Source organism: Algoriphagus alkaliphilus (assembly GCF_900103735.1).
GTDB lineage: Bacteria > Bacteroidota > Bacteroidia > Cytophagales > Cyclobacteriaceae > Algoriphagus > Algoriphagus alkaliphilus.
On the sequence record NZ_FMXE01000005.1, the window covers coordinates 57,672 to 115,342 of the forward strand.

General features: G+C 42.2%; 56 protein-coding genes and 2 pseudogenes (2 of these 58 cut by a window edge). 30 read left to right on the forward strand and 28 right to left on the reverse strand.

Annotated elements, in window-relative coordinates; translation table 11 throughout:
• The 6 genes and pseudogenes from BLQ81_RS03965 to BLQ81_RS03990 all read right to left on the reverse strand — a co-directional run.
• Window positions 1–873, reverse strand: the 5' portion of a protein-coding gene (locus BLQ81_RS03965; RefSeq protein ID WP_092728660.1) for an HlyD family secretion protein. 483 nt of this gene lie to the left of the window's left edge; only the first 873 of its 1,356 coding nucleotides appear in the window; the start codon lies at window positions 871–873; its stop codon lies beyond the left edge, outside the window.
• A gap of 4 nt (window positions 874–877) precedes the next feature.
• Complete coding sequence (locus BLQ81_RS03970) at window positions 878–2,575, reverse strand: peptidase domain-containing ABC transporter (RefSeq protein WP_092728661.1); 1,698 nt, start codon at window positions 2,573–2,575, stop codon at window positions 878–880.
• Window positions 2,565–3,245: a TetR/AcrR family transcriptional regulator gene (locus BLQ81_RS03975; protein ID WP_092728662.1), complete on the reverse strand. Its 681-nt coding sequence runs from the start codon at window positions 3,243–3,245 to the stop codon at window positions 2,565–2,567. The genes BLQ81_RS03970 and BLQ81_RS03975 overlap by 11 nt, the downstream gene beginning before the upstream one ends.
• Before the next feature lie 94 nt (window positions 3,246–3,339).
• Window positions 3,340–3,630: pseudogene (locus tag BLQ81_RS03980) on the reverse strand (DUF2237 family protein); the annotation flags it as partial.
• 70 nt (window positions 3,631–3,700) lie between these two features.
• On the reverse strand, window positions 3,701–4,060 hold the full coding sequence (locus BLQ81_RS03985; protein WP_245693166.1) for a DoxX family protein: 360 nt from the start codon (window positions 4,058–4,060) through the stop codon (window positions 3,701–3,703).
• A gap of 157 nt (window positions 4,061–4,217) precedes the next feature.
• Window positions 4,218–4,589 (reverse strand): DUF983 domain-containing protein, encoded by a 372-nt coding sequence (locus tag BLQ81_RS03990; RefSeq protein ID WP_092728664.1) that lies wholly within the window; start codon window positions 4,587–4,589, stop codon window positions 4,218–4,220.
• 118 nt (window positions 4,590–4,707) lie between these two features.
• On the opposite strand from BLQ81_RS03990, the gene BLQ81_RS03995 reads away from it, so the two are divergent.
• Together BLQ81_RS03995 and BLQ81_RS04000 are read left to right on the forward strand one after the other, a co-directional pair.
• Complete coding sequence (locus BLQ81_RS03995) at window positions 4,708–5,109, forward strand: hypothetical protein (RefSeq protein WP_092728665.1); 402 nt, start codon at window positions 4,708–4,710, stop codon at window positions 5,107–5,109.
• Between the two features lie 44 nt (window positions 5,110–5,153).
• Window positions 5,154–6,038: an HAEPLYID family protein gene (locus BLQ81_RS04000; RefSeq protein ID WP_092728666.1), complete on the forward strand. Its 885-nt coding sequence runs from the start codon at window positions 5,154–5,156 to the stop codon at window positions 6,036–6,038.
• Between the two features lie 38 nt (window positions 6,039–6,076).
• Here the strand turns inward: BLQ81_RS04000 and BLQ81_RS04005 are convergent, their stop codons facing one another.
• On the reverse strand, window positions 6,077–6,280 hold the full coding sequence (locus tag BLQ81_RS04005; protein WP_092728667.1) for a hypothetical protein: 204 nt from the start codon (window positions 6,278–6,280) through the stop codon (window positions 6,077–6,079).
• A gap of 1 nt (window position 6,281) precedes the next feature.
• Window positions 6,282–6,806 carry a DUF4920 domain-containing protein gene (locus tag BLQ81_RS04010; protein WP_092728668.1) on the reverse strand — a complete coding sequence of 175 codons (525 nt, stop codon included), beginning with the start codon at window positions 6,804–6,806 and terminating at the stop codon, window positions 6,282–6,284.
• Window positions 6,807–7,031: 225 nt separating this feature from the next.
• Here BLQ81_RS04010 and serA point away from each other — a divergent pair, with 225 nt between their 5' ends.
• Window positions 7,032–8,924 (forward strand): phosphoglycerate dehydrogenase, encoded by a 1,893-nt coding sequence (serA, locus tag BLQ81_RS04015; protein ID WP_092728669.1) that lies wholly within the window; start codon window positions 7,032–7,034, stop codon window positions 8,922–8,924.
• A 73-nt stretch (window positions 8,925–8,997) separates the two neighbouring features.
• On the opposite strand, the gene rfbB is transcribed toward serA, so the two are convergent.
• From rfbB to BLQ81_RS04045, 6 genes are all read right to left on the reverse strand, one after another.
• The gene (gene rfbB, locus BLQ81_RS04020; protein WP_092728670.1) at window positions 8,998–10,053 is read right to left on the reverse strand and encodes a dTDP-glucose 4,6-dehydratase; all 1,056 of its coding nucleotides are present in this window, start codon (window positions 10,051–10,053) and stop codon (window positions 8,998–9,000) included.
• Window positions 10,054–10,058: 5 nt separating this feature from the next.
• The gene (locus BLQ81_RS04025) at window positions 10,059–11,111 is read right to left on the reverse strand and encodes an NAD-dependent epimerase (protein ID WP_092728671.1); all 1,053 of its coding nucleotides are present in this window, start codon (window positions 11,109–11,111) and stop codon (window positions 10,059–10,061) included.
• Window positions 11,112–11,153: 42 nt separating this feature from the next.
• Complete coding sequence (locus BLQ81_RS04030) at window positions 11,154–12,320, reverse strand: glycosyltransferase family 4 protein (protein ID WP_092728672.1); 1,167 nt, start codon at window positions 12,318–12,320, stop codon at window positions 11,154–11,156.
• Between the two features lie 126 nt (window positions 12,321–12,446).
• Window positions 12,447–12,653, reverse strand: coding sequence for a helix-turn-helix transcriptional regulator (locus BLQ81_RS04035; protein ID WP_092728673.1), 207 nt, complete (start codon window positions 12,651–12,653; stop codon window positions 12,447–12,449).
• 7 nt (window positions 12,654–12,660) lie between these two features.
• Window positions 12,661–13,107, reverse strand: coding sequence for a hypothetical protein (locus tag BLQ81_RS04040; RefSeq protein ID WP_092728674.1), 447 nt, complete (start codon window positions 13,105–13,107; stop codon window positions 12,661–12,663).
• A 12-nt stretch (window positions 13,108–13,119) separates the two neighbouring features.
• Window positions 13,120–13,542, reverse strand: a complete 423-nt coding sequence (locus tag BLQ81_RS04045) for a hypothetical protein (protein WP_092728675.1) — start codon at window positions 13,540–13,542, stop codon at window positions 13,120–13,122.
• Window positions 13,543–13,728: 186 nt separating this feature from the next.
• Between BLQ81_RS04045 and proC the strand changes: the two genes are divergently transcribed.
• The gene (gene proC, locus BLQ81_RS04050; RefSeq protein ID WP_092728676.1) at window positions 13,729–14,529 is read left to right on the forward strand and encodes a pyrroline-5-carboxylate reductase; all 801 of its coding nucleotides are present in this window, start codon (window positions 13,729–13,731) and stop codon (window positions 14,527–14,529) included.
• A 391-nt stretch (window positions 14,530–14,920) separates the two neighbouring features.
• Here the strand turns inward: proC and BLQ81_RS04055 are convergent, their stop codons facing one another.
• The 6 genes from BLQ81_RS04055 to BLQ81_RS04080 all read right to left on the reverse strand — a co-directional run bounded on the left by BLQ81_RS04055 (window position 14,921) and on the right by BLQ81_RS04080 (window position 23,078).
• A complete protein-coding gene (locus tag BLQ81_RS04055; RefSeq protein WP_092728677.1) occupies window positions 14,921–16,033 on the reverse strand; it encodes a TlpA disulfide reductase family protein in 1,113 nt (370 codons plus the stop codon).
• A gap of 116 nt (window positions 16,034–16,149) precedes the next feature.
• Window positions 16,150–17,610, reverse strand: a complete 1,461-nt coding sequence (gene gatB / locus BLQ81_RS04060; protein WP_092728678.1) for an Asp-tRNA(Asn)/Glu-tRNA(Gln) amidotransferase subunit GatB — start codon at window positions 17,608–17,610, stop codon at window positions 16,150–16,152.
• Window positions 17,611–17,629: 19 nt separating this feature from the next.
• Window positions 17,630–20,254: an alanine--tRNA ligase gene (gene alaS, locus BLQ81_RS04065; protein ID WP_092728679.1), complete on the reverse strand. Its 2,625-nt coding sequence runs from the start codon at window positions 20,252–20,254 to the stop codon at window positions 17,630–17,632.
• Between the two features lie 313 nt (window positions 20,255–20,567).
• Window positions 20,568–21,557, reverse strand: coding sequence for an MlaD family protein (locus BLQ81_RS04070; protein WP_092728680.1), 990 nt, complete (start codon window positions 21,555–21,557; stop codon window positions 20,568–20,570).
• 2 nt (window positions 21,558–21,559) lie between these two features.
• Entirely contained in the window at window positions 21,560–22,300 is a 741-nt protein-coding gene (locus BLQ81_RS04075; RefSeq protein WP_092728681.1) for an ABC transporter ATP-binding protein, read from the reverse strand.
• Between the two features lie 4 nt (window positions 22,301–22,304).
• On the reverse strand, window positions 22,305–23,078 hold the full coding sequence (locus tag BLQ81_RS04080; protein ID WP_092728682.1) for an MlaE family ABC transporter permease: 774 nt from the start codon (window positions 23,076–23,078) through the stop codon (window positions 22,305–22,307).
• Window positions 23,079–23,396: 318 nt separating this feature from the next.
• Here BLQ81_RS04080 and BLQ81_RS04085 point away from each other — a divergent pair, with 318 nt between their 5' ends.
• Entirely contained in the window at window positions 23,397–24,503 is a 1,107-nt protein-coding gene (locus BLQ81_RS04085; protein WP_092728683.1) for an alanine racemase, read from the forward strand.
• Window positions 24,504–24,589: 86 nt separating this feature from the next.
• On the opposite strand, the gene BLQ81_RS04090 is transcribed toward BLQ81_RS04085, so the two are convergent.
• The 5 genes from BLQ81_RS04090 to rsmA form a co-directional block, all read right to left on the reverse strand.
• Complete coding sequence (locus BLQ81_RS04090) at window positions 24,590–24,982, reverse strand: HIT family protein (RefSeq protein WP_092728684.1); 393 nt, start codon at window positions 24,980–24,982, stop codon at window positions 24,590–24,592.
• A 40-nt stretch (window positions 24,983–25,022) separates the two neighbouring features.
• Window positions 25,023–25,496, reverse strand: coding sequence for a transcription elongation factor GreA (gene greA, locus BLQ81_RS04095; RefSeq protein WP_092728685.1), 474 nt, complete (start codon window positions 25,494–25,496; stop codon window positions 25,023–25,025).
• Between the two features lie 156 nt (window positions 25,497–25,652).
• Window positions 25,653–26,585, reverse strand: coding sequence for a 2-hydroxyacid dehydrogenase (locus BLQ81_RS04100; protein WP_092728686.1), 933 nt, complete (start codon window positions 26,583–26,585; stop codon window positions 25,653–25,655).
• Window positions 26,586–26,589: 4 nt separating this feature from the next.
• Window positions 26,590–27,957 carry a magnesium transporter gene (gene mgtE / locus BLQ81_RS04105; RefSeq protein ID WP_092728687.1) on the reverse strand — a complete coding sequence of 456 codons (1,368 nt, stop codon included), beginning with the start codon at window positions 27,955–27,957 and terminating at the stop codon, window positions 26,590–26,592.
• Complete coding sequence (rsmA, locus tag BLQ81_RS04110) at window positions 27,944–28,729, reverse strand: 16S rRNA (adenine(1518)-N(6)/adenine(1519)-N(6))-dimethyltransferase RsmA (protein ID WP_092728688.1); 786 nt, start codon at window positions 28,727–28,729, stop codon at window positions 27,944–27,946. The genes mgtE and rsmA overlap by 14 nt, the downstream gene beginning before the upstream one ends.
• A 105-nt stretch (window positions 28,730–28,834) precedes the next feature.
• On the opposite strand from rsmA, the gene pdxA reads away from it, so the two are divergent.
• From pdxA to accC, 7 genes are all read left to right on the forward strand, one after another.
• Window positions 28,835–29,857: a 4-hydroxythreonine-4-phosphate dehydrogenase PdxA gene (gene pdxA, locus BLQ81_RS04115; RefSeq protein ID WP_092728689.1), complete on the forward strand. Its 1,023-nt coding sequence runs from the start codon at window positions 28,835–28,837 to the stop codon at window positions 29,855–29,857.
• Window positions 29,858–29,966: 109 nt separating this feature from the next.
• Window positions 29,967–30,545: a YceD family protein gene (locus BLQ81_RS04120; RefSeq protein ID WP_092728690.1), complete on the forward strand. Its 579-nt coding sequence runs from the start codon at window positions 29,967–29,969 to the stop codon at window positions 30,543–30,545.
• A gap of 12 nt (window positions 30,546–30,557) precedes the next feature.
• The gene (gene rpmF, locus BLQ81_RS04125) at window positions 30,558–30,749 is read left to right on the forward strand and encodes a 50S ribosomal protein L32 (RefSeq protein ID WP_092728691.1); all 192 of its coding nucleotides are present in this window, start codon (window positions 30,558–30,560) and stop codon (window positions 30,747–30,749) included.
• 229 nt (window positions 30,750–30,978) lie between these two features.
• Entirely contained in the window at window positions 30,979–31,980 is a 1,002-nt protein-coding gene (locus tag BLQ81_RS04130) for a beta-ketoacyl-ACP synthase III (RefSeq protein WP_092728793.1), read from the forward strand.
• A gap of 22 nt (window positions 31,981–32,002) precedes the next feature.
• A complete protein-coding gene (efp, locus tag BLQ81_RS04135) occupies window positions 32,003–32,566 on the forward strand; it encodes an elongation factor P (RefSeq protein ID WP_092728692.1) in 564 nt (187 codons plus the stop codon).
• Window positions 32,567–32,662: 96 nt separating this feature from the next.
• Complete coding sequence (gene accB / locus BLQ81_RS04140; protein WP_092728693.1) at window positions 32,663–33,127, forward strand: acetyl-CoA carboxylase biotin carboxyl carrier protein; 465 nt, start codon at window positions 32,663–32,665, stop codon at window positions 33,125–33,127.
• A gap of 25 nt (window positions 33,128–33,152) precedes the next feature.
• On the forward strand, window positions 33,153–34,502 hold the full coding sequence (gene accC / locus BLQ81_RS04145) for an acetyl-CoA carboxylase biotin carboxylase subunit (protein ID WP_092728694.1): 1,350 nt from the start codon (window positions 33,153–33,155) through the stop codon (window positions 34,500–34,502).
• A 55-nt stretch (window positions 34,503–34,557) separates the two neighbouring features.
• Here accC and BLQ81_RS04150 read toward each other — a convergent pair whose 3' ends face one another.
• Window positions 34,558–34,890 (reverse strand): hypothetical protein, encoded by a 333-nt coding sequence (locus BLQ81_RS04150; RefSeq protein WP_092728695.1) that lies wholly within the window; start codon window positions 34,888–34,890, stop codon window positions 34,558–34,560.
• A 358-nt stretch (window positions 34,891–35,248) separates the two neighbouring features.
• Between BLQ81_RS04150 and BLQ81_RS04155 the strand changes: the two genes are divergently transcribed.
• The 4 genes from BLQ81_RS04155 to BLQ81_RS04170 are packed head-to-tail and all read left to right on the forward strand — an operon-like array spanning window position 35,249 to window position 41,897.
• Window positions 35,249–37,558 (forward strand): PSD1 and planctomycete cytochrome C domain-containing protein, encoded by a 2,310-nt coding sequence (locus tag BLQ81_RS04155; RefSeq protein WP_092728794.1) that lies wholly within the window; start codon window positions 35,249–35,251, stop codon window positions 37,556–37,558.
• A 1-nt stretch (window position 37,559) separates the two neighbouring features.
• Window positions 37,560–39,014, forward strand: coding sequence for a DUF1501 domain-containing protein (locus BLQ81_RS04160; protein ID WP_092728696.1), 1,455 nt, complete (start codon window positions 37,560–37,562; stop codon window positions 39,012–39,014).
• Between the two features lie 9 nt (window positions 39,015–39,023).
• Window positions 39,024–41,141, forward strand: a complete 2,118-nt coding sequence (locus BLQ81_RS04165; protein ID WP_092728697.1) for a c-type cytochrome domain-containing protein — start codon at window positions 39,024–39,026, stop codon at window positions 41,139–41,141.
• A 15-nt stretch (window positions 41,142–41,156) separates the two neighbouring features.
• Entirely contained in the window at window positions 41,157–41,897 is a 741-nt protein-coding gene (locus tag BLQ81_RS04170; protein ID WP_092728698.1) for a sugar isomerase domain-containing protein, read from the forward strand.
• On the opposite strand, the gene BLQ81_RS04175 is transcribed toward BLQ81_RS04170, so the two are convergent.
• Window positions 41,894–44,407: a family 20 glycosylhydrolase gene (locus BLQ81_RS04175; RefSeq protein ID WP_092728699.1), complete on the reverse strand. Its 2,514-nt coding sequence runs from the start codon at window positions 44,405–44,407 to the stop codon at window positions 41,894–41,896. The genes BLQ81_RS04170 and BLQ81_RS04175 overlap by 4 nt on opposite strands.
• 167 nt (window positions 44,408–44,574) lie before the next feature.
• Here BLQ81_RS04175 and BLQ81_RS04180 point away from each other — a divergent pair, with 167 nt between their 5' ends.
• The 4 genes from BLQ81_RS04180 to BLQ81_RS04195 all read left to right on the forward strand — a co-directional run bounded on the left by BLQ81_RS04180 (window position 44,575) and on the right by BLQ81_RS04195 (window position 45,743).
• Entirely contained in the window at window positions 44,575–44,766 is a 192-nt protein-coding gene (locus tag BLQ81_RS04180) for a hypothetical protein (protein WP_092728700.1), read from the forward strand.
• A 43-nt stretch (window positions 44,767–44,809) separates the two neighbouring features.
• On the forward strand, window positions 44,810–45,229 hold the full coding sequence (locus BLQ81_RS04185) for a tetratricopeptide repeat protein (protein ID WP_175454169.1): 420 nt from the start codon (window positions 44,810–44,812) through the stop codon (window positions 45,227–45,229).
• Between the two features lie 38 nt (window positions 45,230–45,267).
• Window positions 45,268–45,450 carry a hypothetical protein gene (locus BLQ81_RS04190; RefSeq protein WP_092728702.1) on the forward strand — a complete coding sequence of 61 codons (183 nt, stop codon included), beginning with the start codon at window positions 45,268–45,270 and terminating at the stop codon, window positions 45,448–45,450.
• A gap of 80 nt (window positions 45,451–45,530) precedes the next feature.
• Entirely contained in the window at window positions 45,531–45,743 is a 213-nt protein-coding gene (locus BLQ81_RS04195) for a hypothetical protein (RefSeq protein ID WP_092728703.1), read from the forward strand.
• Between the two features lie 74 nt (window positions 45,744–45,817).
• Here the strand turns inward: BLQ81_RS04195 and BLQ81_RS04200 are convergent, their stop codons facing one another.
• Window positions 45,818–46,012: a hypothetical protein gene (locus BLQ81_RS04200; RefSeq protein ID WP_092728704.1), complete on the reverse strand. Its 195-nt coding sequence runs from the start codon at window positions 46,010–46,012 to the stop codon at window positions 45,818–45,820.
• 162 nt (window positions 46,013–46,174) lie between these two features.
• Between BLQ81_RS04200 and BLQ81_RS04205 the strand changes: the two are divergent.
• From BLQ81_RS04205 to hisB, 10 genes and pseudogenes are all read left to right on the forward strand, one after another.
• A pseudogene (locus BLQ81_RS04205) lies at window positions 46,175–46,840 on the forward strand (IS1595 family transposase); the annotation flags it as partial.
• Window positions 46,841–47,077: 237 nt separating this feature from the next.
• Window positions 47,078–48,223, forward strand: a complete 1,146-nt coding sequence (locus tag BLQ81_RS04210) for an acyltransferase family protein (protein WP_092728705.1) — start codon at window positions 47,078–47,080, stop codon at window positions 48,221–48,223.
• Window positions 48,224–48,302: 79 nt separating this feature from the next.
• Complete coding sequence (locus BLQ81_RS04215) at window positions 48,303–49,295, forward strand: endonuclease/exonuclease/phosphatase family protein (protein WP_092728706.1); 993 nt, start codon at window positions 48,303–48,305, stop codon at window positions 49,293–49,295.
• A 213-nt stretch (window positions 49,296–49,508) separates the two neighbouring features.
• Window positions 49,509–51,788, forward strand: a complete 2,280-nt coding sequence (locus tag BLQ81_RS04220; RefSeq protein ID WP_092728795.1) for a S9 family peptidase — start codon at window positions 49,509–49,511, stop codon at window positions 51,786–51,788.
• A 13-nt stretch (window positions 51,789–51,801) separates the two neighbouring features.
• Window positions 51,802–52,185 (forward strand): DUF1016 N-terminal domain-containing protein, encoded by a 384-nt coding sequence (locus BLQ81_RS04225; protein WP_217636643.1) that lies wholly within the window; start codon window positions 51,802–51,804, stop codon window positions 52,183–52,185.
• A gap of 154 nt (window positions 52,186–52,339) precedes the next feature.
• Window positions 52,340–52,969, forward strand: coding sequence for a PDDEXK nuclease domain-containing protein (locus BLQ81_RS04230; protein ID WP_245693167.1), 630 nt, complete (start codon window positions 52,340–52,342; stop codon window positions 52,967–52,969).
• Between the two features lie 368 nt (window positions 52,970–53,337).
• On the forward strand, window positions 53,338–54,198 hold the full coding sequence (hisG, locus tag BLQ81_RS04240) for an ATP phosphoribosyltransferase (RefSeq protein ID WP_092728708.1): 861 nt from the start codon (window positions 53,338–53,340) through the stop codon (window positions 54,196–54,198).
• A gap of 31 nt (window positions 54,199–54,229) precedes the next feature.
• Window positions 54,230–55,525, forward strand: coding sequence for a histidinol dehydrogenase (gene hisD, locus BLQ81_RS04245; RefSeq protein WP_092728709.1), 1,296 nt, complete (start codon window positions 54,230–54,232; stop codon window positions 55,523–55,525).
• Window positions 55,522–56,589 carry a histidinol-phosphate transaminase gene (hisC, locus tag BLQ81_RS04250; protein ID WP_092728710.1) on the forward strand — a complete coding sequence of 356 codons (1,068 nt, stop codon included), beginning with the start codon at window positions 55,522–55,524 and terminating at the stop codon, window positions 56,587–56,589. The genes hisD and hisC overlap by 4 nt, the downstream gene beginning before the upstream one ends.
• Window positions 56,590–56,685: 96 nt before the next feature.
• A protein-coding gene (gene hisB, locus BLQ81_RS04255; protein ID WP_092728711.1) for a bifunctional histidinol-phosphatase/imidazoleglycerol-phosphate dehydratase HisB crosses the window boundary here: on the forward strand, window positions 56,686–57,671 show its 5' portion. The gene runs 109 nt beyond the window's last position; the window shows 986 of its 1,095 coding nt (coding positions 1–986); the start codon lies at window positions 56,686–56,688; its stop codon lies beyond the right edge, outside the window.

The following is a 57,671-nucleotide window of genomic DNA, read 5'->3' on the forward strand; positions in this document are numbered from 1 at the left end:
GTGTCTGTACCCGGTTCTTCGCTCATAATTCGAATATTGATTTTCAAGCTTCGTAGTGCTTGCTTCGGCATCAAACTGGGAAGACATTGCTGTATACATTTCGGACTCTGCTTTGGCCAATTTATCCTTGAAATCATTGTCTATAGCATCCAGATCAATTCGTGCAGAAATCAGTTCATTTTTACTGCTGAGCAATTTGTTTTCGGAGGAGATCAATTTTGCCTGCACTTCCTGAAACTTCAATTTTCTTGTCTCAAAGTCTGTCAATGATCTCAATCCTTCATCGAATAGATTTTCGGCTCGCTCCAGTTGATATTTACCAATATCAAAATTCACTTTGGCCTGCACCAATTCAATGCTATCAGACTGAACTTTCAGCTCGGCCATCCTGAGTCTGTTTTCTGTTTGCTGAATTCTCAAAATATTATTTCTTCTCAGCGCACTTATTTGATCATTTAAGGCACTCACCTTGTCTCCATAGGATCTTGCAGAAGATGCTTTTGCATCTACTTGCATCTGTGTTCTGGGGAGTAGCAAGGAATCAAAATATTCGTCTTTGACTTCGGAAATCCTCAAAATTGTATCTCCTTTTGCGACATAATCACCCTCGGCTACATACCAATTTTCAATTCGACCCGCAATGATCGAGTGAATAGTCTGCGGTCTCTGATCAGGCCTAAGTGCTGTGACAAATCCTTTGGAGCGGATATTTTGAGTCCAAGGCAGAAACAGCATGATGAATGCCGAAATCAAAATCCCGGTGAGCAATCTTACTCTTTGCTGATTTTCCTTTAGCGGTAGAGTCATTACCAAACTTTTAGAGCCGCTAAATGGAATTGATTCCTGAATCTTATTAGAAGAAATATTAAACATAGCCTTAAATAGTTAAGTTTTTGTAGCCCTCATAGCTTCCATGATAGATAATATTGCCAGAGTCCATAAGGAGTATCTCATCTGCCCTACTCAGTATTTGATCATCATTGGAAACCATGAGTAAGGTCCAGTTTCCATTAAACAAGTAATCCACAATTTTGGAAAACACATCCTTCTCCACATGAAGAAAAACATTCTCCATGATCAATGCCTTTGGTTTACCTACAAATCCCCTGGCGAATAGAATTTTCTGTGCCAATGACTTGGAAAGTCCACGTCCTCCGGGTTGAAGCATCGCCTCTAAGCCCTCGGGGAGTTTATATAAATAATCTTTAAGACCCACCAAATCAATGATGTACTCCAAGTGTGAAAGATCAAAGTCTCTTCCTACTAATATATTTTCACGAATGGAACCATGGAAAATCTCCTGAAGCTCGAGAAAATCACCAACCATTCCCCGGTATTTTTCCAAATTAATATATTCGAGGGAGAGATCGTTGACCGCTACAGTTCCTTCAAACTCTTCGTACAACCCCGAAAAAAGTGCCATCAAAGCACTTTTACCGCTTCCGCTTTTTCCTGTCACAACCACCTTCCTACCAGGTTCAATTGATAGGCTAACGTTTTTCAATATAGGCTCTTCAACATCCTGTGGATGAAAGACGACATTGGACATACTGTATTTTAATCCTTCGGGCGCAGCTACAATTACTTTTTCTGAGGGGTTGTGATGTTCCAATTCCAAATCCATCACCTGACCTAGCTTTTCTACAGCCACCAAGGTATCGTATACAGTTTCCAAGGATAGGATAAGTTTCTCGACCGAATTGATCACCAAAACAATGATTACTTCAGCAGCTACAAATTGGCCAATCGAAATCTGATCGTTAATCAACAACAAACTGCCCGCAAACAATAAGCTGGAAACAATAAGAATCTTAAATCCAATCATCACTTTGTATTGGAAAATCAGCACCGAGAAGTGCTTGGATCTAAATTCTACATAGCGTTGAATTAACTTGTCTGCCTTCAGAATAGGCAGTCTTGTACTGCCAACCAATTTGAAGGAATTCAATGTTCTTGCCACTTCTTCCAACCAATAAGCAGTGAGGTATTTATAAGTAGATTCTTTCAGGGCCGTTTCCATACCGCGCGGCCCAGTGAAATAAAAAATCAAGAATAGAATCCCAAATAGAACTGCCCCGAAAATAATGAAAAAAGGATGATAAATCGAAAGCAAAAGCAAACCAAAAATCACCTGAAGTAATGCTGCCGAAAAATCAATTAAAATTTTGCCAATGCCCTTTTGAAGATTCACAGTGTCAAAAAAGCGATTTACTATCTCTGGAGCATACTGTCCATGCATGACCTCAGTCTTTACCTTGGGCAAGCGGTATGCGATAGATAGCCCTGATTTAGAGAATATCCTTTGCTGCAATTTCTCCATAATCTGCAATTGAGAAATCTGCAAAAACCCTCCAAAAGCAACCCCAAGTGCAACGATAACCACCAATACCACCCAAGAGGTGCTGATCCTTCCACCAAGGATAAAATTCAAAATAGCCTGAATTCCCAAGGGTAAAGAGAGGGTGACCAAGCCATTCAGTACAGCATAGAAATAGATGGCATACACTTGGTTCTTTTCCTCCTCGAGCAATCCAAATAATCGCTTCAAAGGAGTCAACGCTAAATTACTTTGCATTTGAAATTGCTTTTATTACAAGTTGGTGGAAAAACTGAAGTTGGGCTGATCCATCATGCCTGGCATCTGTCATCCCCGGCAAGTGAATCGAATTAAATGAATGAAGCAAACTGGATTCCATCACGGTAGATACCAAAGTTTTTGGAAATTCATAGGAAGGGTTAATCTCTTTGATGATACTTGATATCCTTTCCCCAAAGCGGTACACTTGAGCAAAAATACCAGACTCATGCTCAACATCCACTGATTTGGTCAAATATCCCTTAATCGATTCATTAATAACAAGTTTTCTAAGGAGTTTCGGATCCAAAAATTTGTTTTCCAGACAGATAGGTCCATCTACCATCAGGCGAATGGCAATTGCCAGCCGTTCAAATGGATCCTTTATGTTAGAAGTGGCAAAAGCTAAATTATGCTCCATCCAAGCCCAATACCAAGCATTCAGGTAAAGTAGCAGCATGTGCTTATTTTCAAAATACCTATAAATCGCAGCCTCTGTACTACCGATTTGCTGTGCAAGCTTTTTGAATGTAAACAACTCTATGCCCAATTCCTGAATCATTTGAGTGCCTTCACTTATCAGCAAAGCACCCAAGTCGGAGCTAAAGGGTTCTTTAATATACAGATTGGAATTAACCTCAACCCGCATTTTTTTTAAAATAGATTCCATCCAGCTGAGATTTATAATGTTTGCTAAACGAAAGGGAATTAAAAAAAGTTTGTATTTCTCCTATTTTTGTTAGTAAGATTAACAATTCATCGATTTACTCAGTATTCTTCAATGCTTTTGAAATTAAAATTTCCAGAGGAATAAGTTTTAATGTTTTTCCATTGGCGGCTTCCAAAAAAACAGGAGGTACACAATTGCTTCGATAAGCCTCTAACCAACAAAGTGCGCAAAGGCACCATTTATCACCGGTGCTTAGACCAGAAAATTGATATTCTGGATATGGTGTAATAATATCATTTCCTCTACTTCCCGAAAAAATCAAAAACTCCTCAGTCCTCACTGCACATACCGTATGCATCCCCGAATCTTTCGGTCCCGTTTCGCAGCATCCATTTCTCTAAAATCCTGTAATAGGACTGGTACTTCAGGAGATTAGATCTTCTCCAAAAATATTCTTAGACATAAATTTTAGGATGTTTAGCAACCCAATAAGCCCAAAAAATGAGAATTGGCTGAATCAAAATTAACCTTACCCAACCTATCCATGCAGGAACACAAAGTCCTCCATCTATACAGGTATTAATCTGAATAAAATACCAATGTGCGGGAATGAAGGCAATCAACATGAACACTACTCCCCAAGCTGCTCTGGATCGAGTAGGAAAATAAAGAATTCCCAAACCCAATAAAACTTCAGCAATCCCAGAAAGCAGATTGATCAAACTGGGATTTGAAAAAAAGGGAGGAATCAAGGGGATATAGAAATCCGGAGTCAAAAAGTGATTGATCCCAGCGATAAAGTAAAAATACCCCATCCCCCTGATTATTATTTTTTTTAAAAGCCTTACTTTTTCCATCTATCTATTTAGGATAATTTACCGGTTAAACAAGAACTGACACATGTGCAATGAAGTTTTTTTACGGAAATTGATCAAGCCATCGGATTAATGAAGATTAGATAGAGAACGCCTATTATCGGTCCCGGTATTTCAATTTGCCCAATCCGTACAAATACAAAACTTTTGAATATCTCAGCATGAGGGGAAGAAATAAAATATTCAGAACAGCAACAAGACTGAGGTACATCCAAAGCTTAGGCACCTCTACTAGCACATTGATAGCAGTAAGGGAGCTAAACACCAATGCTACCGAAAATGCATAACTGATGTACATTGCCCCATAATAAAAATCGGGCTCGGGATTAAGGTTTGCACCACAGACTTTGCAGTTTTCATTAATGTCCGAAAGATTATGGTAGCTAAATAGACTTACCGAAAAAAGCTTTCCTTCCCGACATTGGGGACAATTCGCGCTGGCAATGGCGAATCCAAGGCTTTTAGACATGTTTTTTTGCTAATTTATTCTGTAAGGATTCAATGATTTGTGACCAAAGTTACCTCTTCCTTTTGAAGGTTTAACTTTTTTTCAAAAACCCGGGAGAATTCTTTTCGTACTTTTGGACATGGAAAAAAGAAAAGCAAAATCATTGATCGGCGACATGCGAACGGGCAGCTGGTCTGAGTTTCTGCTGTTTCTACTCGTGGCCAACTTCATAAATCTCTCTGCGAATTTTTACGAAGGAAATATTTTCATCACTAAAGGAATGAAAATGGATGATCCCATCGACACCTTTACAGAGTTGATCTTTGAATGGGTCCTAGATGGTAGCAAAGATCTGATTCCTGACAATGGCACTCAACAGGATGACAATTCACTCAAAAAAATCAAACTGGCCTTGATTGAAATACCGGGGATCAAACTTTTTTCTTCCCTGACACTCAAAGAGAGATTCCAGTTTTTTGTTTCGCAAAATATCAGTTCAAGCTATTCTGCATCTGATCCTCCGCCTCCGGATCGTTGCTGATTTTTCGGAATTTCATCCAAAAGCAACAATCAACTTAATTTACCATGAAAAAAATACTATTCCTTGCCCTATTTGGGTTTGGAAGCTTCTGTGCTTCGGCTCAAGAAGAAATTGATACGCTTAAAGTACACAGGCAAATACTTGACAGCCTATTCATTGAGGAAGTCGAAAAACCAAAAACGTCCCAAAAACCGAAGGTGCTTCATGCGGAACCGCTTTACATTGATCTTATCAGGGATTTAGGCGCGAGAAAAGGCGAAAAAGAGTGGAACGTGGGCTTTGGGATGCAGGACAAGCGCCGCTATGACGAATTCCACGCACTCATCGAATATGAATGGGCACCAATCGACCGTTTGGGTCTGGAAGTAGAATTGCCTGTAAGTCTATATTCATTCAGAAATGGAAATTCCGAAGGTGCGATCCCTGCAAATACGCTGGAATCTATCAAGGTCGCAGGACAATACACTTTCTTGGTTTCCGAGAAGCGAAACACCTCCCTTGCCGTAGGATATATCCATGAATTTGCATTAGTGGATTTTGAAAAAATGGGGAAAATGAATGCCTTCAAAGGAAATTTGTTCAACCCCTTCTTTGTAGCCGCAAAGCGATGGGGGAGCAATTACCATACCTTGATTTACACCGGTCCAAGGATTGAAAAAGGATATGGAAAGCAGGCCGAAGTTGGATTTGAGACGAATTACAACTTACACTACATGGTTTCCGGTACACGGAATTTTATTGGGTTGGAATTGAATCAGGAATTCGTGAATGGAAAATCAACTGCAACACTTAGACCCCAAATGCGCCTTGGTCTGGCGGAAAATCTGATGATAGGAATTGTATCAACCATTCCTGTTGCTCAACCAGACGCAGGTTTAGGATCTTTCGTCAGAATCATTTACGAACCAGGATTCAAAGCGATGCATTAATCTTTAATCAAAAAAAGGGGCCTTTTATGCCCCTTTTTCTATCTAAATTCTTCCAGATCGTAGTCTTTCCCTCTACCCCATTGGAGGAGTTCATGGATCGTGTAGTATTCCAAGGTATCAAGATCTTTGATCTTGAAATTGTCTCCAGCAAGTCGATCCACTATCTGAATCGTACGGATTTCGCCCTGATTGACAAACCTGTAAACTCTGCCTACCCGAAGGTTGTCCAGTGCGATTGGCATTTTATGCTTTGTCTTTGATTAATACACCTGTGGCTTCAAAGGTGATTTCACGCTTTGGTGCTGTAATAGCATCCACCTCTTCTTTTGATTTTCCCTGATCTTCGGCAAAATGTTTTAATGTCTCAACATCAGTTTCAGTCAGCGTTGCAACACCTTCAAGTATTATAGGAAATCCCTGTGAATTGGTCGGGATGAAAAATCCATAATCTTTAAATGTAACCCGCATCGGTTCGCCATTTGCCAAATCCATCGTAAACCAGCAACCTTTCTTGGTGCAGACTTCTTTGATCTCTCCTGAGATCTTTCCTGTAAAAATTCCGGAGGCCTCCACCACTGTAACCATCTCCGCAGTGCCAATAACACTATTTTCGGCTAGATCCGCACCGTACCCACCAGGCACCACTTCCACTTCTCCGACAGGCTCAGCTTTAGTGGTAGTTTCGACTTTCACAGATTCTGACGGTTTTTGGCAGGAAAAAGAAAGCATTGCAAGGATTAGGACAGATAGTAAGATTGATTTTTTCATGAAAATTTGAATTTATCTTCAAAAATAGCCCAATAGCTCCATCAAGAAAACTGATTTTCAATTTATTTAGCAAATTCCTACAGCGTCATCAAATGTGGGATAGCCCTCGTTTTTTTTGAGATTTTCGAATGTTTCAAAAGAAAATAAACATTTTTTTTAATAAACCTTCCGATTCTTTAGCATTGCTGTAATTTTGTTCAAGTTTAGAAATACGACCCTGCACTCATGCCTCAAACCAAAAAGTTTATCATTGATTTTGACAGTACCTTTACCCAAGTGGAAGCCTTGGATATTTTAGGTGAAATAAGTCTGATCAACGACCCTGAAAAAATCGCAAAACTCCAGTCTATCAAGGACATCACAGATAAAGGAATGGAAGGCTCCATCACCTTTCGGGAAAGCTTGGAACTCCGCTTGGAAATACTCAAAGCAAGCAAAACTCAGATCACTGATCTAATTGCAGCGCTGAAACAGAAAGTTTCAAAATCCTTTGAACGTAACAAAGAGTGGCTTCGCGAAAACGCCAAGGACATCTATATTATTTCCAATGGATTCAGAGACTTTATCCTTCCGATAGTTTCTGAATATGGCATATTAAACGAGAATGTTTTTGCCAATGAATTTGTCTACGATGAATCCGGGAATATTGTGGACTTCAACCGGGAAAATCCCCTCTCCAAAAACAATGGAAAAGCGGAAACCATTAAAAACGTAAATCTTGAGGGGGACATTTATGTCATCGGTGATGGATATACCGATTATGAAATCAAAGCATCGGGCCTTGCCAACAAGTTTTATGCATTTACAGAAAACGTTCACCGTCCTAAAGTAGTTAGTCAGGCGGATCATATTGCTCCTAGTTTTGACGAAATCCTTTACATCAATAAGTTGAATACGAAATTTTCTTACCCAAAAAGTCGCATTAAAGTTCTCCTGCTTGAGAATGTACATCCAATAGGAATACAAATTCTTCAAGATGAAGGATATGAGGTTGAGGTTATCTCCAGTGCCCTCAGTGAAGAGGAACTGTGTGAGAAAATCAAAACGGTCTCAATTTTGGGAATCCGGTCAAAAACCAACGTGACCAAGAAGGTGCTGGAAAATGCCAATCGGCTTTTGGCTATCGGAGCTTTCTGTATCGGAACAAACCAGATAGATTTAGAAACCTGTCAAGAAAAAGGGATTGCGGTTTTCAACGCTCCTTTCTCCAATACGCGCTCTGTGGTCGAAATGGCTATTGCGGAAATTATTTTTCTAATGCGCCGCTTTCAGGATAAATCTGTCGGAATGCATCAAGGAAATTGGGACAAATCAGCTACCGGTTCTTTTGAAATAAGAGGCAAAAAACTCGGAATCATCGGTTATGGAAATATCGGCGCACAACTGTCTGTCTTGGCAGAAAACATGGGCATGAACGTTTTCTATTACGATGTAATTGAAAAGCTTGCCTTGGGAAATGCTACAAAAGTTGATTCCTTGGATGAGTTGCTCGCTACCTGTGATATGATCTCCCTCCATGTCGATGGACGAAAAGACAACAATCGTCTGATTGATGGGGAAAAGATCAGAAAAATGAAACCAGGTGCCATTTTAGTAAACCTGAGCCGTGGACATGTGGTGGATATTCCAGCTTTGCGGGACGCGATACTTTCCGGTCATTTGGCAGGATGCGCAGTTGACGTTTTCCCTGAGGAACCAAAAAACAACAATGAATCCTTTGAATCCGAATTGAAGGGGTTGCCAAACACTATTTTGACCCCCCACATTGGCGGTAGCACCTTGGAGGCACAGGAAAATATTGCGCGGTTTGTTCCCGGCAAAATCATGGAATACATCAACACGGGCAACACCTATAATTCGGTCAACTTCCCGAATATTCAGTTGCCATTCCTGAAAAATGCACACCGCTTGATTCACATTCACCATAATGAGCCCGGTGTTTTGGCTAAAATCAATCAGGTACTTGCCAACTACAACATCAACATTGTCGGTCAATACCTGAAGACCAATGAAAAAATCGGTTATGTGATCACGGACATTGACAAGGTGTATGAAGCCGAAGCGATTGAGACGTTAAAGACCATACCCGGAACAATCAGGTTTAGGACGCTTTATTGATTTCACTTTGGCTGGAAACGACAAAAGCCCCGAATAATCGGGGCTTTTGTCGTTTTAATCAAATATCAACCATTTATCTGGTTTCGTAAAGGGTTGAATAGTATGTCTGATACGCTCCCGAGGTCACGTGTTCCAGCCATTCCTCATTGGTTAGGTACCAATCAATGGTAATATCAATCCCCTCGTCAAACTGCAAACTAGGCTCCCAACCCAGTTCTTTTTGGATTTTAGCCGCATCGATGGCATAGCGGAGATCATGCCCTGCACGGTCGGTGACATAGGTAATCAGTTGTTCAGATGTTCCTACTTCACGTCCAAGTTTTTCGTCCATCTTTTTGCAAAGCAACTTGACGATGTCAATATTTTTCCACTCGTTGAATCCGCCTATGTTGTAGGTTTCTCCTGATTTTCCTTTGTGAAACACCATATCAATAGCACGTGCATGATCCTTTACAAACAACCAATCACGCACATTTTCCCCCTTTCCATAAACGGGAAGAGGCTTCATAGTTTTGATATTGTTGATGCAGAGAGGAATCAACTTCTCCGGAAAATGATTGGGACCGTAGTTATTGGAACAGTTGGAGACCACGGTCTTCATTTTGTAGGTATTTGCATAAGCCCGAACAAAATGGTCTGAAGCAGCCTTGGAAGCGGAATAAGGCGACTGGGGATCGTAGGCTGTAGTTTCCAAAAAGAACCCTCCATCATGCAGCGAACCATAAACTTCATCTGTGGAAACATGATAAAACAGATGGCTTTCCAATTCCCCTGCCCAAGCTTTCTTAGCCGAATTGAGCAGATTTACCGTCCCAAAAACGTTGGTTTTCACAAAAGCCATAGGGTCTGAGATGGATCGATCCACGTGAGATTCTGCGGCCAAGTGGATTACGTCAGAGATCTGATGCTTCGCAAAAATCAAATCGAGCGCATCAGCATCTTGAATATCTACTTTTTCGAAAATATAATTTGCGGCATTTTCGACCTCTTTTAGGTTTTCCAAATTACCTGCATAAGTGAGCGCATCCAGATTAACAATTTTATAATCTGGATACTTGGTCACGAAAAGACGCACCACATGGCAACCGATAAATCCGGCACCTCCTGTGATCAGGATTGATTTTGACATAAATTTTATTTTTTGTAATACGCTAAATACCAATCTGTAAAGGCCTTTACTCCTTCTTCAATTGGAGTAGCGGGCTTATAACCTGTATCCCGTACCAAATCAGTCACATCAGCGTGAGATGCTGGTACATCACCAGGTTGCAAAGGCAATAGTTCCATTTTGGCAGTTTTCCCAAGTCCCTTCTCCACAGCTTTGATGTAATCAATCAACAAAACGGGATCAGAGTTACCGATGTTATACACTTTATATGGTGCTTTGGAACTACCCGGATCAGGATTTTGAGGATCAAAATCAGCATTTGGGCCTGCAGGCCGATCAGCGACTTTAACCACCCCTTCCACTATGTCATCGATGAAAGTAAAATCCCGCTTCATATTTCCATAATTGAAAACCTGAATAGGTTCGCCTTTCAAGATCGCCTCAGTAAATAAAAATAAAGCCATATCCGGTCTTCCCCATGGGCCATAAACAGTAAAAAAGCGCAAGCCAGTTGTCGGAAGTCCAAATAGATGGCTGTACGTATGGGCCATCAATTCGTTGGCCTTTTTGGATGCTGCATAGAGCGAAATCGGATGATCAACAGTATCTGAGGTAGAAAAAGGCATTTTCTCATTTGATCCATACACCGAACTTGAGCTGGCATAGACTAAATGCTTTACCGCGTGAAATCTGCATCCCTCCAAAATATTGAGAAATGCCATGATATTGGACTCAATGTACACTTCCGGATGAGACAAAGAATGCCTTACTCCTGCCTGTGCTGCCAAATGAATGACCACATCAAATTTTTCCTGTTCGAAAAGTGCCATCAAAGGCTCTTTTTGAGCTAAATCCAGCTGTATAAACCGATAGGTTTTTTGGGTAGTTGACTGTACCAATATCCCTCTTTCAATTTCAGACTTTGGAATTCCCCGGTATTCAAGTCGGGAATATTTTAGATTGACATCATAATAGTCATTGATAATATCCAGTCCGACAACTTCATCTCCGCGATCGATTAATTTTTGTGCAACATGAAATCCAATAAATCCGGCCACTCCGGTCACGAGATACTTCATAGGGAAGTTTGATAATTAAAACTGTAAACTTTCAAATATATATTATTCAGCTGTCTTGGCACTGCTTAGCAGGCGCTGGTAATTGTTGAAAATTTCTTTTTGAAGAAAATTCCGGTCATAATTATTAATTATTTCATCATAAAGATTTGCGGCATAATATGCCATTTTATCGCGCTTTACAAATCCAAACTCCAAGGCTTCTTTTAAAACTAAAGCGTCTTTGACCGGAAAAATCAATCCTGTTTTTTGCTGTGCAATAATGTCTGTGTTACCGATAATATCAGAACAAATCACCGGAACCTGCATCGCTCCTGCCTCAAGGATCACATTTGGAAATCCCTCACGATGCGAAGGATGCACTAAAACATCTGCTAAGGCAAGGTAGTGTGCTACATGATCAGACCAATCAATCTGAATGATTCTTGGGTGATCTTGAATAGTCTGGACAGTTTCGGGGGAAAGTGGATCCAAATCCTGTTCAAAAGCACCTAAAAGAACCAGCTTTGATTTATTGACGATTTTGGAATTCAGAAAGGCAGCTACCAATTCCTCAATTCCCTTATCCTTCACCAACCTCCCTACAGAAAGTATGATATAGTCATCCTCTCCGGGCATAATTCGCATAGTAGCGGCTACTAGATGATTTTCTTTTAAGACATCTCGGTTGAATTTTTCAAGATCAACACCATTTGAGGAGCCTTTACCGATGATTCGAAGTTTATATTCGGAGCAAAGTTCTTTCTGTAAAACAAATTTCCGAAGCCCCACGGAATTCGGCCACACCTCAGTAGCATTTGAATAAGTCCATTTCTCTATGGACTCGAGTAAAGTTTTCTTTCTTCCCCCGGCTGCCATTGCCGGAATTCCGGCTAAAGTATGAATTCTAATAGTGACCCCTGCAAGATTTGCAGCGATCATTCCCAGCAAGCCCGCCTTGGGAGTATGTGTATGCACAATGTCAGGTTTTTCTCGTCTAAAAAGTTGAATGAGTTTCCAAATACATCGCAAATCATCCAATGGAGTAATTCGCCTTGTAAATGGAATTACTTCATGACGAACGCCTTCATTCTTAATAGCCTGAGCGACTTCCCGTCCATCTGCACTGACCATGATCACCTCCCAGCCTTGAGTTTTCATATAACTCATTTGCCCAGCTAGCAAAAGTTTCAGTGATAAAGGTACTGTGGTGATTCGGATTAGTTTCGGCATCAAAAAAGATTTCTAAAGGTGCAAAGGTAAACTTTTAACGCGGTATCGGTGCTAAAATTTCCACAGTTACACTTAAAAACCAAGCCAAAATCAATAGCGAAGGCAATTTAATACTGTCCAATATTTTTAGCCATAATCCCCTTCTTCCAATTCAAATATCTCTTCCAAAGCTATTTCAAACACCCTTGCAATCTTTAATGCCAAAACCGTCGATGGCACATATTTCCCTGCTTCGATGGAGTTAATGGTTTGTCTGGAAACTTGCACTTTTTCAGCTAAATCTTGCTGAGTTAGATCTTTTTTTGCCCGTTCTACTTTTATGGAATTCTTCATATCGGCATTAAATAGGCAATAAAGTCTGCTTTTGTTTGAGGAGAACCCATCTAAATCGGCCAATAAATATGAGTTGTATGGTAAACATGTTATAGCCCATAAATTCCAGGTAGCCAAAACCATAAAACACCAACGTACCAATGATCAGGATAAAAGTATTTGCATAAAAAGCTACTAAGAGCGAATCCAATCGGAGCTTTTGGATGTATTCATCTTCTTCTTTTTCTCGGGAAAAAGCCATCAGGAACAGCGAAACAAATACCCCAATCAAGGCAATCTCATTGCTAAAATTCTCTTTTGAATCTTTAAAAAGTACTCCATCTCTTACCTCAAATTCCAGCCAGTGGAAGCTAAAATCAAAGTAATTATTGGCAAACAGCAATGCCGCAAATGGAAGGCACAGGAGCCAGCCGATTTTTTGAAATCGATGAGGCAATAGGATTTTAGTAAGCATATTAAGTTTGGTTTAGTTTTCTTCTTTGTTTGCGATGTACTTCTGATACTTAAACGCTCCATGGATGTAGGCATTGAGCAGGAAAAGCACGAGATAGGCTGTAAAAATCTCAGAGGTAAACCGATCAAATCTCCAATAATTTATAATCATCAAAACAGGCAAGCCCCATATCAGCCAATAAAAACCGGTTTGAAAAGCTTGCTGCCTAAAGGTTCGAACCATTTCATCTTCCACTTTTTCGCGAGTAAGATTCAAAATCATAAATGCTAAAGCCCATGATCCATAAATGATTTGGATCGTTTCATTTGGATCTGTTTTAGGATTTAGGATTGCAATCCCGATTACAATAAAAACCGGAAGCGGGAAAAACACATAAGCCAGCTTCTTCCAATTGGGATGAAGCAAGGGGACTTCTAGAATTGAGTTCTTTTTCATAACAAGTCATGTTTGTTTGTCCAAATGTAAAGCAAACTTTACTTTATGTCAAAATATTTTTTCAAATATTTTTTATTGGATTTCATAGTAATTCATTGAAATTGATTCATCCATTCTCTTTTTGGCAAAAAGGCTTACGTTTTGGTTACCTTTAGTCAATCAAACCTGTTTAAAATTCAATATTCCATGATCTCCAAAGTAAAAATTGCCATAATCGGTTGCGGAAACCTGGGTGCTTCCATTGCGAATGGCCTGCTGATGCGGGAGGATTTTGATCCAAAAAACCTGACACTAACCAAACGAAACACTGCACCACTTGCTGAATTTGAAGCCAAAGGAGTGCATGTCCATACCGATAATATCGTCGCGGCCCAATATGCAGATATTATCCTCTTGGGGGTAAAACCCTACAATGTAGCAACGATCCTCGCAGAAATTAAGTCTGCTTTGGACCCCGAAAAACAGCTGATTGTGTCTCTTGCTACTGGTGTTTCTCTCAAAGAAATGTATGCGGTCATTGATCCCAAAACCGTGACGTTTCGGGCCATGCCCAATATTGCTGCGGATATACAGGAATCTATCACCTGCATCTGTCAGGAACAAGCCAATCCAATTCAGGAAGAAATGATCAAAGAATTATTTGACTCCATTGGGTATACCATATCCATCGACGAAAGCCTAATGGAAGCAGCAACGGTATTGGGCGCTTGTGGAATTGCCTATGTGCTAAGATTTATGCGAGCGATGATTCAAGGAGGAATTCAAATCGGATTTGACTCGGTCACTGCCAGCAAAATCGTGAATCAAACTGTAAAAGGTGCTGCAGAACTCATGATCCAAAAAAACATCCACCCTGAGGCTGCTATTGACAAAGTGACTACACCAAAAGGTTGCACCATCGTGGGCCTCAACGAGATGGAACATCAGGGATTCAGTTCTGCAATGGTCAGAGGCGTTATTGCCAGCTATGAGAAAATAGGAAAGTAATAAATCGATTTGCAAACCTAAAGCCATCGCACTCCCATGCGATGGCTTTTTTATTTTTTTTCCGAATGAGAAAATTATAATTCCAAATACTCAAACTGCCTTTTAGTGGAACCTTGACATTCCTTTGATTAAAATATTCATGTATTTTATTAAATTATTACTATTACTTGAAAAAAGAATAATTTTAGCTTTGTTTTTCTTTTAAATGTTTTCATTAGATTTGTCTCGGGTGATAAACAACTTTTGCTATTCCTTTTTAAAAGACACGATTTTTACAGGAAGGACTGTTTGGTATTTTTGCCTCCTTCCTTTTTTTACCCTAAAGTCTGATCCATAAAAAAGCCTTCCGAAATACTTTTCCGGAAGGCTTTTTTACATGAGTTTGATCGGATCAATCGAATAGCTCCGCCAGCTTATTTTCCAAACTTGGTCCTCTCAGGTCTTTTGCAATAATTTTACCATCAGGGTCAATCATGTAAGTAGCAGGAATTGCTTGGATCTGATAGAGTTCGGCAGCTGCTGAATTAAAGTATTTCAAATCTGAAACCTGCGTCCAAGCTAATTTATCATCAGCTATTGCTTTTACCCAATCTTCTTTCGTCCGGTCAAGGGAAACTCCAAATACCTCGAACCCCTTGTCTTTATACTGATTATAAAGTCTTACCACATTTGGATTTTCCTGACGGCAAGGCTTGCACCAAGCTGCCCAAAAGTCAATAAGAACATATTTGCCACGAAGGTCCGATAGCTTTACCATGGTGCCGTCTGGACTAGGCAACTCGATCTCCGGTGCAGGTTGCCCCACAGAGAGCGCTCTCATTTCATCCAACTGCTGTTTCATCTGAAGAATCGAAACAGTTCCAGGATAATTATCATTGAGTTTGGTGACCAATTCGTCCATAAATGGGAAATCATTTTTAGGATTCAAAAGTCCAACCGCAGCTAATGGAGCGAAAGAATTCCCCATACTTTGGATCATTTCCTTTACCCGAGTGGATTGATTGGACTCCAAAATCATTGCATCAGACTGAATTTTCTTGATCGCCTCAGCATCATTTTTGCTCATTGCCTCATAGTAAGCCTCATTTAGTTTGTTAACTTCCAACTGATACGCTTCCATTAGCCTCTCAATCTTGAGCATTTCTTTGGTGTCCTGAGAGCCTTCAATTGCAAGACTTGCCGGATCTGAAAAATTGTACTTCAACTCAACATCTTCTTTATATAATGCCAATCGCACTACTTTTTGCCCATAAAGATTCAATTCATAAAAAGTAGGCGTGTCCACCGCCAATTTATAGGTGAATTCACCGGATGGGCTCACCTTTAATGTATCCAGAACTTTGGGCCTGTTGTCCGTAAATTGGGAAAGGATCACCAAGCCATCAGGGAAATTTTCAATTTTTCCTGAAACCTGAACCATTCCTTCAGTAGCAGAATCATTTGCCCCACAGGAGAAAAATGCCATTACAGCAATTGTCCAAACACCTATCATCGCGTATTTCATTTGTTTATTGTTTTATTTTCAAAGGTCAGTCAGAATGACTCACATGATGGATAACCCTCTCTCTTTATGCTGCCGGGTGATGCCTTTGGCAGACAATCAGGCTCGATTCGTTCTATTTAATTTTCCAGCAAGTCTGTTAAAATTCTGGTGGCAACTTTAGGGTCAGCCTTGCCATGGGACTTCTTCATGACTTGTCCCATAAACATCCCCATCAGTCCTTTTTTTCCGGATCGGTATTCCGCAACTTTGGCTTTATTATCAGCCAAAATAGCCTCCACAATAGGCTTCAACGATTCCTCATCACTTTCCTGAATCAAATTCAAGCGCTGCGCAATAGCCAGGGATGTTTCGCCGCTTGCCTTCAGCAATTCGGAATAAATCGACTGGGAGGCAGCTGTGAATGAAACTTTACCCTCATCTACCAATTCGATCAACTCTGCCAATATCTCCGGCTTGATCGGGAATTGATCCATGTGCAAATCCAATTCATTCAGGTACGACTTAACTGGACCCATTATCCAGTTTGAAGCAGCTTTATAATTGTTTGTTTTGGAGCAAAGTGAATCAAACCAAAGCGCGATTTCCTTTGCCTCACTTAGAACTCCTGCATCGTAGGTCGGTAATCCATAGTCATCCACAAATTTCCGATAAAGCGCTCGCGGCAAAGCAGGCATGGTCACTTTAATCGAATTGAGCCACTCTTCAGAGATTACCACAGGACTCAAATCCGGCTCCGGGAAATAACGGTAGTCGTTCAAATCTTCTTTGGTTCTCATACTGGCAGTTGTTCCTGTCGATGCATCAAAGGTTCTAGTTTCGGATAGCACCTCCACTCCTGCCTCGAGCAGGTGAATGATTCGCTCGTGCTCGTACTCGATGGCACGGGCAACATTTCGAAAGGAATTCATATTTTTCACTTCGACTTTTTTGCCGTATTCCTTAGCGTCTTTGAGCATAACCGACACGTTGGCATCGCAGCGAAGCGAACCTTCTTCCATGTTTCCATCGCAGACATCAAGGTATTTGACCAGTTTTTTGATTTCTGCGAGAAATGCATACGCTTCCTCAGGCGTTCTCATATCCGGTTCGGAAACAATTTCAATCAATGGAGTTCCTGCACGGTTAAAATCCACCAAAGTATCCGTTTCACCGGCTAGGTGTATGGATTTTCCGGCATCCTCTTCCATGTGAATTCGGTTGAGTTTGATGACCTTTTCGGAGCCATCTGCTAATTCGATTGGCACAACCCCTCCTACACAGATGGGACCTTTATCTTGCGTAATCTGATAACCCTTGGGAAGATCCGGATAGAAATAGTTTTTCCTTGAGAAAATATTGAACCGGGTAATTTCTGAGTTACAGGCCAGACCCATCTTTATGGCATATTCGACTGACTTCTTATTTACCTTGGGCAAAGTGCCAGGATGCCCCAAAGTAATGACAGAAATCAAGGTATTGGGCAGATTTCCGTATTCATTTGAATCCGAAGAATACATTTTACTTTCGGTCAGCAATTGAGCATGCACTTCCAGTCCAATTACCAACTGATATTTATTCTTGAGTTCTTCGCTTAGCATTTTTTCGATATATCAGCGATTATAAAAACATTTCTTTGGCCTTGGCCACCACTTTTTCAAGACCTGCCAGATCCTTTCCACCTGCGGTAGCAAAGAAGGGTTGTCCGCCCCCTCCACCTTGGATTTCTTTGGCTAGTTCACGGACGATTTGCCCGGCATTCAATCCTTTGGAAACGACCAATGCATCTTCCAAAATGACTGCAACCTGAGGCTTATCCTCAATTTTTGCTGCCAAAATCACAAAGGCGTTAGCAACTTCATTTTTAAGTTCATAAGCCAGTTTTTTCAGAGACTCTGCATTTGGCAATTCCACCTGAGCAATCAGCGTATTTATCCCGTCTTTTTCTATGAATTGTTTCAAAAGTTCATTTTTAACTCCTGAGGATTTTTCCAAGTGAAGCGTTTCAATCTCTTTCCTTAAGTCATTTCTTTCTTGAAGCAATGACTCAATGGCTTTTTTCACATCCTTTGGATTCTTCAATAAATCTTGAATTTCTTTCACCAAATTCTCCTGCTCTCGCAAATAATTCGCTGCCGCTTTAGCGGTGATTGCTTCAATCCTGCGAACTCCCGCAGAAATCGATCCTTCAGAAGTGATTTTAAATAAGCCAATCTGACTCGTAAAAGGAACGTGTGTACCACCGCAAAGTTCCACTGAAAAGTCCTTTTGAAAGATGATAACACGCACAAAGTCTCCGTATTTCTCCCCGAAAAGGGCGGTAGCCCCCATCTTTTTAGCCTCTTCGATGGGCACATTGCGTTGCTCTTGCAGTGCGATATTTTCACGCACTTTGGCATTTACTATCTCTTCCACTTTTGTAATTTCATCTTCACTCATTTTTCCAAAATGAGAAAAATCAAATCGTAGTAGATTCTCATTGACCAAAGATCCCCGCTGCTGAATATGATCCCCCAGCACTTCTTTCAATGCGGATTGCAAAAGGTGAGTTGCTGAGTGATTATTCATCGTCAACTGCCGCTTTTCCCGATCTACTTCCGATGAAAACCGCACCTCAGGATGCGCAGGAAGCTTTTCAACAAAATGAACAATCAGATCATTCTCTTTCTTAGTGTCGATGACACGGATCTTTTCAGAATCCGAAATCAACCAACCCGTATCTCCTGCTTGTCCACCGCTCTCTGCATAAAATGGGGTCCGATCGAGTACCAATTGGTACCGGTCCCCTTTCTTATCAGTAATTGTTCGATGTTTGATGATCTGAGAATAAGCCTCTGTGAAATCATATCCGATAAATTCCACACCGGTATCCTCATTGACCAAAACCCAGTCACCGGTTTCCTGCTCAGAAGCAGCACGGGAACGGGTCTTTTGCTTTTCCATCTCCTCGGCAAAGCCTTTTTCGTCCACCGAAAAGCCATTTTCTCTTGCAATCAGCGATGTCAAATCCAGCGGAAATCCAAATGTATCATACAATTCAAAAGCTGTTTTGCCTGTAATGACCTTCTCATTTTTGGAGTTCAATTCCGATTTAATGGACTCGAGCATTTTCAATCCATGATCTAGAGTCCTCAAAAAAGAGGCTTCCTCCTCCATGATTACTTTTGCAATAAACTCCTGCTGCTGTCTGACTTCCGGGAAAACATCTCCAAAGTATGTTGCAATCAACGGTGTCAATTCAAATAAAAATGGCTGCTGCAAGCCCAAAAAGGTGTAACCATAGCGAACTGCTCTTCTTAGAATTCTTCGGATGACATATCCTGCTTTGTTGTTGGATGGAATCTGTCCGTCAGCGATGGTGAAGGAGATCGCACGGATATGGTCTACAATCACTCGAAAGGCAATATCAGTCTGCTCCTCCAATCCGTATGTTTTACCGGATTTCTTTGCTATTGCATCCAAAAAGGGCGTAAACAAATCCGTGTCGTAATTGGAAGATTTGAACTGAATGGCTCTCACCAATCGCTCAAAACCCATTCCTGTATCTACGTGTTTGGCAGGAAGTTCTTTGAGACTTCCATCCGCCAAACGGTTGAATTGCATGAATACCAAATTCCAGATTTCAATCACCTGAGGATGGTCATTGTTGACCAACTCTCGACCCGGGACCTGTGCAATTTCGGCTTCAGAACGAAGATCCACGTGGATTTCTGAACAAGGTCCGCAAGGCCCTGTGTCACCCATTTCCCAAAAGTTATCCTTTTTTGATCCCAAAATAATTCGGTCTTCCGGAACGATTTTGCTCCAAAGCTCAGCGGCTTCTACATCCTTTTCCAACTTATCCCCTTCGTCGCCCTGAAAAACAGAAACGTATAGCCTGTCTTTAGGGAGTTGGTACACTTCTGTCAAAAGCTCCCAAGCCCACTCAATTGCTTCTTTCTTGAAATAATCTCCAAATGACCAATTGCCAAGCATCTCAAACATGGTATGGTGATAGGTGTCAACTCCTACTTCCTCCAAATCATTGTGCTTTCCGCTGACGCGAAGGCATTTTTGAGAGTTGGCTACTCGGGAATATTTGGCGATTTCGTTGCCAAGAAATGCATCTTTAAACTGATTCATCCCGGCATTGGTAAACATCAGTGTCGGGTCATTTTTGACCACAATCGGGGATGAGGGAACGTACTGATGCTGTTTGGACTGGAAAAACTCGATGAAGGTACTTCGTATTTTCTTTGCTTCCATGGAAGGTTTGCGATGCAGATGATATGTTTTTGTATTCGTTTGGCCCTATGTACGACCCATTTATCGGGTGACAAAATTAACAGAAAAGGCGGGCTTACGCACATCATGGCGCTGAATTTACTACAGCACAAAATCATTTAAAAAAGTAGTGGGGTAACTTGTGCGTTCAAAAAATCAACTTCACATTTTTTTTAAAGAAAAAAAGTCCACTTAAATCATGTTATCCTAAAATCCTATTTAGGAAAAATCAGTTTGGAAAAACAAACTCGGCTCCAATCCAATAAATAAAATGGCTTTCCCATAAAAATCAGAATTACTTTATCTGCGCTTCATTTTCAGCTTTTTTCTTGGCTTTTTCCTGATCTCTATAAAATTTTCTAAACAAAAAATTTGATTTCAAGGCTTCCATATTCTGGTTCAGCCGGTAGGTGCTTTGCTCTACATTTTCCATCGTTTGTACCAATTGTCCCCTAAAGGAAGTATCCGCTAAAATCAATCCCGCAGCCCCTTCTCCTTTTTCAATGTTTTGGATTAGATTTTTCATACTTCCCATAACATCAGCAGCATCAGCACTGATTTTTTGCAATTGAGAAACAGATTGCTCAAGATTTTGGCTCATCAAACTATCAGTAAAGAGCTTATTGACAATTCCATCACTCTGCCCAAATTCAACTATCATTTCTCTTCCTGCCTTTGCCATTGCTGATGCATGTTGACCAGCCGTCAGCAATTCCTTCACGGAAGCCTTGAGATCCAAAGTCAGTTCCGCATCTGAAAGAATCTTCCAGATCGCTTCACTATTATTTAATTTCTCGGTGATTTCTGAGAGATTGATAAGCGTTAGTTCCAGATAATCTCCCGAAGCGCTCAGTTTTTCCAGTATTTCATCCGTTCCGACTTTTTTAATTGGGAAAAGGGTATCTCCTACCTCAATGGATGCCGCATCTCCCGGTTGCGGATGGATTTGAACAATTTTATTCCCCATCAAACCATCTGTATTGATGGATACCAAAGCATTTTTTTTTATAAAAGACTGCATGGATTTATTGATCAACATCTTTATCACGATCCTAGACTCATCCTGCATTGCCATGGATCGGACCGTACCTACATCCAAGCCCTGAAACCGCACATTATTACCTGGAACCAAGCCATTCACATTGTCGATTTGAGCAAAAATCTCAAATGAGGAACCGAATATATTCTGGTTTTTACCGATCATGTAGAGGGAGAAAACAAGAAACAGCAAGCTGGCAATGACCATTGCTCCCAATTTGACATTGGATGAAGTTTTATCTTTCATAGTTAATCGAAAAACTCCCGGACTTTGGGATCAGGGACATTTTGTAAATTTTCATAGGTATCCGAAATGTAATTTCTGCCATCAATCAACATAATCACCCGATCCGAGGTCATCCGTATACAGTTCATGTCATGCGAAATGATGATTGACGATGCCTTGTATTTTTCCTGAACCTGAAGCATTAACTCGCTTATTTCACGGGCTGTAATCGGGTCAAGCCCTGTGGTCGGTTCATCATAAAGAATTACTTTGGGCTTCAAAATCAAGGTTCTTGCCAATGCAATCCGCTTGCGCATTCCTCCGGATAATTCGGCAGGCATCATATCTATCGTATGGCCCAGACCCACATCCTCCAAGGCTTCTTTTACTGCCGATTGCGCATTCAAGTCTCTCATTTCTTTGGTCCAATGTCTTCTTAGCGGAAATTCCAAGTTCTGCCTTACAGTCATGGAATCGTAGAGTGCATTACTTTGGAAAAGAAAGCCTACCTCCGCTCTTAACTTATCCATCTGATCCTGGTCCAGCTCCCTTATATTTTGGCCCAATACATAGATCTCTCCGGAATCAGGTACGATAAGATTAATGATGCATTTGATTAAAACAGACTTTCCACTTCCTGATTTTCCCAAAATAACAAGACTTTCCCCGGGTACCACCTCCATCGAAAAATCTCTGAGTACATGATTGGAACCAAAAGATTTATTCAGATTTTTCACCTCGATTATGGACTTTATTTTTTCCATAAGCTTAAGTCAGTCCCAACAGATCAGTCACCTGCACAGCAATCAGGTCAATAATAAATACAACAAGAGATGCAACGATTACTGCGCTGGTAGCAGATCTTCCCACCCCCTCGGTTCCTTTTTTTGAATTATATCCTTTATAGCAGCCTACTATTCCAATTGCAAACCCAAAAAAGAATGTCTTAATGAGTGATGGGATAAAGTCCCCATAGCCAAGGGCTCCAAAGGACTGAAGCCAATACAAATGCCAACTGACATTCCCACGAATATTTACTCCCAAATAGCCGCCATAAAGAGAAATGGCTATGGCTAAACTTGAAAGAAGCGGCACCATCAGTGTGGATGCCAAGACACGGCTCACTACCAAATACTTAAACGGATTAGTTCCTGAGACCTCCATAGCATCAATCTGCTCTGTGACCCGCATTGATCCCAATTCAGCTCCGATACCCGAGCCGATCTTACCGGCACATATTAAAGCCGTGATAACGGGTGCAATTTCCCTAACCAAAGAAACCGAAACCATAGCAGGTAGCATCGACACAGCTCCAAACTCCAATAAGGTAGGCCTGGACTGAATCGTCATAACCAGCCCCATGATAAATGCCGTAATCCCAACCAGCGTGAGCGTTTTGAAACCAATCCAGAAACATTGGTTGATAAACTCCTCCCATTCTTGCTTGGGTTTAATCACTTCACTAAAAAAACGACCTGTAAACCGGGCAATCTCTCCCACCTCTCTGAGAAATTCACTGTCTATTTTAATGAGGTGAATCATATTTTCTTTTTTTCTTAAAAATGAAAATAGAAAACTCAAAAAACTCTTTGAGAAATCACCTATTAATATGATACAAATCAGGTTTAAACAAAAACAATAAATCAAATCAAAACCGGAAACTTAATTACCCTAAAATAAAAGCTAAGATTTATGGGAGTAGATCTAATCCTTGGCCCAAGGAAATCAGATACTGGTACAATAGAAGACAATAAAAATTCCAATGGCTTTGAAAATGGTATTTCATAAATCGTAATTCCTTTCCTACTTTCATAAAAATTAAAAAAAAGCCCTCTGCCTCATTTACCCTATTTCAATCACATGTCCTATCTCGATCAAATCACTTCCCCTACCCTTCTAATCAGCGAAAAAATCACTCGGGCCAATATTAAACGAATGGCGGAAAAAGCTGCCCGAAACAACAAGAAACTCGTCCCACACTGGAAAACTGCCCAATCCCACGAAATTGGAAATTGGGCTAAGGAATATGGAATAAAGGAGGTGACCGCTTCATCAATTAAACAGGCAGAATACCTCTGCGGACAAGGTTGGGACAACATCCACATCGCTTTCCCTTTCAATCCTTTGGAAATCCCCCGCTTGAATTTTTTAGCAGCTAATCAGTCGCTTTCTCTTCAACTTGTCAACCCCATCACCACACAAAAATTGGTAGAGGGGCTGACCAATCCGGTGGGTTTCTTTATTGAAATCGATGCTGGTTATGGCCGAACAGGCGTTCACATAGCTGACTTTGGAACTATTGAGAAAATTCTTCGCACAGCCACACAGTCGGACAAATTAAAGTTCAAGGGCTTTTACCTTCACCCGGGTCATACCTATTATACGCCCGACAAGGCCGGTATTTACGAGCAAAGTCGTCAGGCCCTTCATATGCTCAAAATTAAATATCAAAGCGAATTTCCAGAATTGGTAACTCGCGTAGGTGATACTCCCGGCTGTGCTGTAACCGAAGATTTTGGTGACATTGATGAACTCGGTCCGGGCAATTTCGTCTTTTTTGACTTGATGCAGGCTGAGTTGGGCAGCTGTACAAAGGAGGATATCGCTGTATGTCTCGCTGTACCCGTGGTAGATGTCAACTTCGAACGCAAAGAGATTCTTATCCATGGCGGTGGAGTTCACCTAGCCAAAGACGTTTTAGTCGATGCCTCCGGGAATAAAAATTTCGGAGAGGTTGTCTATCTGAATGAAACCGGTTGGACTATTCCCTCAGACCGTTCTTACTTGAAAAGCATTTCTCAAGAACATGGACTTATAAATGCCAGTGATTCCCTTTTGCAATCTGTGAAAGTTGGTGACTTGCTTGGAGTCCTTCCGGTACACTCCTGCATGACGGCAGATTGCATGGGAGAGTATCTGAGTTTGGAAGGAAAAACAATCGATCACTGTGAAGGAAAATCCCAGTGATCTGTCTACTCCACTCCGCTTTGCATAGCCTGACACATTTTACTGCTCAGAGTGATGCGAACTGCCAACAGCTGCCGGTGACTTCCTTAAAATCCCCCTCTGATCATATCCGCAATATCAGCGAGCTCCTCTGAGGTCAACTTCAGCTTTGGTCTGGTAAAATTGATGTCGTCCATCGTTCTCAGAGGAACCAAATGTATGTGTACATGGGGAACCTCCAAGCCAATGACTGCAACACCAATTCTTGTACACTTGATTGTCTTGTCCATGGCTTTAGCCACTTTCTGAGCAAAGAGATGAAGACCGGCCAAATCTTCTGGCTCCATATTGAAGATGTAATCCACCTCTTTTTTTGGGACAACCAACACATGCCCTTTGACTAATGGCATGATATCTAAAAAAGAAATAAAATTTTCGTCCTCGGCGATGATTTCGGCGGGGATCTCCCTTTTGATGATTTTGGTGAAGATGCTAGCCATATTTTTCACAAAAAAATCCCGGAAAATCCGGGATAAGTAATTAATAATTTATGTCTAATATTTCGAACTGTAATTGACCTGCAGGTGCATTGATCGTAGCAATATCGCCGATCATTTTTCCTACCAAACCTTTTCCAAAAGGTGAGGCCAAAGAAATTTTCCCGGCTTTCAAATCAGCTTCTTCTTCAGATACTAATTTGTAGCTTACAGTCATTCCGTTTTTGACATTCTTGATTTTCACAGTTGAGAGGATTCCGACTTTAGAGGTATCCATCTGTGAATTGTTAAGGATCCTTGCATTGCCCACGACAGCTTCAAGTTTAGCGATTTTCAGTTCTAAGTGCCCTTGTGCATCCTTAGCTGCATCGTATTCTGCATTTTCACTAAGGTCACCTTTATCTCTTGCTTCAGCAATTTGCCTGGCAATATCTAGACGGCCTTTACCTTTCAATTCCTGAAGCTCATCTTTCAATTTCTTGAGCCCCTCTTCAGTGTAATATTGTACTTTTGACATAGTTTTATTTCTTTTCAAAAGGCACAAAAAACAAAGTAACGGTCACGTGGTGGAGACCGTTACTTTGTTTTTGCCTTTATTTTACGCCCAAAGATAGGAAAGCTTTTTGACAAAGCAAGTCTTTAAAATTGGTCCTGCTTTTCAGAAACAAAGATTTTATTCACTAAAGGATTTTTTTATTTGCTTCACTAGCACCTTATTTATCTTGTGGTAGGATTCAAAAGTCCAGCCGGCAATGTGGGGTGAAAAGATCACGTTTTCCCGTTGGGCGAGTTTCTCAAACTCAGCTTTTTGTTCTGAGGTAAGGCGATTGAACTTCTCATTTTCGAGCACATCCAAAACTGCTCCGCGAAGAATTCCTCGGTCCAAAGCAGCGTTTAGAGTTGCGAAACTAACTACTTCTCCCCTTGCTGTATTGATCAGCCAAAACGGCTTAGCAAAGCTTTCCAACTCTTCCAATGAGAAGAAATTTCGAGTTTCCTTCGTAAGCGGGACATGGATACTCAAAATGTCAACTTCAGACTTCAGATTTTCCCAAATCACCTCCTGCACTAAATCATTCCCGTAGTCAAATTTGTATTTGTCGTAAGCCAAAATATTAACTCCAAATCCCCTAAGCCGCTTTGAAAATGCTTTTCCCATATTTCCATAACCCATGACACCAACTGTTTTCTCCATCAGTTCATGTCCACGGTTTCCTTCCCTGTCCCAAATGCCTTTTCTCACTTCAGAATCCGCTTTGATCACATTGTTAAAAAGAGCCAATAAGCCTCCGACAGCATGCTCTGCCACAGCGTCTCTATTACCTTTTGCAGCATGAAAAAGTTTCACGCCCCGCTCCAGCAAATAGTCTAAATCAATCTGATCCAAACCCGCTCCAGCCCTTCCGATAAATTTGAGATTTACAGCCTTTTCCAAAAGCTCCCGATCCATCGGTGTTTTGGACCGTATGATCATGCCATCATAATGGGCTACAGAATCGAGGATTTCTTCTCGGGTAATTTTGGGCAAATACATAACCTGATGCCCTTGTTTTTCGAGCATGGGAATGATGCTCGGGTGCATCTCGTCGATGATCAGAATTTTCATTTTACTACAAACTCAAAAGGGACATTGCAACTAAAAAGTAAACCGCCAATCCAATCAAATCGTTTGCTGTGGTGATAAAAGGACCCGAGGCCAAGGCCGGATTGATTCCAAATCTATCCAAAACGATGGGGGTGAAAGTCCCCATGAATGATGCTAACAATACCACGCAAAACAGCGCAATAGAGATTACCATAGCAAATTTGACCTCATTTCCATAGAACAGTACTACCATTCCGAAAACGAAAGAGGCAAGCACCAAACCATTGATAATGGCTACCAAAAGGCCCTTCATAAATCTTCGCGAAAGACTGTCATCAAAAGCCGATTTATTTGCCAAAGACTGAACCACCAGCGTAGAAGACTGTATTCCCACATTTCCACCGGTAGCTGTAATCAGCGGAATGAAGAACGCCAAGGCCGTGACTTTCGCCAGTCCTGCCTCAAAAAAACCAATAAACCCCGCTCCCAAAAGTCCACCGATAATTCCTATCATCAACCAGGGAAGCCGCGCTTTGGTCAACTTATACACACTGTCGTATTCATCGACCTGAGCCGAGATACCTGACATCGCCTGAATATCTTCATCTGCTTCCTCCTGCACAACATCCAGGATGTCATCGACCGTAATTCTTCCCACCAACTTGTTTTTGGCATTGATCACCGGTACGGATTCCAAGTCGTACTTTCTCATAACTGAAGCCACTTCCTCCTGATCCATATGTACCGGTACCGAGATCACTTCATCATCGTAGATATCCTCAATTTTTGTATCAGCGCCAGCCAGGATAATTCTTTTCAATGATACCCGTCCCATCAATTGCTGCCGGTTGTCTACCACATAGATGGAGTAGATCTTCTCTACATTTTCAGCCTGACGGCGAATCTCATTAATTGTCTGAACGACATTCCAGTTTTTGTTGGCGCGGATAAATTCCTTGGCCATGATACCCCCTGCGGTGTCTTCTTCGTAGCGGAGGAGTTCGAGAACCTGCTCTGATTTGACTTTGTCCTGAAAATCCGAAATAACCTCTTCTCTATCCTTCTCAGAAAGCAAGTTCAAGATATCAGCTCCATCATCGGAGTCCATCATCTCAATCCAAGCTGCGATTTCGGAGTTTTCAATTTCTCGAAGCACCTTCAGAAGAGTCACATCATCCAGCTCGATAAGAATGTCTGCTGCAAGTTGGTTTTCCAAAAGCCGTAAAACATACACCGACTCCTGTAGACTCAGCTCATCGAGAATAGCAGCAATATCTGCCTCATTGACTCCATCGAGAGACTCGCGGATGAAGTCAACATTCCCCTGCTCGATCCCCAATTGGAGACTTTCGAGGTATTCTTTAGATAATTCAAATTGCTTAATTGCTTCCACGACCTTTTTCGATTTGTTGGGTCAAAAACACAAATTCTTCCACGCCCAATTGCTCGGCCCGTTTATCCAAAATGGGATTGGAACGGAAATCCTCCGAAAGCTCAAAAGATTTCAGTGCATTTCGAAGCGTTTTTCTCCGGGTACTGAATCCGCCTTTCACCACTTTGAAAAAGAGCTTTTCGTCGCAGTCCAACTTTTGAACTGAATTTCGTGTGAGACGAATGACCCCCGAATTTACTTTTGGAGGTGGGTTGAAAACTGTCGGAGGCACAGTAAAGAGGTATTCAATATCGTACCACGCCTGAAGTAAGACAGATAAAATTCCGTAGTCTTTATTTCCCTTGGGAGATGCGATTCGCATGGCGACTTCTTTTTGAAGCATACAGACGACCTCAGTGACCCGGTCTTTTTCTTCCAAAACTCTGAAAAATATTTGGGAAGAAATATTGTAGGGAAAATTTCCGGCGATCGAATACTTCTCCGGAAGGATCCGTGAGGCATCATATTTTAGATAATCGCCTTCGATAATCCTTTCACCAAGCTGAGGATATTTTTTATGCAGGTAGGCAATACTTTCCCTATCTATCTCAATGAGATAAAGTTCTTGGGGATTTTTCAGGAGAAAATCAGTCAATACGCCCATGCCAGGACCGATCTCCAACACCTTATTGACTCCATCATGACCTTTGACTGCCTGCGCGATACGCTCGGCGATACTCAGATCAGTCAGGAAATGCTGTCCAAGATGCTTTTTAGGTTTGACTTTTTCCATCCTCAGGCTCCGATAAATTTTTATAAATTGCAGGCCTAAAAATAAGGGAATATTCCTAAAGGCACGGGAAATTTGTCCCACCACACCAATACGGCATATCGTAACATGAACGCAAAAAAACAAAAACCCATCATTGGAATCAGCATTGGAGACATCAATGGGATCGGAGTAGAAGTAACGCTGAGAGCGCTGGCAGACAATCGGGTTTATAAGTCATTTACACCTTTGATTTATGGTCATGGAAAAGTGATCTCGTTCTATCGAAAGCTGATGAGTATGGAGGATTTTAATTTCTCCCAAATCCGATCGTTGGATGAAATCCAACACCGAAAGATCAATGTCATCAATGTAATGGAAGAAGCTCCGGAAGTAATTCCCGGAGTGGAAACTGTCGAGGCTGCAAAAATGGCATTGGAAGCGCTAAGGGCTGCCGTAAATGATCTTAAAGACGGTAAAATCCAAGGATTGGTCACGGCACCTTTGAACAAAAACAATCTTAACTCCGAAGATTTTCATTTTATTGGACATACCGAATTCATCACAGAGGCTGTAGGGGCCAAAGAAAGTCTGATGATGATGGTGGATGACACCTTACGCGTTGCTTTGGTTACAGGGCACTTGCCATTGGCAAAAGTTCCAGAAACCATCACCAAAGAACGAATTCAGAAGAAAGCCAATATTTTTCTCAAAAGCCTTGAAAATGATTTTGGAATTAATAAGCCCAAAATCGCCATTCTAGGCCTAAACCCTCATGCAGGAGAAGACGGTCTGCTGGGTGAAGAGGAGGAGAAAATCATCAAGCCCGCGATCAAGGAGCTAAAAGATCAAAATAAATATGTCTTTGGCCCATATCCTGCCGATGGTTTTTTCGGGATGATGCATCAGCAGAAGTTTGATGGGGTTTTGGCAATGTATCACGATCAGGGATTGATTCCGTTCAAATCCATTGCTTTCAGTTCAGGCGTCAATTTTACGGCAGGATTACCGGTGATTCGCACCTCTCCTGACCATGGTACAGCTTATAATATCGCTGGTAAAAACATCGCTGATGAGGGATCCATGAGAGCGGCGCTTCATTTAGCCTCAGATATCATTCAGATGCATGAAATAGAAGAAGTAGAAGGCTAACTTAATTTTATTAAGAAAAAGGGGTAAGAACCAAATATAATTTCAAGTTCTGTTTTAGCTATTTTAAAATTATACCTACATTTGCGCTCTTAAATCGGGAGGACAAATCGTGAAATTCTGGAAAACCTTTGATATTGAAGTAATTAAGTTCAAGGAAGGGAGACACGAAATTGACTTTGAAATTGGCGATTCATTTTTCCAAAACTTCGAAGACAATGAAATCGTCGAAAAAGGCAAGTTGACCATACGGGTCATCCTTGATAAAGGGGCAAATGTAATTGAAGCCCATTTTCACATCAAAGGCAGCGTACAACTGACCTGCGATAGAAGTTTGGAAACCTTTGATCATCCTTTGGATTTTTCCCAAAAAATGATCTACAAATATGGATCTGAAGAGCGGGAAATTGATGAAGATGTGTTCATGATTACACGGGATACACCAATCATCAATGTAGCCCAGCTAATTTATGAATTCATATTGCTAGCCCTGCCACTCAAAAAAATTCATCCTGATCACAGAAATGAATTGGATGATGAAGAGTTGGAAGTAGAAGGTGGATATGTCTATATCGATGAAGAGTTGGACAGTGATACCGAAAGTGAAAGTCCAAACGAAGAAGAAGAAATAAAACCTGTCGATCCACGATGGGAACAATTAATGAAGTTAAAAAACAAAGAACAATCATAAACCACGCATAAAATGGCACATCCTAAACGTAAAATTTCGAAAACCAGAAGAGATAAGAGAAGAACTCACTATAAACTGGAAGCTCCGGGAATGGCAAAATGTCAAACTACAGGCGAAATGCACCTACCACACAGAGCTTTCTGGCTTGACGGAAAATTGTACTACAAAGGACAAGTAATCATCGAAAAAGAAATTAAAGCATAATATCAACTTCACACGGTATTTTTAAAATCCATTCTCTCAAGGAATGGATTTTTTGTTGGCTAAAACTCAAACGACCTGACTTGCAGCAATTTGAATACGGGATACTGTATTGGTTTTGGTGGACAGAGGGCATTATGCTATTTTTGGCTTTTCTCAGGAATTACCTAAGAAAAAATCAACCCAGTTTGGGGGCCTCACAAAGATAAAAAACTCTTTCAGACCTATAAGAATGGAGAAAATCAGAGCCAAAATCACCGGTATACAAGGTTACGTACCGGAATATCGATTGACAAACACAGAACTTGAAAAGCTGGTAGAGACCAACGACGAGTGGATCACTTCCCGGACAGGAATCAAGGAAAGGAGAATCTTAAAAGGTGAAAACCAAGGAACTTCTGTAATGGCAATTGAAGCTGTCAAAGGACTCTTGGAAAAAACCAACACAGATCCTTTGGAAATCGAAATGATCATTTGTGCCACTGTGACTCCAGACCTTCCTTTCCCTGCTACTGCGAATATCATCGCCGATAAAGTTGGGGCTAAAAAAAGCTTCAGTTTTGACGTAGCAGCAGCGTGCTCCGGTTTTTTATATGCACTGCAGGTAGGTTCTCAATTTATTCAATCCGGTACTCATAAGAAAGTAATAATCGTAGGCGCGGATAAAATGTCCGCAATTGTTGACTATCAAGATCGGACTACCTGCATTCTTTTTGGTGATGGAGCAGGCGCAGTATTGCTTGAAGCCACTACGGAAGAAGAAGGAATAATGGACGCCATCCTCAAGTCAGATGGGTCTGGGGAGCCTTACCTACATATGAAAGCCGGGGGAAGCCGTCGGCCTGCCACAGCTGAAACTCTTGCTGCCCGAGAGCACTTTGCTTACCAGGAAGGAGCTTCAGTTTTTAAGTTTGCTGTGACAAATATGGCAGATGTCAGTGCAGAAGTGATGGAAAGGAACGGATTAAAAGGTGAAGATGTCGCCTGGCTTGTCCCACATCAAGCCAATAAGCGAATTATCGATGCCACTGCAAACCGCATGGGTATTGGGCCGGATAAAGTCATGATGAATATAGAACGCTATGGCAATACCACTGCGGCTACTATTCCTCTTTGTCTTTGGGAGTATGAAAGCCAACTCAAAAAAGGCGATAACCTTATTTTGGCTGCATTCGGTGGTGGTTTCACTTGGGGCTCTATTTATTTGAAGTGGGCATACGATCCTAAAAAATAAACTCAATATTCATAAACATATTATGGCAAGTACTGCAGATTTTAAGAATGGCCTTTGTCTGGTAATGAACAATGATATTTATTCAATTGTCGAATTTCAACATGTCAAACCGGGGAAAGGTGCGGCTTTCGTTCGAACCAAATTAAAAAGTCTGAGATCTGGTAAGACTTTGGAAAAGACATTCAATGCAGGTGAAAAAGTAACAACCGCACGCGTAGAAAAAAGGCCTTTCCAATTTCTATATGCAGATGACATGGGGTATAACTTCATGAATACCGAAACCTTCGAACAAATCAGTCTGGAAGAGCGACTGATCGAAAGACCAAAACTCTTGAAAGACGGTCAAAACGTCGACATCCTTATCCATGATGAAACAGAAACTCCCCTATCAGTGGAATTACCGCCATTTGTGGAGTTGATGATCACTTATACCGAGCCGGGTATCAAAGGAGATACGGCCACCAACGCTCAAAAACCTGCAACTTTGGAAACCGGTGCAACCGTTATGGTTCCCTTGTTCGTGGAGCAGGACATTATGATTCGGGTGGACACCAGAGACGGATCTTACTCGGAAAGAGTAAAATAAATTATAAAAGGCTGTGTGATTTCTTTAAATTACGCGGCTTTATTGTTTTTAAACCCAACAGAAGTGGCAATGCACATTTCAACTAACTGAAACCCTATGAAAGCTAAAGAGATCCAGGAATTGATCGACTACATTTCCAATTCCGGCCTTGCAGAGGTCAAAATCAAAACCGAGGAATTTGAACTTTCCATTAAAAAATATGCAGAGTCAGCGCAAATCATCCACGCTCCGGCAGCACCTCAAGCACCAGCTCCAGTTCCTGTAGCTTCCCCTACTCCAGTCGCGCCTGCTCCCATTCCGATAGCCACACCTTCCAACCTGATCGAAATCAAATCTCCAATGATCGGGACATTCTATCTAACCCCAAATCCAGATTCCGCACCCTTTGCGACAGAAGGTGCGTCAATTAAAGCTGGAGAAACAGTTTGTATCATCGAAGCCATGAAGCTTTTCAATGAAATTGAATCTGAGATTTCAGGCAAAATCGTGAAAATTCTGGTCGCCAACGCTACACCGGTAGAATACGACCAGCCATTGTTCCTAGTTGATCCGGCTGGTTGATTTTTTCACATAACCATACAAGACCGTGTTTAAAAAGATATTAATAGCAAATCGTGGAGAAATTGCTCTCCGAATCATCCGAACCTGCAAGGAGATGGGGATCAAAACGGTGGCAGTGTATTCAACAGCAGACAAAGACAGCTTGCATGTTCGATTTGCAGACGAGGCTGTCTGCATTGGACCAGCGCCAAGTCGCGACTCCTACCTCAACATCCCACGAATCATAGCCGCAGCAGAGATTACCAATGCGGATGCGATTCATCCTGGCTACGGATTCCTATCAGAAAACGCCGAGTTTTCGAGGATTTGTGAGGAATATGGCATCAAATTCATCGGAGCTTCTCCGGATATGATTGCCAAAATGGGTGACAAGGCTACAGCCAAAGCAACCATGAAAGCTGCGGGGGTCCCAACTATTCCAGGCTCTGAAGGACTGATAGATTCTATCGAACAAGGCCTGAAACTCGCCAATGAAATGGGCTATCCGATTATTCTTAAAGCAACTGCCGGAGGCGGTGGCCGCGGAATGCGAATCGTCAGAGAAGATAAAGACTTCAAAAAAGCCTGGGATGATGCCAAAATGGAATCAGGTGCTGCATTTGGCAATGATGGACTTTATTTGGAAAAATATGTAGAAGAACCTCGCCATATCGAGATTCAAATCATCGGAGATAAAACCGGTAAAGCTTGCCACCTATCAGAGCGCGATTGCTCTATCCAGCGGAGGCACCAAAAACTGGTGGAAGAAACCCCCTCTCCGTTTATCACGGACGAACTTCGAGAAGCTATGGGTAAAGCTGCCATCAAAGGTGCAGAGGCAATCGGATACGAGGGTGCTGGAACTATTGAATTTCTTGTGGATAAAGACCGTAATTTCTATTTTATGGAAATGAACACCCGAATCCAGGTAGAGCATCCAATTACAGAAGAGGTGACAGATTTTGATTTGATCAAAGAGCAAATCAAAGTGGCCGCAGGAGAGACAATCTCGGGCAGAAACTACTACCCTAAACTGTTTGCGATGGAGTGTAGAATCAATGCCGAGGATGTCGCCCACAATTTCAGACCTAGCCCGGGGAAAATTCTGAACCTTCATATTCCCGGTGGACGTGGTGTCAGGGTGGATTCACATGTGTACGCAGGCTATGTCATCCCTCCAAACTATGACTCAATGATTGCAAAGCTTATTGTGAGTGGCCAATCCAGAGAAGAAGTAATTGTACGGATGAAGCGGGCTTTGGAAGAATTCGTAATCGACGGTATCAAAACTACCATTCCTTTTCACATTGCCTTGCTGGAAGATGAGGAATTCAAAGCTGGGAACTTCACGACGAAGTTTCTGGAAACCTTTGATTTCTCATTGGTTAGATACTAGGAGTAAAAAGATAAAATTTCAAAAGCCACTCGTAAGGGTGGCTTTTTTATTTTTTTCACCACCCAAACCCTCCGCCCGTAGACCAAGCAATTACCACAATCACCACAAAAATTCCCAAAGCGGAAATAATTACTACAGGAATTGTCGCGGCTGCACTCACTCTTATAACCTTTAAATGCTCAATTTCACTCACTGGTAATTGGAAAGCATGAGGGGGATCTATTTTTTTTGAGTCTTCTTTCCAAAGTGTCACCATCAGCATTTCTCCTTGCACGAGTTTAAAATAGGCGTGGTAAAGTTTGTTGTTTTTTGACTTGATGATTATTCGATCCCCTTCAATAAGCTTTTCAAGAGAAGTTATGTCAAAGACTTCAGTTATTTGAGCCATTGGTATACTTGGCTTCAAATTTTCAACATTTCTATAGGTTTTACATGAAGGAAAAAGAATAAGAAGAAATAATCCTGCAAGGAGAGACTATATCAGGTTTTTCATACCAATTTGTTTGATGAAAATTAAGGAAAAGACATCAAGTAGATTTCAATCATAACACCTATAATTTTCGCATATCCCATTAATTATAAAATATTATTTTGCAATTATTGCCTATTTAGAAATTTATTCAAACTTGAAACAACTCGGACATAACAGGAAATTATTTTTTATTACCACATTTTTTTATCAAAAAGTAAGCACCCCTTTTTTAAAATTTTTCCATAACTTATCAATCCCAATAATTCCTTCCCAAATGACTCATTTCAAATTCTCGAGCACTATAGGAATACTGTTTCTGGCATATCTTTCTTGGAATTGCACTGAGAAAAATGATGATGCCATCGATCTGGAAGGTTCCGATCAAATCAGCTACAACTTTCACATCCGCCCTATACTGTCTGACAAATGCTTCGCATGTCATGGGCCAGATGCGAATAAGCGGGAGGCAGACTTACGGTTGGACACCGAAGTTGGTGCTTTTACCGCACTTAAAGAAAGTCCGGGAAAGTTTGCCCTTGTAGCAGGAAATCTGGAAAAGTCCGAAGTCTACCACCGGATCAGCTCCACTGATCCCGGAGAAATGATGCCTCCTCCGGAATCCAATCTTTCGCTGAATGAAGAGGAAATTGAATTGATCAAGCGCTGGATCGAGCAAGGTGCCAAATACGAACCACACTGGGCTTTTTTGAAGGTAAAGAAGCCGGCAGTTCCTAAAGTCGACTGGGGAACCAACGAAATCGATGCATTTGCGTACCGGAAAATGCGTTCCAAAAAGCTAAAGCCCAATCCCGAAGCCAAACCTCAGGAACTCATTAAACGGACCAGTTTAGATCTGACAGGACTACCGCCTAAGCCGGAGTTATTGGACAAATACGCAGATTTCTCAGGTGTAAACACCTATGAAAAATTACTGGATGAATTGCTTGCACGGCCCGCCTTCGGGGAAAAACTGGCCGTCCTTTGGCTGGATATTTCCCGCTATGCAGACAGCTACGGCTATCAGGATGATGAAGTCAGATCCCAATGGCCCTACCGCGATTGGGTTATTCATGCTTTTAACCAGAACCTTCCCTACGATCAATTCCTGACATGGCAACTTGCAGGTGACCTGCTTCCCAACGCCAATAAGGAACAGATTTTAGCCACAGCTTTCAACCGAAATCACAAGTACACCGAAGAGGGCGGTATCATCGAGGAAGAATACCGAATCGAGTATGTGCTGGACAAAACCAACACCTTCAGCAAAAGTATTCTCGGCATCACAATGGAGTGTGCTCAATGTCATGACCACAAGTATGATCCGTTTTCCCAAAAGGAATATTACGAGCTTTTTGCCTTTTTCAACAACTCCAAAGAAAAAGGATTTGAAGGCGACATCAGCCGAACCAAACCTGCAAAAACGCCCATCCTTTGGATCGAACGAGACGATCTGGATGGAATCATGAACTTCATCAACCACCCGGATACCACCAAACTCATGGTATCAGTGATGGGTGAAAACGAGGAAAAACGTACGACTTATATTCTTGATCGGGGAGTTTATGACGCCCCAACCATCCCGGTGGATGCCTCCACTCCGGCTTCCATTTTTGAATTTTCCGAAAATCTGGAAAAAAATAGGCTTGGCTTGGCCAAATGGACCACCAATCGCGAAAACCCACTGACCAGCCGGGTCTTTGTCAATCTGATCTGGCAGGAAATCTTCGGGAAAGGAATTGTCAAGTCTGCCGGAGACTTCGGCATGCAGGGCGATCTGCCTACCCATCCCGAACTGCTGGATTGGCTGGCAGCTGACTTTATGGAAAACGGCTGGGATATCAAGCGTCTGATTAAGCAGATCCTACTTTCGGCTACTTACCGACAGTCTGCAGTGATCACTAAGGATCACCTGAGCATCGATCCCGACAATCTCTATCTGGCTAGGGCACCCCGGTTGCGACTACCGGCAGAACATATCCAAGACTTGGTTTTGGCGAGTAGCGGACTCCTTCACGGAGAAATCGGAGGACCAAGTGTCAAACCCTATCAGCCTTCCGGACTTTGGGAGGCGGCCACCTCCGGACGAGGTACGCTTGCGACCTACATACAGGATACCGGCAACAAGCTTTACCGAAGGGGAATCTACAATTTCATTAAACTGACCGTACCTCCTCCCAAAGCAATCATCTTCGATTCAAGTAACCGGGATCGTTGCGAAATCGGCCGAAACCGGACCAATACCCCACTTCAGGCCTTGGTGATGATGAACGATCCGATGGTATTGGAAGCAGCCCGGGTCTTGGCAACAAAGCTTTCGGAAGGCATTTCAGATGAAGAAAAGGCGATTGAAGAAGCTTTCAAGCGGATAGTCTGCCGGGAAATGAAGTCCAAAGAAAAAGAGCTGCTCTTAGACTACTACCTAACTCAATTGAAGGACTTTCGGGAGAATCCCGAAAACGCAAAAAAGGCATTGGATATAGGTGAATATCCTATGAATGAAAAAGCGATCACACCCGAAAATGCCGCTTTGATGCAGGTGATTGTGAGTTTGTATAATTTGGAAGAAACGATAACCAAAAGTTGAGATGGAAAAGGAAATATTAGAACAGGGACTCAACCACAACAGACGAAAATTTCTATCGCGGCTAAGTTTGGGAATCGGAAGTGTTGCTTTGGGTTCGCTGTTGATTCCGGATTTATTCACCGGAAAGCAGGAAGCAGAGGACGGCTTGATGCGCGCCCTTCCTCATTTTGCACCAAAGGCCAAGCGGATCATTTATCTTTTCCAAAATGGTGCTCCTTCTCAACTGGAAACTTTTGATTACAAACCGCTTTTGACCAAAAACTTTGGACAGGAACTCCCCGAGTCCATACGGATGGGTCAACGCTTGACCGGCATGACTGCAGGACAGAGTTCTTTTCCCCTGGTAGGTTCTTACTTCGGGTTTAATCAATATGGCGAAAGTCGGGCTTGGATTTCTTCCCTTTTTCCACACATCTCGAGTGTGGTGGATGATCTGTTGATTGTCAAATCCATGCATACCGAAGCCATCAATCACGATCCTGCACTGACTTTTTTCCAAACCGGCGCTCAAGTTGGAAACCGTCCCAGTATGGGGTCTTGGCTGAGCTATGGCTTGGGAAGTGAAAATGCAAACCTTCCGGCTTTCTGCGTGCTGTTGAGTCGTGGCAAAGGCAATGGGCAAGGCGTTTATTCCAAGCTTTGGTCCAATGGCTTTTTGGACGCGACCCATCAGGGAGTCCAGTTTTCCAATTCCGAAGATCCGGTGCTTTATCTCAAAGATCCGGATGGTATGAGTCGGGATCAGCGCCGAAAAATGATCGATCAGATCGCCGCGCTCAATGAGATGAACTATCAGGAATTCAACGATCCGCAGATCACCGCTAAAGTGCAGCAGTACGAAATGGCGTATCGCATGCAAACAGCAGTGCCAGAGATCACAGATACCTCCAAAGAGCCGGACAGCGTGATCAAACTCTATGGCCCGGATTGCTTGGTTCCCGGCACTTACGCTGCCAATTGCCTTTTGGCAAGGAAACTCTCAGAGAATGGAGTCCGCTTCGTCCAACTCTATCATCAGGGCTGGGATGCCCATGACAACCTGCCCAATCAGATGATTGGGCAGGCTAAAGATGTGGACCAAGCCACAGCAGGATTGATTACCGACCTGAAACAACGCGGATTGTTGGACGAAACCCTGATCATCTGGGGTGGAGAATTTGGCCGAACCAATTATTGCCAAGGCAAGATCCAACCCGAAAACTACGGCCGGGATCACCATCCGAGGGCATTTTCCATCTTCATGGCAGGCGGTGGAGTAAAGTCCGGAATGGTCTATGGAGAGACAGACGACTTCGGCTACAACATCACCGAAAATCCGGTACATGTCCATGATTTTCAAGCAACAGTAATGCATCTGATGGGAATAGACCATGAAAAACTTACCTATAAACATCTTGGCAGACGCTACCGGCTCACCGATGTACACGGAAAAGTTGTAAAAGACCTGATCGCTTAATTCCCATTTATGCCTAAAGTTTCCCGGATTATTCCGATTCTTGAAAACCTCCTTTTCTTCTGGCTGGGATTGGCCTTGGTGCTGAGTTTGGCCGGAGATCGACTGGAAATCCCCGCCCTTCTGCAAGTATTGGGAAGAGCTCACCCGCTTATCCTTCACTTCCCGATTGTACTGCTATTGATGGCGGTCGGCTTGCTTTGGCTTTCAGATCTACGGTTAAAAAATGCCGGTGCCCAAATTTTATTGGTTGGGGGAAATCTGACCGGAATCACAGTCGTGGCGGGATTGATCCTTGCCACAGAAGACTACGATGGAGATGCTCTGGTTTGGCATCAATGGCTAGGACTCGCTTCCTTACTGCTTTCGGTTTTGATTTACTTTTTCAGGGAAAAGTCCGCCAATTTTCTTCGGATTTCCACAGGGACATTGGCTCTTGCAATAATTCTTACCGGTCATTTCGGGGCAAATCTGACCCATGGCGAAGATTTTCTTTTGGCTCCGATTCAGTCGAAGGAGACTGAATTTGTTGCGTTGGAAGATGCGGAGGTTTTTGAGCATTTGGTTCAGCCCATTTTAGAAGCGAAATGCATCGCCTGTCACAAGGAAGGCAAAGTCAAAGGGGAACTTCGGATGGATCAGTTAGCCGGATTGCAAAAAGGCGGAAAAAGCGGGCCTTTTGTTGTTCCGGGTGACATGGAAAAATCGCTTTTGATTCAGCGGATCAATCTCCCAAAAGATGAAAAAGAACACATGCCTCCAAAGAATAAAACCCAACTGACAGATGAGGAGATTGAAATCCTCGAAGCCTGGGTGGCAGCCGGGAGTTCCTTTGATCAAAAGGTCTCCGAACTAAAATCCGAAGAACCGCTTTTCCAGCTCGCTTCAAACCGATTCTCCAATCAGAAAACGTACAGCTTTGGCCCAGCTTCGGATTCAGATATCAAAAAGCTGAACAATTTCTTCCGAAAGGTAAATCCGGTATTTCCGGGATCACCGGCATTGGAAGTCGCTTATTATGGAATTTCCACCTTTGATGCGGCCTCACTCCAAGACTTGAAAAAAGTGAACAAGCAGGTGGTTAGATTGAATCTAAATCGGATGCCACTTGCTACTGTTGATTTGAGTTTTCTGCGAAACTTCCCCAATCTAGAAGAGCTTCAGCTCAACTTCACCGGAGTCAAACCGGAGCAACTTTCAAATCTGGAAGGCCTCGAAAATCTCCGAAATCTTGCGCTTTCGGGAAATGAATTTGGCTCATCCTCCGTCTCTGAACTCAGTAAACTTAAACAGGTAAGAAAGCTTTTTCTCTGGAATTCCGGATTGGATGAGACAGCAAAGGAAGAGCTCAAAAAGGGTTTACCACAGGCCCAAATTGATTTTGGGTTCGATGGAAAAGGCATCATCTACGCGCTAAATCCACCAAAAATCGAGTTTGAAAAGACCCTGTTTCAGGATTCCATGGAGCTGATACTATCCCACCCGATTCGTACCGCCGAGATCCGGTATTCATTGGATGGAACCGAACCGGATAGCATTCAAAGTCCAATTTATTCCGGTCCGATCTGGCTCAAAAAAACAGTTCAGATACGTGCAAAAGCTTTTTCCCGAGACTGGAAAGGCAGTGTAATCACCTCCAATTTAGTATTCAAAGAAGGAATAAAACCCCAATCCTATCAGCTCGCTTTTGAGCCAAACCCCCGTTACAAGGCCAAAGGAGCCACTTCGCTGTTTGATGGGATAAAAGGAAAAACCAATCACACCTCCGGGGATTGGCTGGGTTTTACAGACACGCCACTGGAGATTGAGATTTTTCTGGAAAAAAATTCCGCTCCGAAATACCTCAGCCTGAGTTTTCTACTTAATGAAGGAGCTTATATTTTCCCTCCGGAATCGGTTGAGATCTGGACAGGTGGACAGGCGGGTTGGCAGAAAATCACCCAAACTCCAACCCAAGTCTCTTCAAAATTGGAAGAGGTGAGATTTGGTGTTTTAACTTATTCACTACCCGAAGTATCCTTCGACAAACTTAAAGTCAGACTGAAACCAATCTCAAAACTGCCAGCTTGGCATCCCGGAGCAGGAGCAAAAGGGTGGGTGTTTGTGGATGAGATTTTGTTGAATTTATAATCCCCTAACCCTACTATGAGCCCAAGTCCATCCAAGCAATTTCAAGATGTGGTATTCGAAAAACTCCGACGCGCTTTCCGTCAGGAAAAAGAAATTTATACAGCCGCAAAATGGATTGCTGAATCCATTGCCAGTGAAGGTTGGATATATACCAGTGGAACGGGACATTCCCACATGCTTGCCGAAGAGATCTTTTATCGTGCAGGGGGCTTTGCGAGAGTGATTCCAATCCTCGACCCGGATTTAATGCTTCACAAGGATGCCTCCGGAAGTACCGAGGTGGAACGAAGAGAGGGCTACGCTGAAAAACTTTTCAAGTCCTATTCCTTGACAAACAAGGACGTTTTCATCATTTCTTCCAACTCAGGAAGAAATTCGGTCAGTATTGAAATGGCTCAATTAGCGCAAAAAAAAGGTGCAAAAGTAATCGCACTTACAAATCATGCACACAGCAAAGCAGTGGATTCCAGGCATTCATCGGGTCTTAAGCTGTTTCAAGTAAGCGATATTTTCTTGGACACCTGCGGTGAAATTGGCGACGCTTCGATCAAATTGGAAGGTTTGGAATCAAAAGTCGGAGCGACTTCTACCGTTGTGGGTGCGGCATTGCTCAATGCCATCATGGTACAGGCGACTGCCATTCTTTTGGAAAATGGAACTGTGCCTGAAATTTTCAACAGCTCTAATTCAGATAATGGAGAGGCTTACAATGATTCCCTCATCGCCAAATACAAATCGCAGGTTAAAATCCTTTAATCCAGAAAGATTGAAGCGCCGGCATTTCCGGAAGGAGTAAAAACACGAAACTTCTCCCCTCCTTTGTGCGGAATTGGGTTGGAATAAATCGCTGAGGACTCGCTTGGTTCAGACCCATCCTGAGTATATCGAATGACCAATCCCGGTGTCTGCACATTGGCATAAATCATCCCGTCTTTGACCATTACTCCAGATTTTGGAATCCGATGATTGAAGCCACCCCGGAGTTTTTCCAATCGGGGAATCTCTTTTTGTCCGATCAGATTTGCAAAAACATTCCATTCGACAAGCCTTTTTGTCTTCATTTCTTCTTCAGATTCGGCATCCGACCATGCAGGATCTCCTACCCAAGCCCGTTCGATGTACCCAAGCATTTTTGGGAAAAGATAATACTCCAGCATCTCAGGACTTTTCACTGTTTCAGTCCATAGTTGCCCTGACACTCCGATGATATTCTTTTTGCCCTCGGGACTCAACTTGGTGAAGGATGCTTGGACTGATGCCCAGCTCCATTCCTTTCCCTCAATCGTCTGATCATGCGAAAGGTAAAGTTTGCCGGGCACCGTCTTCCAGGCCTGATACATATCAGTCACACCACTCCAAGTATGTCCACGCTCATTCGGATCCCAATCATAGGCTAAGTCAAAATAGAAATTGGCACTGGAGCAGATCACAACCGGATAGCCGGCATTTGCCAACCTGTAGGCCATATCCTCTCCTCCCCAGCCTGCCACGGCATTCCAGGCATAGAGTCGCCAATTTTGGTCTGCAAACTTAGTATTCGGTACAACGGAATTACCAAAATGAGTCTGTCCGATTTCCTCCCAACCGCCCATTTCCAAACCATATTTCTTCAAAATGGAAGCTGCACGACTCCGGAAATAGTCATTCAAATCTTCCAATTTGATGTCTGGATTTTTAGCCAGAAAGTCCTTGCAAGTCGGGGAAGCTGTCCACACTCCACTTGGTACTTCGTCACCTCCGGTATGCCAATTTTTCAGTTCCACACCGGTATTTTGATACATGGCTTTCACTTCCAAAACTAGTTTTTCATAAAAAGCGTAAGTTGATTCCTGACAGACACAAACCGTATTTCCTCTGAAGTTTTGGGCAGAAAGGTACTTGCTCTGATCATCATCCTCGGCCAATCGATACTGTAAGGCCTCGGAGGTTTTTCCGGCTTTTAGCAATTTGCTGTAGCGACTTTCCATCGCTAATATGGCCGCTCTGGAATGTGCCGGCACACCAAATTCAGGAATGACTTCAATTTGAAGCCCTTTTGCGTAAGCTAAAATTTCCTGAAAATCCGAAACTGTATAAAACCCAGATCCAGCTTGACTTTTTTTAGGATCAGCTCCCGAGGCATAATAAGGCCACAAAAAATCCGATTCATCTTCAGAAAATCCTCTTTTACTTCCAAACTCAGTTAATTCCGGCAGACCCGGAATTTGCAATCTCCATCCCTCATCGTTAGCCAAATTGAAGTGAAAGACATTGAGTTTGTAAATGGACATCAAATCCAATAGCTTCAAAATTTGGGATTTGGGTTGAAAATTACGGGCCACATCCAGGAAAAACCCCCGATAGCTATAGGCAGGATAATCCTCAATCTCCACCTGTGGAAGAATGAATTCATCAGTTATCCGTGTTGAAAAATCAGCAGGCATCATCGCCAAGAAAGACTGAACCCCATACATTGCCCCCTTTGGTGAAGAGGCAGAGATAAAGACTAATCGTTTTGCTATGGAAATTTTATACCCCTCCACAGGCAATTCTGAAGATTTGACAATCCGGATTTGAATAGGAGCCTCTGCCCTGTTTACCGTGGGTTTGTACCCTTGCTTTATTGCCAGAAGGAGGAATTTTGAAGCTTCCTCAAATTCCGGAATTCCCACCACGGCCAATCCTGCATTCTTGATTTTCAGGGTTTCTCCGGTGTATTTCCAAGACTTTGGAGTGGGAAGAAATGGAGGAAGTTGCTCCTTGGGAAGTAAAGACAAGCCTTCATTTTGACTGTAAATCCTTGCTGCGGTCGGAATTGGCAGAGGTGTGGAAGCTGCCATCTCTCTAAATTGATCTAGACTTATGGCCTCCACTTGATACTCTTTTATTTCAAAATGAGTCCCATCTGCATCCTGAAAAATCAATCCCTCGGGGGCGTAGGAATTTTTCAGATAAGGACCTCTTGATTGGTAGGTAATGGAGATTTCTTCTCCCCGTTTGAAAACGGGACTTGCGTTTTTCCCCTCCAAAACAAAAAAATCTCCTTGCAAGTGTCGTATCTGAAAAGGCTCTGTTTGAACCTGCGTGTTGACTGAAATGAAAACAGAATTGAAATAGAGTTTCCAACCTGCATCAAGATCAGATGAGCCAGTATTGGATAAAGTTAGTTTCGCCCGGTGAAATTCCGGGCTTTCAAATCGGTTTTCAAGAATTTCCCACTTGGCATTCACTTGAGCCCAAGATTGGGTATAAAGAAAAAGAAGTAATAGCGGCAATACTTTATTCATAGACGAGTGAGCTTGAGGCTTGAAAATTAAATATAGCCCTTATCAAAAAAATATACTATCCCCAAAGTAAAGTGCAATCACTTTCCCCATTCTGTTTTTATCCTAAACAAAAATACCTAGCTTAAACCGTTAAAAAGGCGTTGAAACCGCTTTTGGAAAGCACTTTTATGCAGACAGAGCCTAACCGCAAACCATCCGTAATATTTTTTTCAGATATCATCGGGGACACCAGATTGATGGGACAAGATGAAAATGCTGCCTTTGAGCTAATGAAGCTCAATCTGAAGATCCTCCAAGAAGTACTGGCAAATTACCGGGGAACCTCATCAAAGAGTTGGGGGATGGTACACTTGCAGTAACTCCTATTTGCCTTATCAAAATATTGGGTGGATATTCAAGATTTTGGGGAAGCAAAATGAAGCAAATCAATGGTTTGACAAGAGCCTCGATATCAGTAAAAACCCTGTCACTTATGAGTTGAAGGCTATTTCGGTAATTGAACTGGGGAAAAAATCAGAAGCCCTTAAACTTTTGGGAAATATTTCATTACAGGACAGCGCGGAATCTATTTTACGGGTAGCAGGATCTATCCTTTTTTATTCGGGGGATTATTATCCGGCATTTAAAGTTTGGAATATTTCTATCCGGCGAAACATCAAGGTTGGTTTTGACAAATACTATAGTACCCCGATCAATTACGCTTACCTCCTTAAGAAAAAAGGAGATTCATTACGTGCTGATTCACTCTTAAATGCGGCAGTCCAAGTAAAAATAGAGGCGATGAGTTTAGGTTCTGAAGATTACTATTTACCCTTGATATAGCTATTGCCTACGCAGTCAAGGGCCAACCTTTTGAGTCCATGAAATATCTCCAAATTGCTTATGAAAGAGGCTGGCGGGATTACTTTTTCACAGAATTTAATCCTGCATTCGAAAAACTGAGAAGTGACAATCGCTATATCAAAATACTCAAGAAAATTCGGACAGACATTGATTCTTTAAATCAGAAATTGACCTCTACCTCCCTGCAAAGGGATAAATAACTCCATTGAATGATTCGTTTCTAATAGCTGAAGGTATCCCTCCTTTTGAATGAATCAAACCTGCAACCAAAGCTGCTGCCATGGATATTCCAGACATGGTTGCGTATTGGTTTCCCGGAAAAGTTGAAAACACATTTTCTCCGGGAGCCATCCAATTGACTGATGGAACACCTATATTTACCATAGGGGCTAAAAGCAGTGAACCCGTTGTAATCAAACGCATTAGAACCGATTGTGAAAACATTTGGGCCATTGATACAGCCTGGAAAATTTTGGCTGGATTGGTGGGATGAGGTTTGATTATCGACATTGCCTGCCGACATTTCAACAAAAAGTCCTTTGGTACCTAAATCAAGAATCAATTCACTCAATACTGCAATAAAACCCACTCCTGCATCTGCAAATTGTTTTTTGGAGGTACAGAAAGTCCTTTCCCTCTGGCAAATTCATTTACTCGATTGAGTTTTCTGTCTCTGTTAAACTTGTTTGCACGCTCCTGGCTTTCCCGGTATTCGTTGTTTATCCTTGCCTTTCGCACAGGAGCCTCAAAAGACTCTTTCATCAGGACTACAACTTACCCTGTGAAAAGGTAATTGTTGAAATAAAGAAAAGGCAAAAAGCCAGTAATAAATATTTCATGAGCTCTTGAATTTTATGTAGAATAATTTAGCTTTCTGATGTAACCATTTAATTTCATATATTTATCCTATATCAGATGAAGGAAATGGACATTTTTAAAGGACAAGGCATCATAGAGTTTACTGAACGCTTCAAAACTGATGAAGATTGTAAAAAGTACCTCAGTGAATTGAAGTGGAATCATGGATTTATATGCAGGAAATGCGGTCATCATGGAAGCCAAGTCCGCAAAGACTACTCCAGAACGTGCAACAAGTGTAGTGATACCGAAAGCCCTGGAGCTGATACCCTGTTCCACAAAGTGAAATTTGGTCTTTTGAAGGCTTTTCACATCTGCTTTGAAATGGCCACTACGACTAAGAGCCTCTCTGCTCTTCAGGTGTCCAAGCGATACGGTGTTCGGCCGCAAACGGCCAGAATGTTCATGCATAAAGTGCGTGAGGCAATGAAATCCAGTGAATCTCAACCCCTCACTGGCAGGGTGCATGTAGATGAGTTTGTTTTTGGATGTAAAGAAACAGGACACGTAGGGAGAGGGTATTGAGGGAAGAAGAAAAAGGTGGTTTGTGTAGTCGAATTGACCGATTTAGGCAAAGTGAAACGGTTTTATGCCTTGCAGATCAAGGATTTTTCGGCTAAATCTTTACTTCCGATCTTCGAAAGACATGTCTCCAAAGACGCTCAGGTCACGACGGACGAATGGAAAGGGTATCGTCCAATAGAGGAAGAGTATTCTATCAGTCAAATCCCCTAAAAATTAAATGATTTAAAAATCATTAGGATTGGTGATGACTAAGTTACCAAAACAAAACTTTTGAGCTTAACTCGATGTAAAAATATTTTTGGAAATTTTCGGAAATTAAACCAAATTAAATTTGGCAGAGACTTGTTTTCAGGATAAATTTTAACTTTATTAAATAACACTTTCCTGATTTTTTCAAAGAAGCTTTTATCTTAGGCAAAACTATTTCACCCGAAAAACCCACCTATGACCATCGATTCACAAGCCAAGGTTTTGAGCAATCGCTACCTTGCCCTCGACGTACTCCGGGGAATGACGATTGCATTTATGATAATCGTCAATACGCCCGGGAATTGGAGTGCCCTCTATGCCCCATTGGCACATGCCGACTGGCATGGATTTACGCCCACAGATCTGGTATTTCCAACCTTTCTCTTTGTAGTCGGCAATGCCATGAGTTTTGCCATGAAAAAGCTTCAGGAGATCCCCAAGGCACAGTTTTACAAAAAAGTATTCAAGCGAACTTTTCTGATTTTTCTGATCGGCTGGCTGTTGAATGCCTTTCCTTTTTTCGATTACAATGAAGCTGGAGAAATCGTATTTATCAATCTGACTGAGGTTCGTTTGGTGGGCGTTTTACAGCGAATTGCCTTATGCTACTTCTTTGCTGCCCTAATTCTGTATTGGGGTGGGGAAAAATTAGGTTGGATTTTCAGCGGACTTGCCTTGATTGCCTATTGGCCAATCATGTACTATTTCGGTGATGCGGGTGACCCCTACAGTCTGACAGGGAACGCCGCCATCAAACTGGACAGGATTTTAATCGGGGAAAGCCGCATGTACATGGGCGAAGGGATTCCCTTTGACCCTGAGGGAATTCTCAGTACCCTCACTTCCATCGTCAATGTCATCGCTGGATATCTGACAGGAAAGCTGATCCAGCGAAAAGGCAATACCATTGCCACGATCCAAACACTTTTTGTTTCAGGGATTTTATTGGTTGTACTGAGTTATGCCTGGGACTTGATCTTTCCTATCAATAAAAAAATCTGGACAAGCCCCTATGTCTCGCTTACTGTAGGTTGGGATTTGCTGATTTTGGGTGGTTTAATTTTTATCATCGAGCTTCGTAAGCACACCTCCTGGACATTCTTTTTCCAAGCCTTTGGACGCAATCCACTCATTCTATATGTACTCTCCGGAGTGGTGATTTCCATTTTCTCCATGATTCCCGTGGGAGAAAATAGCCTTCAGGATGCAATTTATTCCACCCTCTTTACCAGCTGGCTATCTCCAAAAAATGCCTCCTTCCTATTTGCGATCAGCTACATGCTTTTGATTTGGGCGATTGGTTATTGGATGGACCAGCGAAAGATCTACATCAGGGTTTAAAAAAAAACGATACGCCTGAAAACCAAGCTATTGAAGTAAAATGTAAATTCATTCATCTTTTTACTTCAATAGCTTTTTTATGAACCTACGTATCGGAGTTTACAATGTGCAATGGATGCGGGATCTGTTTGAGCCGGACGGAAGTCCAAAAACGACCGGAAAAGAAGGAACCCGCAGCAGAGAAATCGCAGAAATAGTCCAGGCGATGAATCCGGACTTTCTGGGAATAGTCGAAGGCCCGGATACCTTGGTAAATGGCAGCAAAACTGCATCTGGACAACTTGAAACTTGGGCAAACCATTTTCTCCCAGGCAATAACTTCAAGGGCATTCATGGTTTTCCTTCTGCGGGTCAGCAGGAGCTTTGTGCGCTTTATGATTGCACCAAGATAAAGGTGCTTTTCACTCCCGAAATGAAAGACGGAGAGCGATTTAACCAGCCATTTCTCATGGATACAACAAATCGCATGATCAAGGAGCAATACACGCACTACCGTCCTCCGCTTGAAGTCAGTATTTTGGGAGTAGATGACTCGTTTATTTCCCGAGTCATCATCGCGCACACAAAATCCAAGGGGATTTTCGACAAAGTAGACTATGCCCGATTTGAGCAAATTTCACAAAGAGACCGTCTTAAACTATTCGGGGAATGCATGCACATTCGTGAACGCTGCGACCAATACCTAGCCAAAGGCCAACAAGTCATTGTCATGGGTGATATCAATGACGGTTTTGAACTGGATTTTTATGAAAACAGATTTTCAAAAAGTGCAGTTGAACTGTTACTTGGATCTACCTGGAAACCGGAATGGATCCTCAAAGCCACACTTCCTAAACCCAAACTCACGGCTTATGGCTGGACACCCTACTCTTCCAAATTCAGGGACAGAATTACCGGTGATATTTTCAATGTACTGATCGATCACATTTTGATCAGTCAAGGCCTCAAACTGATCAAAGGCCAAGTTTGGAACCCGATTTTGGAAAAAGATGATCCGGCAATTAAGAGTGTGAAAAATCAACTTATCCGAGCTTCAGATCATTATCCCGTTCTCATAGAAATCGAAACTTAGTCTTATCCAAGTCAAAGTCCGGTCACAAAATCCTACTCAATCATGAAAAATAAATCTTTCTCCACGCATTTTTTTGCTCAAATAGGCCAACAAATAAGCTGATAAAAAAAAGCAAATTTACCCTTCACACAGCTCAAGGCCAACTCATCCAAAAGCGGCCTTGATCCTTTATTTTTTTACTAATTTGAAATGCATCCCAAACTCTTTTGGATTATGAACCTCCCAAAACAATCGCTTCCTATTCTATTGTTCATTTACATATTGAATGGCTTTTCTCAGCCTCTCCACTCACAAATCACAAAAGAATCCTATGATCGGGCTGCTTATTTTTTAACTGAAAATATTCAAAAACAAGTGTATCATCTGGAAGTAATTCCAAACTGGATTGACGGAAGCAAGGGTTTTGTCCATTCTGCCAATACCAAAGAAGGAAAACGGTTTTTCAAAACCAATACCTCCACCTTCGAAACTTCAGAGGCTTTTGATCATATCATTTTGGCAAGGCTCCTTCAGACGAAAACAGGGGAATCTATCGATCAGGCCAATTTACCTATTGAGCGGGTCAATTTGGTAAATGGAAAAGTCGTGACCTTTCAATGGAAAAATCAAAATTGGACCTGGAATTTAGAAAGTGGTGCTATTGATTCTATTCCAATCTCTGAACGGAATGAAATGGAGTCATTTTCACCTGACAGAAAATGGAAAGCCTTCAGCAGAAACTACAACCTTTTCATCAAAAACCTCACCACAGGAGAAGAAACGCCACTGAGTACCGATGGACGAAAAGATTTCGAATACGCCTCATTTTGGGGATGGAGCGATATTATTTACGGGGAAAATGGAGAACGTCCAACTCACTTTATGGTCAATTGGTCTCCTGATTCGAAGAAGATTTTCACCCAAATCGTTGATTTGAGAATTGCCGAAAAAATGTACCTCCTCGATTGGAGTAAAGATGAAAAATTCCGCCCTGAGCTTCTCTCCTACTACCGTGGATCGCCTGGAGACAGCACCGTGGTTAAGTACATTCCGGTGATTTTTGATCTGGAGAAAAAGACAGAAAAAAAAATCCCCGAACTCACCTCCCCGCATTTTATCGGAATCAATCTTCGTTGGTCGGATGACAGCAATATGCTCAGCGGATTTCATATTCAGCGTGGTTACAAAGAATATCACCTGATTGAGTTGGATGCCCAGAAAGGAGAAATTCGGAAAATCGTTTCTGAGTCTTCCCCCACCCATGTCAATCGCGACAACATTTTCAGATGGTTAAAAAACGGGCAATTCATTCTGAGTTCAGAAAAGACGGGCTGGAACCAATTGTATCTCATTGACTGGAATTCCGGTAAAGAAATCAATCCGATCACTTCCGGCAACTTTGTGGTAAATAAACTGAGTCATCTGGATGAGAAAAAAGGGGTAGTGTATTTCGAGGCTTCAGGAAAAGAATCCGGACGAAATCCCTATTTCAACCATCTCTATCGGGTGAATCTTGACGGAACCAATCTTGAACTTTTGAGCCAGGAAAACGCCTACCATGAGATCCATATTTCCCCGGACGGAAAACTTGCCGTGGATAATTATTCCACTGTCAATCAACCCACGCAATCCATCCTGCTGGAATTGGAGACCGGAAAGCACCTTCAAAAAATCTCTGAGGCGGACATTTCAATTCTGAAAAGAAAAGGCTACAAATCTCCTGTTCCCTTCACCGCAACTGCTAAAGACGGCAAAACAGATATTTACGGGGTTTACTTTCTCCCCACTACTTTTTCCTCAAAGAAAAAATACCCAATCATCGACTACACCTACTCCGGCCCACATACTTCCACTGCACCAAAGACTTTCAAAGCCGGACTTCTTGGGCATCAGCAACCGATGGCGGAGCTAGGTTTCGTGGTGGTGACCATCGATGGCATGGGCGGCTTTGGTAGATCAAAAGCCTTCTCAGATGCTTCCTATCGAAATTTAGGAGATGGAACCACAGACCATGTGCTTGCAATCACACAGTTGGCAAGCAAAAATACTTTTTTGGATATCACCAAAGTGGGGATTTTTGGCCACTCAGCAGGTGGATATGATGCGGGACGAGCGATGCTTTTGCACCCTGATTTCTACAAAGTTGGCGTTGCTTCGGCAGGAGATCATGATTTCCGGATGGAAAAAGCCTGGTGGCCTGAGATGTACATGGGCTATCCTGTAGGAGATTTCTATCACGAGCAATCCAACATCACCAATGCCGCAAACCTTAAAGGCCATTTGCTTTTAGCTCACGGAGGAAAAGATGAAAATGTCAACCCATCAGCCACTTTCAAACTTGCCGAAAACCTGATTAAAGCCGGAAAGGATTTTGATTTGTTCATTTGGCCAAGCCGAGACCATAGTTTTGGTCGTCCTCCGGGAGATTACTTCACCAAAAAGCGCTGGGATTACTTTATCGAACATTTGCTGGGTGATAAGCCGATCAGGCATTTGCAGATTGGGAAGGATTGAATTAATTTTTGCCATGAAACTCAAAAAGAGCCTTCTTCATCAAATTCAGTCGATTATTACTTCTTCTCGAGAGAATGCAATCCGGACGATTGATTTTGAAAGAGTCATGATGTATTGGAATATAGGTAAAGTAATATTTGAAGAAGAGCAAGGTGGAAAAGACAGGGCGAAATATGGTGAATTCCTGATTAAAGCCATCTCTGAGGAATTCCAACCTAAATTCGGTTCTGGTTTTTCAGTTCGCCAATTAGAATTGAATAGGCAGTTTTTTCGAACTTTTCCAATTGCGCACGCGCTACGTTCGCAATTAAGTTGGACTCTATACCGGATTTTGATAAGAATAGAAAACCACGACAAAAGAGAATTTTACATTGCAGAGGCCACAAAAAACAACTAGACATCAAGACAACTAGAAAGACAAATCAACAGTCAATTGTTTGAAAGATTGTTATTAAGCAATATGTGTATTCGGTTAGCTGCACGTACCCAAATAAAGGTAGAATTAAGTTCCAATTGAATGTGCTGTGGACTGTTGACAGTCGTCTGTGGACGTGTATCCGCATACAAAATACCCCAAATCTAGTCCACGTGCATCAGTGCGGATACACATATTAAGCAATGATGTAGGTTCTGTTTTAGCTATTGCAAGAGAAGAAAAACTTCCTTCAGATGCAAAGGAAGTTATCAAAGACCCGATGGTGTTAGAATTTCTTGGACTAAAGCGAGAATCATCCTTCTATGAATTAGATTTAGAGAAAGCCATCATTACCCATTTACAAGAATTTTTATTGGAAATTGGCAATGGATTTTCATTCGTAGCAAGACAAAAGCGCATACATATTGATGGAGATGAATTTTCTGTTGATTTAGTTTTTTACAATCGACTTCTGCAATGTTTTGTCCTATTCGAAATAAAGACAAGCAAACTCACTCATCAAGATATTGGTCAATTGCAGATGTATGTCAATTATTATGACCGCTTTGAAAAACAAGAATTTGAAAATCCCAGCATTGGGATTTTATTATGTGCCGATAAAAATGATGCAGTCGTAAAAATCACTCTTCCAGAAAACAACAAAACAATTGTTGCAAGCAAATATCAATTGTACTTGCCTTCTGAAAAGCAATTAATTGAAGAAATGAAAAAAGAAATAGATAAACTTCAAAAAGACGAAAAATAATTCCAAAAAAATACCTCTTATAACTCTCGGTCCATTTAAATCCTTAAACAATTTTTTACTGAAACAGAATTTGTTAAAAAGTAAACTATCTTCTAATTTATGTTAGTCTCAAATTTTTTATCAATCAAAAAGCCTTTTCCTCCCTTGCATGTTCTCCAACCAGTCCTATATTTGCCCCCTTAAATGGAAAACACCAATAGAAATATTGAACTTTTAACGCTTGATCAGCACGCAAACGTGTTGCATCACTTCCATCATTCCTCCTGAGGAAGATACATACACCCCCACCCGGTGATGCTGATGACAGGGATTCGGCCATTCACCAAAATTTATTCAAATCCAAAACTTTCCTAGCGTAACTTGTCCCCATGGAACAAATAATCCGCATTGCTGTCCAAAAAAGTGGCAGACTTTCCGATGACTCACTCAGCTTAATCAAAGAGTGCGGCATCAAATTTTACAACGGAACGGGCAAATTGAAGTCCACTTCCACCAACTTCCCCGTGGAATTTCTTTTTCTTAGGGATGATGATATCCCCGGCTATGTAGCTGATGGGGTTGCTGATTTGGGCATAGTAGGCCAAAATGAAGTCGTAGAGAAAGACAAAGATGTCCTGACACTTAAAAAATTGGGGTTTTCCAAGTGCAGACTTTCACTCGCCATCCCAAAAGGTGAAGACTACTCCGGAATTTCTTATTTCCAGGGAAAAAACATCGCTACCTCCTACCCAAAAATCCTTGGCGACTACCTAAAGTCAGAAGGAATCAATGCTGAAATCCACGAAATCAGCGGATCTGTAGAGATCGCACCCAGCATCGGGTTGGCAGAAGGAATATTTGACATTGTCAGTTCGGGTTCCACTTTGATGATGAACGGCCTCAAAGAAGTCGAGGAAGTATTCAAATCAGAGGCCATATTGATTGGGAATAAAAATCTCGCTGATTGGAAAAAGACAATACTTGACAAGCTCCTGTTCAGGATTAATGCCGTCCAAAAAGGCAAAAGCAGCAAATATGTTTTGCTCAATGCGCCAAATGATTCCCTTGAAAAAATTATCAGCCTGATTCCCGGGATGAGAAGTCCGACGATTTTGCCATTGGCGCAGCCGGGTTGGTCTTCAGTCCATTCAGTATTGAGCGAAGATCAATTCTGGGAAAATATCGAAGGACTCCGGGCCGCCGGCGCTGAGGGAATTTTGGTCGTCCCCATTGAAAAAATGGTTATCTAAAAGAGATTTTAAAGTTATTCAATCCATACCTATGCAACTCCTGGTCAATCCTTCGCCCGAAAAGTGGAAAAAACAACTGGCCCGACCGGTCCAGAAAACCAAGGAAATCAATAAAATCGTCAAGCCTATTTTGAAAAAAGTAGAGCTGGGTGGTGACAAAGCCCTGAAAAAATTTGCCCAGGAATATGATCATGTTCACTTGGAAAGTCTATTGGTAACAGCCGAAGAAATCAAAGCTGCATCGGACTTAGTCAGTAAAGAACTCAAAAGAGCGATCAAAATTGCTAAGGCAAATATTGAGCGCTTTCATGCCGCACAGGCACAGCCGGAGCTCATAGAAGAAGTGATGCCGGGTGTAATTTGCAGAAGAAAAAGTATTCCGATCCAGCGCGTGGGATTATATATTCCAGGCGGTACAGCACCACTTTTCAGTACTGTTTTGATGCTGGGAATTCCTGCCAAACTTGCCGGCTGTAAGGAAATCGTACTCTGCTCGCCTCCTAATCGGGAAGGGAATATTTACCCCGCAATTTTGTACACTGCATCATTGATCGGTATTACCAAAATCGTCAAAGTCGGTGGTGCTCAGGCCGTTGCTGCACTTACTTTTGGGACAGAAAGTGTTCCACGGGTAGATAAAATTTTTGGCCCCGGAAATCAATATGTCACCGCAGCCAAGCAACTGGTGACAAAATATGGTGTAGCCATCGATATGCCCGCAGGGCCATCGGAAGTGTTGGTTTATGCAGATGAGACAGCTATTCCCGCTTTTGTAGCCTCAGATTTACTTTCTCAGGCGGAACATGGCGTAGATTCACAGGTAGTTTTGGTAACTCCCTCGGAGAAATTCGCCAAAAAAGTCCTCAAGGAGATCAACGAGCAATTGGAAAAGCTCCCGAGGAAAGACATCGCTTTCAAGGCATTGGCAAATTCGACAGCTGTGGTAATGGAAAATCAGGAAAAAGCCTTGGCTTTGATCAATGAATATGCTCCCGAGCACCTGATTATAGCGGTAGAAAATGAAGAAGAAGTCGTCGCAGCGATTTACAATGCCGGTTCGGTTTTTATCGGAAACTTCACTCCAGAGTCCGCCGGTGATTATGCTTCAGGAACGAATCACACACTTCCAACTTATGGCTATGCACGCAATTACAGCGGTGTTTCCTTGGATAGCTTTGTTAAAAAAATTACTTATCAAAAAATTACTGCCGAAGGATTGAAAACACTTGGGCCGGTAGTCGAAGTGATGGCAGCAAATGAACTGCTGGAGGCACACAAAAATGCGGTAACTATTCGTCTTAACTATCTCAAGCAGAATAAGAAATGAGCTTTGATCTAAACTCACTTTTGCGACCGCATATTGCAAAATTACAGCCCTACACCTCTGCCCGAGACGAGTACACCGGGAAGGATGGCGTGTTTTTGGATGCAAACGAAAACCCATTTGGGTCGATTACAGCTCAGGATTTCAACCGATATCCAGACCCTTATCAAAGTGACCTGAAGGAAGAAATCGCCAAAATCAAGCATATGCGACCAACTCAGATTTTCCTTGGCAATGGTTCCGATGAAGCGATTGATTTGCTGTTTCGTGCCTTTTGCAATCCAGGCAAAGACAAGGTCATCCTGCTTCCTCCCACCTACGGCATGTATGAGGTCAGTGCAGGCATCAATGACGTGGAAATCCGAAAAGTGGCATTGACAGACGATTTTCAACTCCAGCCTGAAAAGATCCTAGCAGCAGCAGACGAGCACACTAAAATCCTCTTTATCTGCTCACCAAACAATCCCTCAGCCAATAAAGCAAAGCGGGAAGACATTCTTTATCTACTGAAAAACTTCAAGGGTTTGGTAGTGGTAGATGAGGCGTACATAGACTTCAGTGATGAACCGAGTTTCACCACCGAACTAGTAAATTATCCCAATCTGCTCGTGATGCAGACATTCTCCAAAGCTTGGGGTTTAGCTTCCCTGCGTCTCGGGATGGCTTTTGCGAGTGAAGAAATCATCCAGATTCTCAACAAAATCAAACCCCCTTATAATATTTCAGGTCTGACTCAGGAGACTGTTTTGGCAGCCATTCAGAACAAGAAAAAGGTGGATCAGATGATCAAGCAGATTTTAGCAGAGCGTGATTTCCTTCTAAAAGAAATGGCAAAACTCCCTTTTGTGCAGAAGATTCATCCTTCCCACGCTAATTTCCTGTTGGTGAAAATCCCAAATGCAAATCAGGTTTATGATGATTTGATCGCTGAGAAAGTAATTGTGCGAAATCGAGCCAAAGTTTTGCTTTGTGAAGATTGTCTGAGAATTACTCTAGGAACTCGTGCAGAAAATGAGGCGCTTTTGAGTGCGCTGAGGAAGGTTTGTGAAAAGTCCACTGTCCACTGACAACAGTCGACAGCACCCAAACAAACAAGTTGAAATTTAACAATCAGTGTAACCTACCGTGGACTGTCGTCTATGGACTGTTGACAAGAATTAGCCATGAAAAAAGTACTCTTCATAGATCGGGACGGCACGATCATCAAAGAACCGCCGACAGACTTTCAGGTGGACAGTCTGGAAAAGCTGGAATTTCTGCCAAAAGCCATATCTAACCTCCGCAAAATCGCAGAGGAATTGGACTTCGAACTGGTCATGGTGACCAATCAGGACGGTTTGGGTACAGGGTCTTTTCCTGAAAAAGACTTTTGGCCAGCACAATACAAAATGCTGAAAACCTTGGAACAGGAAAACGTATTTTTCAAAGCGATTCATGTTGACAAAACTTTTGAACATGAAAACGCACCCACACGGAAACCGAGAACTGGTTTACTTACCCAATATTTTAACGAAGAATACGATCTGGCCAATTCCTACGTCATCGGAGATCGATATACAGACGTTCAGTTGGCGAAAAATCTGGGATCGAAAGCGATTTTCATCGGAGACCCCAACCCCGATGCAGCCCTTTCAACCAAAGATTGGGACGAGATCTATGATTTTCTAAAAATGCCTCCCCGAACCGCGGAAGTAATTCGGAAAACTTCAGAAACAGACATTTACATCAATTTGAATCTTGATGGCAGCGGTAAATGTGATATTTCTACAGGTTTGCACTTCTTTGATCACATGCTGGAGCAACTCGGAAAGCACGGAAGCACCGACTTGGAAATCAAAGTAAAGGGCGACTTGCATATTGACGAACACCACACGATCGAGGACACTGGCTTAGCTTTGGGCGAAGCCTATCTGAAAGCACTTGGAGACAAAAAAGGAATCTATCGCTACGGATTTCTTTTGGCGATGGATGACGCCTTGGCACAGGTTGCCATTGATTTTGGCGGCCGTCCTTGGTTGGTTTGGGAAGGTGGTTTTAAGCGTGAAAAGGTCGGTGACATGCCTACGGAAATGTTTTACCATTTCTTTAAATCCTTCTCCGACACCGCTAAATGCAACCTGAACATCAAAATAGAAGGAGAAAACGAACA

Bases quoted from the DNA above. Each gene is read 5' to 3' on its own strand.
- BLQ81_RS04160 (WP_092728696.1), top strand. From the start codon at position 37,560: ATGGAAAAGGAAATATTAGAACAGGGACTCAACCACAACAGACGAAAA.
- BLQ81_RS04080 (WP_092728682.1), bottom strand. From the start codon at position 23,078: ATGATTCACCTCATTAAAATAGACAGTGAATTTCTCAGAGAGGTGGGA.
- BLQ81_RS04075 (WP_092728681.1), bottom strand. From the start codon at position 22,300: ATGGAAAAAATAAAGTCCATAATCGAGGTGAAAAATCTGAATAAATCT.
- rfbB (WP_092728670.1), bottom strand. From the start codon at position 10,053: ATGTCAAAATCAATCCTGATCACAGGAGGTGCCGGATTTATCGGTTGC.
- BLQ81_RS04085 (WP_092728683.1), top strand. From the start codon at position 23,397: ATGTCCTATCTCGATCAAATCACTTCCCCTACCCTTCTAATCAGCGAA.
- BLQ81_RS04170 (WP_092728698.1), top strand. From the start codon at position 41,157: ATGAGCCCAAGTCCATCCAAGCAATTTCAAGATGTGGTATTCGAAAAA.
- BLQ81_RS04025 (WP_092728671.1), bottom strand. From the start codon at position 11,111: ATGAAGTATCTCGTGACCGGAGTGGCCGGATTTATTGGATTTCATGTT.
- gatB (WP_092728678.1), bottom strand. From the start codon at position 17,610: ATGCTAAGCGAAGAACTCAAGAATAAATATCAGTTGGTAATTGGACTG.
- BLQ81_RS04150 (WP_092728695.1), bottom strand. From the start codon at position 34,890: ATGGCTCAAATAACTGAAGTCTTTGACATAACTTCTCTTGAAAAGCTT.
- pdxA (WP_092728689.1), top strand. From the start codon at position 28,835: ATGAACGCAAAAAAACAAAAACCCATCATTGGAATCAGCATTGGAGAC.
- BLQ81_RS03985 (WP_245693166.1), bottom strand. From the start codon at position 4,060: ATGGGGTATTTTTACTTTATCGCTGGGATCAATCACTTTTTGACTCCG.
- serA (WP_092728669.1), top strand. From the start codon at position 7,032: ATGCCTCAAACCAAAAAGTTTATCATTGATTTTGACAGTACCTTTACC.
- greA (WP_092728685.1), bottom strand. From the start codon at position 25,496: ATGTCAAAAGTACAATATTACACTGAAGAGGGGCTCAAGAAATTGAAA.
- BLQ81_RS04195 (WP_092728703.1), top strand. From the start codon at position 45,531: ATGGATATTCCAGACATGGTTGCGTATTGGTTTCCCGGAAAAGTTGAA.
- hisC (WP_092728710.1), top strand. From the start codon at position 55,522: ATGAGCTTTGATCTAAACTCACTTTTGCGACCGCATATTGCAAAATTA.
- alaS (WP_092728679.1), bottom strand. From the start codon at position 20,254: ATGGAAGCAAAGAAAATACGAAGTACCTTCATCGAGTTTTTCCAGTCC.
- BLQ81_RS04200 (WP_092728704.1), bottom strand. From the start codon at position 46,012: ATGAAAGAGTCTTTTGAGGCTCCTGTGCGAAAGGCAAGGATAAACAAC.
- BLQ81_RS04100 (WP_092728686.1), bottom strand. From the start codon at position 26,585: ATGAAAATTCTGATCATCGACGAGATGCACCCGAGCATCATTCCCATG.
- BLQ81_RS04005 (WP_092728667.1), bottom strand. From the start codon at position 6,280: ATGCCAATCGCACTGGACAACCTTCGGGTAGGCAGAGTTTACAGGTTT.
- BLQ81_RS04175 (WP_092728699.1), bottom strand. From the start codon at position 44,407: ATGAATAAAGTATTGCCGCTATTACTTCTTTTTCTTTATACCCAATCT.
- BLQ81_RS04215 (WP_092728706.1), top strand. From the start codon at position 48,303: ATGAACCTACGTATCGGAGTTTACAATGTGCAATGGATGCGGGATCTG.
- BLQ81_RS04190 (WP_092728702.1), top strand. From the start codon at position 45,268: ATGAAATATCTCCAAATTGCTTATGAAAGAGGCTGGCGGGATTACTTT.
- BLQ81_RS04130 (WP_092728793.1), top strand. From the start codon at position 30,979: ATGGAGAAAATCAGAGCCAAAATCACCGGTATACAAGGTTACGTACCG.
- BLQ81_RS04030 (WP_092728672.1), bottom strand. From the start codon at position 12,320: ATGCCGAAACTAATCCGAATCACCACAGTACCTTTATCACTGAAACTT.
- BLQ81_RS04165 (WP_092728697.1), top strand. From the start codon at position 39,024: ATGCCTAAAGTTTCCCGGATTATTCCGATTCTTGAAAACCTCCTTTTC.
- BLQ81_RS04000 (WP_092728666.1), top strand. From the start codon at position 5,154: ATGAAAAAAATACTATTCCTTGCCCTATTTGGGTTTGGAAGCTTCTGT.
- hisG (WP_092728708.1), top strand. From the start codon at position 53,338: ATGGAACAAATAATCCGCATTGCTGTCCAAAAAAGTGGCAGACTTTCC.
- rpmF (WP_092728691.1), top strand. From the start codon at position 30,558: ATGGCACATCCTAAACGTAAAATTTCGAAAACCAGAAGAGATAAGAGA.
- efp (WP_092728692.1), top strand. From the start codon at position 32,003: ATGGCAAGTACTGCAGATTTTAAGAATGGCCTTTGTCTGGTAATGAAC.
- BLQ81_RS04155 (WP_092728794.1), top strand. From the start codon at position 35,249: ATGACTCATTTCAAATTCTCGAGCACTATAGGAATACTGTTTCTGGCA.
- BLQ81_RS04055 (WP_092728677.1), bottom strand. From the start codon at position 16,033: ATGAAATACGCGATGATAGGTGTTTGGACAATTGCTGTAATGGCATTT.
- BLQ81_RS03995 (WP_092728665.1), top strand. From the start codon at position 4,708: ATGGAAAAAAGAAAAGCAAAATCATTGATCGGCGACATGCGAACGGGC.
- BLQ81_RS04210 (WP_092728705.1), top strand. From the start codon at position 47,078: ATGACCATCGATTCACAAGCCAAGGTTTTGAGCAATCGCTACCTTGCC.
- hisD (WP_092728709.1), top strand. From the start codon at position 54,230: ATGCAACTCCTGGTCAATCCTTCGCCCGAAAAGTGGAAAAAACAACTG.
- BLQ81_RS04045 (WP_092728675.1), bottom strand. From the start codon at position 13,542: ATGAAAAAGAACTCAATTCTAGAAGTCCCCTTGCTTCATCCCAATTGG.
- proC (WP_092728676.1), top strand. From the start codon at position 13,729: ATGATCTCCAAAGTAAAAATTGCCATAATCGGTTGCGGAAACCTGGGT.
- BLQ81_RS04010 (WP_092728668.1), bottom strand. From the start codon at position 6,806: ATGAAAAAATCAATCTTACTATCTGTCCTAATCCTTGCAATGCTTTCT.
- accB (WP_092728693.1), top strand. From the start codon at position 32,663: ATGAAAGCTAAAGAGATCCAGGAATTGATCGACTACATTTCCAATTCC.
- BLQ81_RS04090 (WP_092728684.1), bottom strand. From the start codon at position 24,982: ATGGCTAGCATCTTCACCAAAATCATCAAAAGGGAGATCCCCGCCGAA.
- BLQ81_RS04225 (WP_217636643.1), top strand. From the start codon at position 51,802: ATGAAACTCAAAAAGAGCCTTCTTCATCAAATTCAGTCGATTATTACT.
- BLQ81_RS03970 (WP_092728661.1), bottom strand. From the start codon at position 2,575: ATGCAAAGTAATTTAGCGTTGACTCCTTTGAAGCGATTATTTGGATTG.
- rsmA (WP_092728688.1), bottom strand. From the start codon at position 28,729: ATGGAAAAAGTCAAACCTAAAAAGCATCTTGGACAGCATTTCCTGACT.
- BLQ81_RS04220 (WP_092728795.1), top strand. From the start codon at position 49,509: ATGAACCTCCCAAAACAATCGCTTCCTATTCTATTGTTCATTTACATA.
- BLQ81_RS04070 (WP_092728680.1), bottom strand. From the start codon at position 21,557: ATGAAAGATAAAACTTCATCCAATGTCAAATTGGGAGCAATGGTCATT.
- BLQ81_RS04035 (WP_092728673.1), bottom strand. From the start codon at position 12,653: ATGAAGAATTCCATAAAAGTAGAACGGGCAAAAAAAGATCTAACTCAG.
- BLQ81_RS03975 (WP_092728662.1), bottom strand. From the start codon at position 3,245: ATGGAATCTATTTTAAAAAAAATGCGGGTTGAGGTTAATTCCAATCTG.
- BLQ81_RS03990 (WP_092728664.1), bottom strand. From the start codon at position 4,589: ATGTCTAAAAGCCTTGGATTCGCCATTGCCAGCGCGAATTGTCCCCAA.
- BLQ81_RS04180 (WP_092728700.1), top strand. From the start codon at position 44,575: ATGCAGACAGAGCCTAACCGCAAACCATCCGTAATATTTTTTTCAGAT.
- BLQ81_RS04040 (WP_092728674.1), bottom strand. From the start codon at position 13,107: ATGCTTACTAAAATCCTATTGCCTCATCGATTTCAAAAAATCGGCTGG.